Origin of the sequence: Pedobacter miscanthi (genome assembly GCF_003315595.1) — a bacterium.
Classification (GTDB): Bacteria; Bacteroidota; Bacteroidia; order Sphingobacteriales; family Sphingobacteriaceae; genus Pedobacter; species Pedobacter miscanthi.
Map to the genome: position 1 here is coordinate 56,879 of NZ_QNQU01000016.1, position 57,671 is coordinate 114,549.

Genomic DNA, 57,671 nt, shown 5'->3' on the forward strand with positions numbered 1-57,671 from the left:
AAAACGGAGGCAAACTTTGCTTGTATACGGAATAAGTCCCTTTAAAACAAAAGCTTAGATTTTACTTCGAATTTCCGGGATATTGCTGATAAAGTTTGATCAGATGTGCCTTTTCGTTTGCATATTTTGCATCATCAATTAAGTTTACACGCTCTGCCGGATCCCACGATAAATTATAAAGTTCTGATACTTCCTGATTGTCTTTTTTGGTAATCCGCAGTTTCCAATCGCCATCTTTCACCCCTTCCAAAACATAGTTGTGATAATAAATGGGACGGTGTGTTTTGTTATATGTTTTGTTAGTGAGCAGACCTGAAATAGATTCGCCGTCGTATACTTTTTGCGGTAGTTTACTTTTGGTCCAATCGGCAAGTGTTGGAAAAACATCCAGATTTGAAATGGGTTTGGTTAACTGTGTATCATTAAGCGTATGACCTTTCCAGTATACAATAAATGGCACCCGGTGACCGCCTTCGTAAGAAATACCTTTTGAGCCTCTAAAAATCCCTGCCGAACCTACATGGTAAAATTTGGTAAAACCATCATCATACATCCGTTGTGGCGCATTAATCCATGGGCCATTATCGCTTGTGAAGATAAAAATGGTATTATCGGCTTGTCCGGAGGCAACAACCTGTTTCCAGATTTCGGCCAAACCTGCATCCATATCTTCGATCACATCTCCCAGTTCGCCGCCTGCCGAAGGTGTTCTTCTACTTTTTTGAGCAGCAAAAGCTACAGGCAAATGCGGCATATTCTGCGCCAGATAAAGGAAAAACGGTTTCTTAGCTGCAGCACTTTTTTTAATAAATTTAATCGATTCGCGGGTATAAGAACTGGTTAAAATGCTATCGTGGGGTTTATAAATCTCGGGTTTGGTATTCCTGAAAATCTTGATCGTGGTATCGGTTTTCACATAAGGTGCCCTGTAATCGTGACTATATAAAAGACCATAAAATTCATCAAAACCTTTTTTGTTCGGCAACGAAACGCCATAATCGCCCAAATGCCATTTACCAACCAGAGCGGTAGCATAACCTGATTGTTTAAGCATCTGCGCAATGGTAATTTCATCTTCCGGTATACCCCGTTTATCACCCGGACCAATTGGCGAAGGCAGATCCATCCTGCTGCAATACCTGCCGGTAAGTAACGACGCTCTGGATGGCGTACAGGTTGGCGAGGTGGTAACAAAGTTTGTAGCTTTTATGCCTTTTGCGGCCATTCCATCTAAAAAAGGGGTTTTAATCAGCGGACTTCCGTAACAGGAAATATCTGCATAACCCATATCATCGGCTAATACAATGATTACATTTGGCTTTTGTTGTGCCTTTAACTGGAGCGAAAAACAAACAAATAAAACCGGGACTAAAATTCGAAAATTCATGCCTGAAATTTAAGCATGATATTTTACAAAAAAAGGAAGTATCCAAGCTTTTACCAAAACAAATACTCAAGTTTAGATTGTTACCTTTGTATAAACATTAAAGATTTACATTTTGCAAGTTCACACCCTATTCGAAGGTACCTATTCTGTTGATGCAACAAAGAAATTTGTGCCTTTCGACCCTGCTATACATAGTTTTAAAGACCGTCCGGCTTCATTATTTATCAATGTTCAGCCTTTTTTGGTTGAACTGAAAAATGACCTTGTACTTTTTGATACGGGTTTAGGTTTTAGCGATGACCATGGCGAACTGATTTTACATAAAAACATCCGCAATGCAGGTTTCGACCCTACGGATGTAACCAAGGTTTTAATGTCGCACTTACATTACGACCACTCCGGCGGCATGATCCACAAACAGGAAAACGGCAAGGTGGATTTAAGCTTCCCGGATGCAGAATATGTAATTAACCGCGGCGAATGGGAAACGGCATTTAGCAGCACGTCATCATCCTACCACAGCGATATTTTCGATTTTGTGCAGCGCAATGCCCAACTGAAATTTGTTGAAGGCGACGGCGCACTTGACGAAACCATTGCTTACGAATTTACAGGCGCACATTGCCCTAACCACCAGGTTTTTCTATTAACCGAAGGCAAACAAAAGGTATTTTTTGGCGGTGATGTATTGCCCGAGCCGGAAGAACTGGTTAAAAACTTTATTGCTAAATATGATTTCGATGGCCGTAAAGCGATGGAATTGCGTAAAGCATTTGGTAAAAGAGCCGCCGAAGAAAACTGGGAATGTTTATTCTACCATGGAAAAAGCGCAGCAACAGGGTTTGTTGATGAAGTTGAAGGTGGGTTTAAAATAAGGTAAGCTTTTCCCAATTATTATCCCCTTTAAATTGTGGTGGTTGGCTGAAGCCGAACCACAATGAATTTAATTTACTCCACTATTATTCATTGTTGCCTGTTTCAACAGGCATAACACAAAAAAAGCCCCGACAAATGTCGAGGCTTTCCTTTTTCCGAGACTGGGAAATTATTTTTTAGCTACCAATTTAACAGCTAATTCGAAGTTATCATCAATTGCTTTGTCGCCAATGCTATCGAAGAATGATTTAGAACCGTATTTGATGTCATATTTAGTTCTGTCTACAACAATTTTACCTGCTAAAGCCGAAACAGTCCCATCAGCATTTACAGTTACAGTTGCAGGGAAGCTTAATGGTTTAGTGATACCTTTGATGGTTAAGTTACCTGATACGGTTACGTTAGCACCTGAACCAGCAACTTTAGTAATTACGAAAGTTGAAGTAGGGTATTTAGCTGTACCAAAGAAATCGTCTGCTTTTAAGTGACCTTCTAATTTTGCGCTGCCATCAGCATCTTTGATTGAAGCCATATCGATTACAAAGGTACCACCAGTTACACTTTTACCGTTAACGGCTAAGGTACCTGACTGTAAAGCTACAGTTCCGTTGTGAGAACCTGTTACTTTTTTACCGATCCATGTAATGGTCGATTTTGCTGCATCTACAGTATAAGTTACCGGTTTGGTTGGGTTTTTAAAAGCTGACAATGCTACTACTGCCACTAATAAAAAAATTGAGCTGATTTTTAATTTCATTTTCTGGTTTTTTAAAATTTTGATACAAATATAGATGAACTGCCGATCTCCTGCTGTTGACCTATGTTAAGTTTTTTCAAAAGTAATCGGATTTATTTAAAATCATTCTATTGACTGCAGAATTGTAACAAAGGTTTAATTTGTTTACTTTTTTGTGAGGATTTTTAGAAAGGTAGAAGGCGGAAGGTGGAAGGCTTTGGTGCGAATGCCTAAAAAGGCTAAACACGGAAGGTTGAAGGGTGGAAGGCTTACTTACGAATGCTTAGAGGTTGTTTGTTCGTAAACCTGACAGCAGCGAAAATCCTTTTTGTTTGCACCAACCCTAAATATACTGTCGTGCTGAGGTACGAAGCATCTGCAACCGATGAAACGGATGCTTCGTTCCTCAGCATTGACAGTGCCATAAAAAGATTGCAGCGAATGGCAGGGCTGCCGCCTCCGATAGAAAACTGACATTCATTTCCAAAAAAACAATCTGCAAGCCTTATGAAAATGAATCCATAAAACTTGCAGATGAATAGAATATGTTCGTGGCGATACGAACCTAGGCGTATGATTAAAAGTAACGGAAAGGAAAACCCATTATCCGTTTTACCTCTTCCCTTTTACATCCTTACGGTACGATCTCTTCCAAATAACTTTCAACCGGTGGACAAGCACAGATTAAAGATCTATCGCCATGGCTATCGTTAACACGACCAACTGAAGGCCAGAACTTACGCTCTAACACATAAGGAAGCGGGAAAGCAGCAGTTTGGCGGCTATATAAATGATCCCAATCGTTAGCAGTAATTACCGCAACGGTGTGAGGTGCATTTTTTAACGGGTTATCTGTTTTATCTAAAGTTCCGTTCTCTACCGAAGAAATTTCGTTCTTAATGGCGATTAATGCATCGCAGAAGCGGTCTAACTCATGTTTAGGTTCCGATTCTGTTGGCTCAACCATTAAAGTACCCGCAACCGGGAATGAAACGGTTGGTGCATGGAAACCATAATCCATTAAACGTTTTGCAATATCAGTAACTTCGATACCGAAAGCTTTGAATGAACGGCAATCTAAAATCATTTCGTGTGCGCAACGGCCCTGAGCACCTGAATAAAGTACAGGATAATGTTGCTCTAAACGCGCTTTCATATAGTTGGCGTTTAAAATTGCATATTTAGTGGCATTTGTTAAACCATCAGCACCCATCATTGCGATGTAACCATGAGAAATGATCAGAATCGAAGCTGATCCCCAAGGTGCAGAAGAAACCGCAGAAATAGATTTTCCTTTATCGATATCAACCACGGCATGACCAGGAAGATAAGGAACCAAATGTTTCGCTACACCGATTGGGCCCATACCCGGACCACCACCACCGTGAGGGATACAGAAAGTTTTGTGTAAGTTTAAGTGACAAACATCGGCACCAATATTGGCCGGACTTGTTAAACCAACCTGTGCATTCATGTTGGCACCATCCATATAAACCTGTCCACCGTTAGCGTGGATAATTTCGCAGATTTCGATAATGCTTTCTTCGAATACCCCGTGGGTTGATGGATAAGTTACCATCAAACACGAAAGGTTATCTTTGTGTAATTCTGCTTTGGCTTTTAAATCTTCAACATCGATATTTCCATTTTCCAAAGATTTAACCACTACAATTTTCATATCGGCCATTGCCGCAGAAGCAGGATTAGTTCCGTGCGCCGAAGCAGGAATCAAGGCTACGTTACGGTGGAAATCGCCCCTATCGTGGTGATAAGCACGGATTACCATTAAACCAGCATATTCGCCTTGAGCACCAGCGTTTGGCTGTAAGCTCATGGCTGCAAAACCGGTAATCTCGCTTAACCATTTATCCAGTTCGTTAAAAACAGAATAGTAACCCAATACCTGATCGGCAGGGGCAAACGGGTGGATACGACCGAAGTGAGACCAGGTAACCGGGATCATTTCTGCCGTAGCGTTTAATTTCATGGTACAGCTACCCAAAGCAATCATCGAGTGGCAAAGCGATAAATCTTTTGCTTCCAACGATTTAATATAACGCAACATTTCATGCTCCGAGTGGTGCGAATTAAAGATCGGGTGGGTTAAATATGCTGATGTACGTTGTAATTCTACAGGGATTACTGTTTCTACATTTTCTACCACTTCTACCTGATCGCCTGCAAAACCTTTTGCCCTTGCAAATATTTTAGCGATTAAGGTAATATCTTCGAAAGTGGTGGTTTCATCAACAGAAATGGTTACGGTGTTACCCACATAATTTAAGTTGATTTCGTTATCTAAACAGTAAGCGTGGATACCGCCTTTTAAATCGCCAAGATCGAAACGGATGGTATCGAAATAAGCAGAGTTTAACTGCTCGTAACCTAAGTTTTTTAAGGTTGAAGCCAAACTAACAGCCAAACCATGCGTACGTTCTGCAATGGCTTTTAATCCTTTCGGACCGTGGTAAGCGGCATAAAAACCAGCCATAATAGCCAACAATGCCTGTGCTGTACAAATGTTCGAAGTTGCTTTATCTCTACGGATGTGCTGCTCGCGTGTTTGCAAAGCCATACGTAAAGCGTAATCACCATGGCTATCGATAGTTACACCGATAATACGACCCGGGATGTTACGTTTATATTCTTCTTTGGTGGCAAAAAATGCTGCATGCGGACCACCAAAGCCCATCGGGATACCTAAACGCTGTGTAGTACCCACTACCACATCAGCACCCCACTCGCCCGGAGGCGTTAACAAGGTTAAGCTTAAAATATCGGCAACTACCGTTAATTTAATATTTAAGTTATGTAATGCAGATGCAAAAGCCGCATAATCGAAAACCTCACCATTACCGGCAGGATATTGAACAATAGCACCAAAGAAATCTTCGGTAGCAGTAAAATCTAAATGATTTCCGATAACCAGCTCAATACCATAAGGATTGGCACGTGTTTTTAAAATATCAATTGTTTGAGGGAAAAGCAATTCTGAAACGAAGAACTTTTTAGCGGCCTGGTTTTTACGCAAACTATATTGCATAAACATGGCCTCAGCCGCAGCGGTACCTTCATCCAGCAAAGAAGCGTTGGCAATTTCCATTCCGGTTAAATCGATAACCATGGTCTGGAAATTTAATAAAGCCTGTAAACGGCCTTGTGCAATTTCTGCCTGGTATGGCGTATATTGGGTGTACCATCCCGGATTTTCGAATACGTTACGTAAAATTACACCCGGCGTAATGGTATCATAATAACCCTGACCGATAAAGCTTTTGAAAACTTTATTCAACAATGAAGTTTGTTTTAAAGCACCAAGATATTCAGTTTCTGATTTCGCTGCAGGCAAATTTAAAGGCTGTTTTAACCTGATTGCCGTTGGAACAGTTTGTTCAATCAGCTCATCAATAGAATTTACGCCAACAGTTTGCAACATTTGGGCTGTATCAGCCTCATTTGGAGCAATATGACGATTTTGAAAATCTTCCTTGTAATGGATATTTAAGCTCATGCGGTATGAATAATAAATTTGCGTGCAAAGGTAGCAAAAATGACGGTGTATTTCACTATCAATCAGTGTAAAAAAGGTGTCTTATTTATGCTTAAAAGCGACAAACTTGGTAGTTTTTATGCGCAAAAAGATAGACAAACGTTTGTTCAATTTTGAACGGATAAGCGATTATTTGGAAAGCAGTGGCTGTGCTAAAATTTAAGTTTGTTCGGGGGGTACGTTTCAGTCTTTTTGAGGTTTTGATTATACAATTCCTAAAAAGCCGCTGTCATTTGAAGGCATACTTATTGCATAAAAATCAATATTACTAACAAAGAGGTAAAGTAAATAACTCCTAAAAGTTCCCGTCATTTCGAGCGGAGAGCAGCGAAGTCGAGAACCCGAAGGCTCTGCGAAGCAAAATTTATCTCGAGATAGATCTCTCCATTCCACTGCGTTTCAGTCGAGATGACGTCGCTTTTTAGTCTTTTTACTTTGGTCTTTCTGCTTTAGTCTCTCAACTTACCTCTGCACTTTCCAACCCTCATCCTTGCTCAACTTCAGTTTATAGGTTTTAGTGATGAAATTGCTGTTTTTGTTGGCCTCTTTATCAAAAGGTTCGAAATCGGTTGTATTCATTTTAAGCGATACCGTCACCTTTGCGGTACTGGAATTAACCTGTGCAAAATCGACCGGCTTTTCATCAGAGAGCACATACTCTACCACTTTTACCGTTGCCCTATCGCCATCCTGTTTTAATACTAAAGAGCTTGCTTTATCGGTTAGGGTAATCTGATATACAAAGCTGCTGTCTTTTGAAAGGAATTTCTTTTTGGCTTCTTTTAAGTTTAGCGTAACCAAACCTTTACTCGCTAAAGATTTATATTTCCCCAGCTCGAACATATCGTTTGTACTGTTAAATTTCATTTCGCCAAATTTAAACCTGGTAGTTTTATACTCAGGATTGGCTTTCAGGTAATCGGTAATTACTTCGGAGGCCTCATCCTGGTTGATGGTGGTTTTGGTTTTACAAGCAGCTAAACCAATAATAATGAAGGATAAAATATAAATGGTCAGTTTTTTCATGTGTAAATGTTTTATGCTTTTTAAAGATATTTAATTATTTTGTAAGTCGAAGGTCCGGAGTCCGAAAGTAGGAAGATTATTATTGTGAAAAATAACCTTGTATCTTCAACCTCCTTACCCTCTCCCTTTTTTCAAATATTTCAGGTTTGGCAAAACCATTGCCGATAATATCACTATAACCCCAACCCACCTTAAAAATGAAACCTGCTCCTGCAATACAAAACCAGCCATCATTACGGCTACCGGTAATTCTGCCGCGCTTAAAATGGAACTAATGGCCGTACCGATTCTCGGCACACCTTCAGCATAAAACAATGGCGGGATTACGGTACCGAAAACCGAAATAATCAGTCCCCATTTTAACAAACTTCCGCCCAAAGCACCATTAATTAAAAATGCTGGTGGAAAGATAATAAAGATCAGGATGCAGGCGCCAGTAATCATGAGTGCACTTTTCTTTAACGGAGCATATTCATTGCCGATCCGGCCGCTTAGCAACAAAAAGCCCGCATAACAAAGGGCTGCCAGTAAGCCGAAACCAATTCCTTTTAAATCCATGTTTCCGATGCTGGTTTCTACCATTCCGCTCGCTAAAACCGTACCGCCTAAAACCAGTAAAATTGCAGTCAATTGTAAGCCTGTAGGTTTCTTTTTAAAAAAAAGGTATTCCATTAAAATACTCATCCATATAAACTGCATCAATAAAATAATGGCAACCGAGTTGGGCACCAGCTTTACACATTGATAGTAAAAAATACTCACCAAGCCTGTACAGGTACCGGCAATTACCATTTTCCACCAGGGTGTTATGGCAGGCACAGCCTTAGCTTTATAACCGGCGGTTCTGCTTTGCAAGAAAAATAATATCCATAAAATTACTGCGCCGAAAAAAGCCTGTGCACCGGTAACATCACCCAAGGTATAACCTTCGTGATAAGCGAGTTTAACAAAAGTAGACAGGATACCAAAACTACAGGCACCAAAAAAAACAAGGAGAATTCCTTTTAACATTTATAACGTATCAAGTATGGAGAAGCAAGTACAACCAGCTCTCTAAGCCAGTTGTTGTAAATATTTTTGTATGGTAGTTTCCAAACCTAAGTAAAGTGCATCGCTAATTAAAGCATGACCGATAGAAACTTCCAGCAAACCAGGAATGCTCTGCGCAAAATAATGCAGGTTATGCAGATCCAGATCATGACCGGCATTAATACCCAAGCCCAAAGTGTTTGCATGATGGGTTGCTGCGATATAATTTACGATTGCTTTTTCGCGATCAGCATAGTAATTGTGCGCATAAGCCTCGGTGTATAACTCAATGCGATCAGTCCCTGTTTCTACAGCACCTTCTACCATTTCTACCACAGGATCAACAAAAATAGAAACACGGATGCCTTCCTTCTGAAAAACCGCAACCATTTCTTTCAGGTAATCTTTATGCTTAATGGTATCCCAACCGTGGTTAGAAGTAATCTGTCCTTCGGCATCAGGCACCAAAGTAACCTGGGCAGGTTTGTTGGCCAAAACCAGGTCAACAAATTTATCTTCTTTACAATTTCCTTCAATATTGAATTCAGTAGCGATAACAGCCTTTAAATCGTATACATCCTGATAACGGATATGGCGTTCGTCTGGTCGCGGATGTACTGTAATTCCCTGTGCGCCGAAACGTTCACAATCTAATGCAACCTTAACCAGATCAGGATTATTCCCCCCACGACTGTTGCGCAGCGTAGCAATTTTATTGATGTTAACCGATAACTTTGTCATGCAGCAAAGATAAGGCTTTGCCCCTGTTAATCTCAAAGCTTAAAAAAATTTGACTTTTTTTTGCTCATATTTGCTTCCTGTAAATGAACTTGAAAGAGACCACGCTATATAAAATTTTAATCGCCCTGGTTGCACTGGTTAGTGTACCGGCACTTTTTGGTGGCATAATGGAACCCGATTCGGCACTATATGCATCCATTGCCAAAAACATGGTGCTACGGAATGATTGGATCAACATTTATGTACGCGGTGCTGATTGGCTGGATAAACCACATTTAACCTTTTGGTTAGCTGCCGCATCCTTTAAAGTTTTTGGGATTAATGCTTTTGCCTATAAACTCCCATCTTTTCTGTTCGGATTATTGGGTGCAGGATATCTTTATAAACTTGCAAAAGATATTTACAGCGAAAAAACTGGGTTGATTAGCGCATTGATTTTTTTAAGCTCGCTACACATCCTTATTTCAACTTTTGATGTGCGCGCAGAGGTTTACATTACCACTTTTACCCTAGCGGCCATTTATCATTATTATAAAGCCCATCAGGGTGTTTTCTGGCATATTGTTGCGGGTTCGTTTTTTGCCGCCTGCGCCATTATGATTAAAGGCATATTTGTACTGATCCCCGTTTTCGGTGGATTCATTATTTACTGGCTGTTAACTAAACAGTTTAAGCAGTTATTAAAACCAAAATGGTGGATTGCCATTGCATTGATTTTCATTTTCATCATTCCAGAATTATATACCTTATACATTCAATTCGATTTACATCCCGAGAAAGTGATATTTGGAAAAACTGGTGTATCAGGCTTAAAATTTTTCTTTTGGGACAGTCAGTTTGGCCGCTTTTTTAACAACGGACCGATAAAAGGTAAAGGCGATATTTCTTTCTTTTTACATACCACGCTCTGGGCCTTTTTACCCTGGTCGATTTTGTTTTATACCGCAGTGGTTAATCTTTTCAAAAAGAAAAACAGAGTGGGTTTACCTGCGGAAAGTATCATGATCTGGACGAGTGCTGCGATTACCTTCCTTTTATTTTCGCTTTCGAAATTCCAGCTTCCACACTACATTTTGATCATTCTGCCACAGTTAGCCATTATTACGGCATTATATATCCAGAAACTGGAAGGAAGAAGCTTAAAAGTATTTTGGTATGTACAAACAGTAATTGCAATAATTCTATTTATAGCAATCATTATCATTGGTATTTATTCTGCTTTTGGAGGAATTTTCTTTATGCCTGCTCTTATGCTTACGGTGATAGCATCTGGGCTTTTCAAAAAAATAAACAGGGAAAATCTTTTGATCCGGAATATTATCTGCTCAGTTACTGTTATGTTATTTCTTTCATTGCTTTTTTATCCCTCGGTGCTTAAATATGAATCGGGTATGGAAGCAGGAAAATGGTTAAAAGAAAATCATCCTGATGCAAGGGCTTCGGTTTTGATGTATCCGGATGCCTACTCATTTGACTTTTATGCCAACGGCGAACCGAAATACTTTTGGAGTTACGAAGACCTGGATAAATCGAAAAATGAAAAAGACCTGATTATTTATACTCCCGCATCCGAACTCGAAAGGTTAAAAACCGATTACCATGCCGAAGTGTTAAAATCATTTGAATATTACCATATCACCAAACTAACCGGTAAATTTATTAATGCCAAAACACGCCCTCAAGTTTTAGAGCAGTTTTATTTGGTTAAAATACATTAGCATGGATTTATTCTTCCGCATCTTAAAATTTGGATTAACGGGTTTTCTTGGAATGGCGATTGATTTTGGAGCAACCTGGCTTTTTAAGGAGAAGATCAAAATCAATAAATATATTGCCAATGCCATCGGCTTTACCCTGGCGGTAACCAATAATTACCTCATTAACCGGGTTTGGACATTCGAAAGCACCAATACCCATTGGGCAACTGAATTCGGTAAATTTTTGGTGGTGAGTTTAATTGGCCTTGGGTTAAACACCTTTATCATTTATCTTTTCCACCAACGGAAAAACGGAACAAACTTTTATGTGGCCAAGTTTTTCGCCATTGTAATTGTTTTTGTGTGGAATTTTTTAGCCAATATGTTGTTCACATTTAGGTAGCTATTGCAAAATCGTCATCTCGACTGAAGTGCAGCGGAATGGAGAGATCTACCTCGATAGCTATCGGGGCCGCTCGAAATGGCGAAAGAGGCGATGATTTAGTTATACGATTGGCATAGCCCTATAAACCAATGCCCACTGAGCTAATGAACCTTATTAAGAAACGTTTTTCCCGACAAAGTAGATTACAACAAGCCATATTAATCCTTTTATCAGGAAGAATAAGAAGCCTATGAGGCCAACCCGCTTAAACCATAATTTTACCTTTTCTTTATTCATTGGGGATGTTTTGTAAAGATAAATGATTTGAATTAAATTAGAAAGATTTTAAATAAGGAAATATGAAGTTATCCAGGTCTTTACTCCTCACTGTATTTTTGTTATGTTTTCTAACGAATTTATCTTTTGCACAAAGTTTTGATGATATCAAAAAATACAAAGTGAATTATGCGCTGGCAAGGATTAGTAGTAAAACGCCAGTTAAGAATATTAGTCTCGACCCTAACAATATTGAAGGAATAGATGCATTTTTAGCGATCAGAAGTTTTACCTCCAATGATCAGAAATATATTCTCTTGGTTAATCCAAACAGTTTGGATACCAAAATAGATTTTGCCAATAAGTATGCTTTAAGCAGTTTACAATATTCGAATGTGCTGGCCATTTTTAAAAACACGGCATACATCAAATCGATCGAAGCCGCAGCGGCTAAGGATCTCCAGTTACAGAATGCAGGCATCGATCATGCCATTCCGAATGAAAAAGGCATCACGCTAACCATCGATCTTTGTCCATCGCATAAAGCTTTAGACCGGATTATTTTCGAATCTGTTTTTGATGAATTTAAAAAGATAGAACAACCGGCTCCTTTAGCAGTTTCAGTTTCGGGCAAATGGATATTGAAACATCAGGACGACCTTAACTGGCTGAAAAGTTTGGTAGAGAAAAAAGAACTCAACATTACCTGGGTAAACCATACCTACAATCACGAAGTGAATAAGCTACCCCTGGCCGAAAACTTTTTACTTGCGCCCGGTACCAATTTAGATGTAGAAGTGTTGGAGAATGAAAAACTGATGCTAAAAAATGGGTTAACACCTTCGGTATTTTTCCGTTTCCCGGGATTGGTATCGGATAAAACAATAGTAGAAAAGATTGAAGCTTATGGGCTAATCCCAGTTGGAAGCGATGCCTGGTTAGCCAAAGGACAGCAGCCAAACGCAGGTAGTATTGTACTGATCCACGGTAATGGAAACGAAGAAATTGGTGTGAAAGATTTTATACAGTTATTAAGAACGAAACAAGCTGATGTAAAGAATAAACAGTGGCTGCTTTTTGATTTGAGACAGGGTTTGGAAAAGGAATTTGAGTAATTACATTTTTAACCGCAAAGGACGCAGAAGGAAGATACGGAGCAAACAGAGAGGAAAGAAGACAAGAGGCAAAATGACCGCGAAGGCACGAAGACACAAAGATTTTCTTCCTAGTGTCTTTGTGCCTTAGTGGTTAATATATTACTACTTCTTAATCGGCAATAACTTTATTTCTTTTGCTTTAAAGCGGTTGTTTACAATTTCGCCGGTAACTTCGGCTTTGCTTACGGCATTGCAAAAGCCATGTTCGCCATGTGCATCACCAAAATCATCAATGCCTTTACCATCTACAAAATAAGTTTTGCCATCTATTTTAACTGCTAATTCGCAATCTTTACCTTTCATTTTAAACTGGCATTCGCCACAGGCAATATCTACCACCTGTTTGGTAATTACTTTTGCTGCTGCAGCTTTTTGAGGTGTGGTTTGGGCATTTACAGAAACTGAAAACAGACCTAGTAATACCGCAAATATTAACTTTTTCATCGTTTGTGTTTTTTCAAATATAACGAAACCTTACAGGTTTTAAAAACGGTGGGTTTCGCGTTAGGGATTGTAAGGGTTCAGTGCCCGATTCTTCATCGGCACCGAAGCGCAGCGCAGCCCTGAAAAGCCCGACCCTTTCCCGATTATTCATCGGGATTGGGGAACGCCCACATCAATATAATTAACTCTAAACAGATCCTGAAATAAATTCAGGATGACGTTATGTATTAAAAAACCTCACAGATTTTAAAAAACAATTAAAAACACCCCGTCCTGCGGACACCCCTCTGGGAGAGGGGAAATAAAAAAAGGGACATGCAAATCTGCACATCCCTTTTATATTTTGGGTTTTCAGTTAACTGCTAACTAAAAACTGCAAACTGAATTAGTACCTGTAAGTATCTGCTTTAAACGGACCTTCTACCGGTACGCCGATATAATCAGCCTGGTGCTGATCTAAAACATCTAACTCTACACCTATTTTTTCTAAGTGTAAACGTGCTACTTTTTCATCTAAATGCTTAGGTAAAGTATAAACTTTGTTTTCGTAAGCAGCAGTGTTAGTCCAAAGTTCTAACTGAGCCAAAGTTTGGTTGGTAAACGAGTTACTCATTACAAAACTTGGGTGACCGGTTGCACAGCCTAAGTTAACCAAACGACCTTCGGCTAAGATAATTACATCTTTACCATCAATGGTATATTTATCAACCTGAGGTTTAATTTCTACTTTAGTATCGCCATAAGCACCGTTTAACCATGCCATATCGATTTCGTTATCGAAGTGACCAATGTTACAAACAATCGCTTTATCTTTTAATGCCCTGAAGTGTTGCTCACGAACGATATCACAGTTACCTGTAGTGGTTACCACGATATCTGCTTCTTTAATTGCCGTATCTAAACGTTTAACTTCGTAACCTTCCATTGCAGCCTGTAAAGCACAGATCGGATCAATTTCAGTTACGATAACACGTACGCCTTGTGAGCTTAACGATTCTGCAGAACCTTTACCCACATCGCCATAACCGCAAACAACAGCCACTTTACCAGCCATCATTACATCGGTAGCACGACGGATTGCATCAACCAACGACTCACGACATCCGTATTTGTTATCGAATTTAGATTTGGTAACCGAATCGTTTACGTTAATTGCGGGTAAGTGCAAGGTTCCGTTTTTCATTCTTTCATACAAACGGTGAACACCGGTTGTAGTTTCTTCTGATAAACCTTTAATGGCTGCAATTAGCTCAGGATATTTATCAAAAACCATATTGGTTAAATCACCACCATCATCCAAAATCATGTTTAATGGTTGTTGCTCCGGACCGAAGTGTAAAGTTTGCTCAATACACCAGTCAAATTCTTCTTCGTTTAAACCTTTCCAGGCATAAACCTGAATACCCGCAGCAGCAATTGCAGCAGCAGCATGATCTTGTGTAGAGAAAATATTGCAAGATGACCAGGTAACTTCAGCACCAAGGGCCACCAATGTTTCGATTAAAACAGCCGTTTGGATGGTCATGTGCAGACAGCCTGCAATACGCGCACCTTTTAACGGTTGTGTTGGACCGAATTCTTTACGTAAACTCATTAAACCTGGCATCTCTGCTTCGGCTAATTCGATTTCTTTACGGCCCCATTCTGCCAGTGAAATGTCCTTAACTTTGTAAGGAATGTAAGTTGTCTCTACTGATGACATAATTATTTGTTTTTAAATGTGATGCAAAGTTACCACATCCCTTTGTCAAAGCCAAATAATTAAAAGAGCAAGCTGGTTTGAGGATTGTAAAATCTATTTGTTATTTTAGTAAGTGTCTTATTTATACCAGCAATAATTTTAAATGAATGTTGTAAATAAAATCCCAAATATCATTGGAGTAATTTTTGCCGTTTGGTTTTTGCTAACCTCATGGATCTGGACATACTGGGGAGCGTTATATATCTCCTATCCTGTTGGATTATTAAGCTTATTGATTCTTTTATTCTCTTCAAACCAATATGCCAAACAAACAATCAAAATTATTCTGATTGCCGGTTTTATCGTATCAGCCACAGCATTAATATTGGTTAGATAAAATTTATTTGAAAAGCAAAACCAGCATTTCTTAGGTTAGGTTCCGCCCTGCCATCCACTTTATCCCGATGAAAAAATCGGGATGCCCGTTTCTGTCAGGTTTAAATTATCCAGGCTTGTGCTATCATCCCAAAGAAGTCAAGTTTTACATGGCACGGTGCATATTAAAAACTTGACTTCTTTCAAAATCTTAAAATAAAACTTTGATATCCAGCTTATTATTTCTTAAATTGTTATAACCAAATTAACAATTATGAAAAGCGTAAAACATTTATTAGATACCAAACAAGCCATCATCATTTCGGTACCGGAAAATATTTCTGTTTTAGATGCCTTAAAGGTAATGACAGAAAAAAATATCAGCGCGGTATTGGTGATGGAAAATGAAAAGCTTCAGGGAATTTTTACGGAGCGCGATTATGCCCGGAAAATCATCCTTCAGGGGAAATCATCAAAAGATACCCTTATCAAAGAAGCCATGACAGCCAACCCCATTACCGTCAAGTTTAGCGACAGTATCGATCATTGTATGGAGCTGATGACTGATAAACACATCCGCCATTTACCAATTGTAGAAAGCGGTGAAGTAAAAGGGATGGTATCCATCGGGGATGTGGTTAAATTTATTATAGCTGATCAAAAACAGACCATTTCGCAATTGGAAAGTTATATTAGCGGGTAGTAATGGTATTGAATATAGTGGTTGATGAGTCACCAACCAATAGATAGTGCTTAAGCTTTTACCGCTACCTTTTCTTCAGTTTTACCAGCTTGGTGCATTTCGAGCTTTCCGTTGTACTGTGCACCCATTTCAATTTCAATTGCTTCTGTTTTAATGTCGCCGTTAACCTTGCCTGTCTTTTTTATTTCGAGGTTCTGGGCTTTCACATTCCCGTTAACCGTACCATAAATAATGGCAGAATCGGTTTGGATGTCGCCTTTAATCATCCCTTTTTCACCTAAAACAATGCCGCCCTCCACATTTACATTGCCAATTACCGTTCCATCTATCCTGATTACGGCTTTCCCTTTTAGCTCTCCGGTAATCGTAAAACCAAGGCCAATTAGGGTAGAAATTTCCTGTTGATTTAAATCTTTAATCTGGTTGTTTTTTTTGAACATGTTTTACAAGGTTAAAAAGGATCTTGGATTTACAACTTTGCCGTTTTGGTGTACTTCGTAATGCAAATGAGGCCCTGTAGAGCGTCCGGTTGAACCTACCTTACCAATATTATTGCCGGCAACAACGTTTTCACCTTCCTTAACCAAAATTTTGGAAAGGTGCCCATAATAGGTTTCAAAACCGTTGCCATGTTTAATTACAATACAATTGCCATAACCGCCACGTTTACCGGCAAAAATTACTTTTCCGTTTGCTGTGCTTTTAACCAGGTCGCCGTAACTGGCCCGGATATCTAATCCTTTATGTGTTTCTACATTTTCGCCTGTAAAGGGATTTTCGCGGTGACCGTAACCCGATGTAATGGTACCCAAATGCGGATATCCCATTGGTGTATAGGCCACATTGTAGGTAATTTTACTGAGGTAATTATCATAAAATTCGCTGATTTCCTCGCTCGATAAAACCTCGTCGCTTTCTTCTCCTCCTTCGTTACCCGTAAAAATCGGCTTCAAACCACGCGCTTTCAGGTATTTATTAATCGTCAGTAATTTTTTATCTATAGATTGGTAGTGTTTCTTCAGAGATGATGTGTCTATAACCGATAATTTGTCTTTACTCTTTAGCAGGGCCACTTCCAGCTTATTATTTACCAATTCGATATTGGCGTTGCTTCTGATCAGGTAAAATATACTCGCAACAAGTATTAAAAACAGGCTAAAAAGGCCAAAAATATATTTTTTCCAATGTATTACGTAAGCAGTAGGGACTTGTATGGGCTTACTCGAATTTTGGTTTTTATTTACAAAAATGACGGTTGTTTTGTTCCGTTTTCTGTTCATTTTTAAGCTGATTTTTTGTTTGGTAAGAAAACAAATATATGATTTACAACCACATGCGCCAAAACAAAGTGTAAATTTAACACTCTTAGGAATAAAAGATTAAGACGCCATAACATTGAATTAACATGTTGTTTAAATACCAACTAAAGCTTTTAATCAACTATATTAGTGATAAAATCATTAAATGAAAGCTCTTGTTTATCCGGCGTTAGCGATTATCATAAATTTTATCCTGTTTCAAAGCTTTCCGATGGCGGGTGGCGGGGCTAGTATAGGTGCCTTATTAACAATTCCTCTTATTGCAATCATTTCATTGGTGTGTTCGCTGATTCATTACGTATTGGAGCGAAAAAGGATAAAAACCAAATATTTTCAGTTATTTGCCATCATTGCAACTGTTTTAGTGAGTTACTTTTTATTTATTACTGATGAAGACAACACTCCTATTGATATTATTGGCCGGATGTTTAAAACAGCAAGAAATTATGATAAAATAATGCCTGTTGATTTTTATTTAAAAGATGTTTCGGCTAACCATGAAAAAATAATTGCTGCAAAGAAAAAATTCATGAATCAATTGCCAGATACTGCTTATGTAATTAATGTTTACAGGAGTATTGATTTTAAAACTGCAGAAAGTTTAGGCATTTATTATAAAAACGGGAAACCAAAAGCTGTAAATGAGAATGTTAAAATCAGGCAAATAAACAGAACGGCAATTATGCTAACAAGGATTGCAGGAAAGGATAGTTTAAGTTTTGTTCTATCGCCATTGGCAATAAAATTAGGCGAAAGCAGAATAAGCGGCTTCCCTGAAGAAAACCCAAAGGGTAAACCCGAAAATGATTTAAGGCTTGCAGGCATTACACCAATTAATAAAGCCATAACCTTGGATAATGAGTTTTTTGCCTACAAAGTGTTTTACTGGTTGCTTTAGCAGTTACTTACTACTATTCAGAGTAAATTAGCGTCATCTTGACCGAAACGCAGTGGAGAGATCTATCTCGAGACAGATTTCTTCACTCCGGCCGAAATGACGACTCAAATGAATAACGCATGAATCTAATCAGTGTAATCTGCAAATCTGTGTAATCAACCGCGAAGCGAAAAGGAGAAATCAATCCCGAAGAGAATCAACCCGTAGGTTACTTCCACCGCCACTCCCCTGCAATCGTCAACGGTTCTTTTAAGTTCTGCGATTCTAAGAAAGTCCTTAACTCTTCCTCTCCCTGTACGCCTACCGGGATTTTTGGCGTATTGGCGAGGGCATAAGTTAACATGGCACTGTAACGTACCGTATTTTTTAGTTGCTGCTCATCAACCAGTTTAAAACTATCGCCATCCGAATGGTAAAATGGTCCGGAGTTATTGGGTAATTTACCGCCAAAGCCGCCACCGGTAGGAATCCCCTCTAACATAAACGGTTGATGATCGCTATGCAAACCTGCACCTGCATTAAACAGGTTTTTAAAACCGGTATCTATTTTAACGATATCCGCTCCCCAGGCAGTAAAAAGCTCTTTCATTTCACTTCTTGAGGTAGAAAAACCTTTTGGATCGTTTGTCATATCGTAATTCAGCATAAACTTTACCTGGTTGAGGTTTTCATCTTTTTTAGCCTGATCGATATAAGCTTTTGATCCCAACAAACCCTGCTCCTCGCCCATAAACAATACAAATTCTACCGTTCGTTTGGTTTTTAAATTCAGCTTTTTGAAAGTACGGGCCATATCCATAATTGCGAAAGAACCAATTCCATTATCGATAGCACCCGTTGCCAAATCCCAGCTATCTAAATGTCCGCCGACCACAATTTTATCCTTCGGCAATTCAGTTCCCTTAAAAGTTGCTACTACATTGCGGGCTTTAATCAATCCAGAGAAATTAGTCATAGCGATATGTGCTGTTTGTGCCTGCAATTTAATTTTCTCTTTTAGTGCCATCCCATCTTCCAAACCAATACAAACTGCCGGGATCGGGATTAACTTGCCCGTTACCGAAGCGGTTCCGGTTAAAAGCACACCATCCTTTACCGTATTGATAATGATTACGCCAGTGGCACCATATTTTGTTGCTATTGCAGTTTTCTCCGAACGGTGCAATGATTTCGTTCCTGCCGGCGAACCTGGTAATACACCCAGATAAATCAAAGCAATTTTCCCTTTAAATTGTGCCGGATTGGCTTGATAATCTGCTTCCAGTCCGTTACCAGCATCAACAATTTCACCTGTAATGTTTGCATTTACCGGCGAATGGGCCAGCGTAACGGCTTTCATTTTCGTCAGGTTATTTTTATCAGCACCAATTTCAACACTAATGGTTTTCCGGGCCCAGCTTTCTACCTCAAAAGGCTGAAATTTAACGTCGCAACCGTAAGATTTTAATAAATCAAATGCATATTGCTCGGCTTTCGCGCCGTTTGCCGAACCTGTTAAACGGTGACCAATGGTTTCGGTTTCGTATTTAAGGGTTTGGTAAGCTTTTGAGTTTTGCTGTACATCGGTATTGATTTTTGCAAAAACATCGCCAAATTTATCCTGGGCATTGGCAAACAATGCCGTACAGAGCAGTGCGGTAGAGAAAAGGTATTTCATTAGGTTTAGTTTATCTGCTGAAAGTACAAATTTTCGGTAGATAATGGTAGCTGTAACGTATATTTTGCTTTACCTCCAACTCGTCATTTCGAGCGGAGTGCAATGCAGTCGAGAAATCTAGCTCGAGATAGATCTCTCTATTTCGCTACGCTTCAGTCGAGAGGACGTATTTTTTTGAATTGGAATAATTTACTTTTTAACATGTGCCTTTTTCTTTGGAAAAACCAAAGAAGCCACAATACTGATCACCAAAATGCTCAGAATCACAATCAGTGAATGTTCGGTGGTGAAACCCCACTTTTCAAGATAGGTATGCGCCAACATTTTCACTCCGATAAAGGCCAGTAAAAATGCTAATCCAGTTTTTAAATAATGAAATTTGTGGATAATATTTACCAGTAAAAAGAACATGGAACGTAAACCCATGATGGCAAAAATATTGGAGAAAAATACAATGTAAGGATCTTTGGTCACCGCAAAAATAGCCGGGATAGAATCGACTGCGAATAACAGATCGGTAAATTCTACAATCAACAGCACCAAAAACAAGGGTGTTACCATCCTTTTATGGTCTATTTTTACGAAAAAGTTTTTACCCTCATACTTTGGGTGAATGGAAAATATTTTGGAAGCCCATTTTACCACAGGGTGGTTTTTGGGGTCAATTTTATCATCTTCTTCTTTACTGAAGAACATTTTTATACCTGTAAACACTAAAAAAGCGCCGAAAATGTAAAGTATCCAGGTAAATTTGGTAATCAAAGCCGCGCCTACAAAAATGAAGATGAAACGCATGATAATGGCGCCCAGTATCCCCCAAAACAATACACGATGGTAATATTTTTCTTCAACCGCAAAAGCAGAGAAAATAAGCACAATTACAAAAATATTATCTACTGAAAGTGCATATTCAATTACGTAGCCGGTTAAAAACTCCAATCCGAGGTTTTGCTTATAAACCGCCAAACTTCCTTCAAAATCACCCGGAATGAGCTTAATATGGTGCTGGTGTTTGGTTACAATTTCCTGCAGATGGGCAAAATCCCTGATTCCATGCAGCTGATGCCCCTCTGTTAACAAGATAAAATAAAAACCGATGGCCAGCGCCACCATAATCAAACTCATTATTCCAGCTTGTTTTAAGCTCACAATATGCTCTTTCCTGCTAAAAAGACCTAAATCCAAAGCAAGGATTAATGCAATAAAAAGCAAAAAACCTAAGCTAAAAAGTAATTCGTTACCCATTATTTTTTACGTTCAGTGGTATACAGTACAAGCTGCTCTAAACCCGTTCGGGCTTCGCCTGCCTCAAAGCTGTGCAAAATGTCAAATGCTTCATTCTGGTAATCTAACATCTTCTGATTCGCATAATAAACACCTTCGTGGGCATTTACAAAATCAATAATCTGCTGAATTTTAACCGGATCGTCCTGATGGTTTTTCACCAGGTTAATCATTTTTTTGCGTTCCGTTTTTTCGGCCCTGTTCAAAGCATATATTAAAGGTAGCGTTACTTTCTTTTCTTTAATATCAATCCCAACGGGTTTACCAACATCATCTGTTCCAAAATCGAAGGTATCATCCTTAATCTGAAAGGCAATTCCAACTTTTTCGCCAAACAGGCGCATTTTTTCTATCGTTGCATCATCAGCACCTGCCGAGGCAGCACCCGCAGCACAGCACGAAGCAATTAATGAGGCAGTTTTCTGGCGGATCACATCGAAATATAAATCCTCCGAAATATCCATCCTCCGCACCTTTTCTACCTGTAACAACTCCCCCTCACTCATCTGTTTCACTGCCTCCGATACAATCTGTAACAAACGGTGCTCATTATTGTTTACCGAAAGCAACAATCCTTTGGCCAGCAAGTAATCGCCAACCAGAACCGCAATTTTATTTTTCCATAAAGCATTAATAGAGAAAAAGCCACGGCGCTCGTAGGCATTATCCACCACATCATCGTGTACCAAAGTTGCGGTATGTAAAAGTTCTACCAAAGCAGCCCCGCGATGGGTTGATTCGGTAATTCCGCCGCACAGTTTAGCCGCAAAAAATACGAACATCGGCCGCATTTGTTTGCCTTTTTGCTTTACAATATAATGGGTAATCCTATCTAGCAACGGTGCGTCGCTATGCATCGATTCCTTAAAGGTTTTTTCAAACGCTTTAATATCAGCAGCTATAGGTGTTTTTATCTGTTCGATTCCCGGCATTAAGTCGAAAAATTTTGATTGCAAACTTAAGCTAATTTCCCATAAAAAGGTAATCCGCCATCTTATTATTAAGGATTTGGAAAGCCAGGGGGCAGTAATTCATAACATCTTTCGTCCTGCTATTGCCCATAGTCCTCGCCCTCATGCTTCGGGCTGTGGGCTATTTGGCGCTATCAGGTTTAATCTGAGCGGTAAGTGCAGTTAACGCCCCTCAAAATGACAATTAATTCATCGAAAAAATTAGCTTTATTTAATTTCAAATTTTACATTTAAACCAATATTTACCGGGCATGAAAAAACGTTACAAAGTAATTATTGGTCTTTCGGCATTCATTGTTGCAGCTTATTTATTGGGGCCAAAACCCAAAAAACCGGTGTTTAATGAGGAACTCACAAAAGTCCCCGATCTGGAAGACCTTGATCATTATGTGGCCAGTATAGAATCTATGCACAAAATAAAGCCCGGCAATGAGGCCGAAATTGTGTGGGCCGACAGCATCCATCAGCAAACAGAATACGCCATTGTTTATTTACATGGTTTTTCGGCATCAAAAACAGAAGGTAACCCGGTACATATCAATTTAGCTAAAGCGCTACATGCCAATTTATACCTCGCGCGTTTAGCCGATCACGGGATAGATACCCTGGCACCCATGCAATATTTCACGGCCGACCGCCTTTGGGAAACCAGCAAACAGGCCTATGCCATTGGTAAAAAACTGGGCAAAAAAGTAATTTTAGTGGGTACTTCTACCGGTGGAACAGTGGCTTTAAAATTAGCGGCAACCTATCCAGAAATTAATAGTTTGATTTTAATGTCGCCAAATGTGGCTATAAATGATAAAAATGCCTGGCTTTTAAATAACCCATGGGGTTTACAGATTGCCCGCAGGGTAGTAGGCGGCGACGAACGCAAAGTAGACGACCGTACCGACGAATACAAAAAATACTGGTACACCAATTACCGGCTCGAATCGTTGGTTGAGTTGGAAGAATTTATCGAAAGCAGTATGCTCAAACCCACTTTTCAAAAAGTTAAGCAACCTGTGCTACTCCTCTATTATTATAAAAATGAACTGGAACAGGATCCGGTTGTTAAGGTAGATGCCATGCTGAAAATGTATGATGAACTGGGTACACCGGCTAGCTTAAAACAAAAAATAGCCATCCCAAATGCAGGTAACCACGTAATGGGATCATATATTACTTCTAAAGATTTACCGGGTGTAGAAAAGGCGATTGAGAGTTTTGTAGGAAGTATGTTGAAGGTTCCGGTTCAATAAAAGCGTCATCTCGACCGGAGCATAGCGAAGTGGAGAGATCTATCTAGACAGATTTCTCGACTACGTTGCACTACGCTCGAAATGACGACAATCAGTATATTTTTACTAAAAATTAATCTAAACCCCGCTCCATGAAAAACAAACCAATATTACAGGAAGTTTTATGGCTCTTAGGCTGTATGTCATTTACAATACTTACCGGTTTTGCTTTATTTGGAAAAACCATCTTTAGCGAATCAATTGATCTAAATCTACATGATACTTATTTTGTTATTGCAAATCAGCACTTTTTAATCTGGTTTTTTATTGTTTTTTCTTTTATACTCTATTTTATTAAAGAAAACAGGCATTCGTTCCATCGGAAATTGCCATTTGCTATCTTTTTAACTTTAGGATTAGGCTTAAGTTCAGTAATTATTAAGGTAAGTCCTTTTTTTTTTTTTTACCTGTGATGAGCAAAAATGAATGGAAAGTTTATCCTCCGTTATCCGTTCAGAATATACCTACGGATATTCTGCCAAAGGATACATCGCTTACTATTTTCTTAACGCCCATCAATTTTCTCATCTTATTTCAGATTATAGTTATCGCGTTAATGTTATTTGCGGCCTATAAATTTGGAAAACGCAAAGTTTTACAATAGAAATTTCAATTAAAACGATCATTCTCGGTCAGATAGGTATTGGGGCCACTACCATTAACAGACTTAATAAAAGGCTCGTCATTGCGAGGAGGAACGACGAAGCAATCTTACAACGATCGCTATAACCCATAGCTTTAAGATTGCTTCGCCGGCTGAAAAAGCCTTCTCGCAATGACGAATATGGCGGAATATCATTCCGAAATATTTCTTTTGTCATTAAATTGAGTTTTATTCAATAAATTATTCCTCGAAATGATGGAAACCCAGACTTACGAGGTTCCTCCCCCGCACTGCCCTTCTGAAACCTCGTAAGACACCTAACTCAAAATATTCTTCACGATGGTTTCGGCGTGTACCCTCGAGTTTTCGATAAAAAGTTTGTGTGTATCTAAACCACCGCAAACCACTCCGGCTAGGTACAAACCTTTTACGTTGGTTTCCATAGTTTCTTCGTTATAAACCGGGCATAACGTTTCGGGTAAGTCGATACCAAATTTTCTTAACATCGAAAAATCCGGCTGATAACCCGTCATGGCGATCACAAAATCATTTGGAATGGTTTTTATCCCTTCCGGGGTTTTAATATCCACTTCACCTTCTCTTATTTCAACAAGTTCCGAATTGAAAAGGGCAGTAACTTCGCCTTCTTTAATCCTGTTCTGTATATCGGGACGAACCCAGTATTTAACATGCGGACCAAGTTCGCCACTCCTCACCACCATGGTTACATTTGCCCCTTTGCGGTAAGTTTCTAATGCGGCATCAACACCCGAATTATTGGCGCCAACCACCACTACATTCTGGAAAGCATATAAATGTGGATCTTTATAATAGTGTGTTACTTTTGGTAAATCTTCTCCCGGAACATTCATTAGCAAAGGCACATCATAAAAACCTGTGGCCACAATCACATTACCGGCCGTATAATTGGTTTTAGAAGTATTAATTTCAAAAACACCCTCATCATTCTTAACCACCTGTTGCACCCGTTCGAAAAGCTTGATATTTAAATCAAATTTTTCGGCCACACGGCGATAATATTCTACGGCTTCGTTACGGTTGGGTTTGGGGCTGATGGTTACAAAAGGCACTCCCCCAATTTCCAACTTTTGCGAAGTAGAAAAGAAAGTCATAAATACCGGGTAGTTGAACAAACTATTTACTAATGCACCTTTTTCTATAATCACATAGCTAAGGTTTGCCTTTTGAGCTTCAATTGCACAGGCCATCCCTATGGGGCCGGCACCTATAATTAATACGTCGAAGTGATTTTGATTTTCAGACATCTAGATGTTTTAAAAGATGATCGTCATCTCGATCGGATCAGAGAGACCTGTCTCGATAGATTTCTCGACTACGTTGCACTTCGCTCGAAAGGACGATCCCTTGTAATTATTAAACTTTCATTGCTTTACTTGGGCAGGCGAAATCGGTTCTTTTTAAACCGGTATTTTTTATTGCACCATAACCACCGGCCACATCAATTACATTTTCTACTCCACGCGATTTTAAAATAGAGGCTGCAATCATCGATCGGTAACCACCGGCACAATGAATATAATAGGTAGATTTTGGGTTGATTTCACCAGTCCACTCATTAATAAAATCCAATGGGCGACTAAGGGTAAATTCAAGGTGTTCTGATTCGTATTCACCTGGTTTACGCACATCTAATGCAGTTATGTCTTCATTTGATGCAGCCTGTTCAAAAGCTTCTGCAGAAATAGACTCGATGGTATCGATTTCTTTTCCCGTTGCTGTCCAGTTTTCGAAACCACCCTCCAGGTAACCAATGGTACTATCATAACCCACACGGGTTAAACGGGTAATGGTTTCTTCTTCTTTCCCCTGGTCAGTAATCAATAAAATCGGCTGTTGCAGATCGGTAATCAAAGCTCCAACCCATGGTGCAAACTGTCCGTTTAAACCAATATTGATCGAATTTGGGATAAAACCTTTTGCAAAAACCTGCGGATCGCGGGTATCAAGCATAATGGCGCCGGTTTGGTTCGCCAGATCTTCAAACTGTTGTGGCGTTAAGGCATTTAAACCTTTCTCGTAAACTTCATCAATGCTTTCTACCCCACCTTTATTAATGGCAGCATTTTTTGCAAAATATTGTGGCGGAGGCAAAATACCATCTGTTACTTCGGCAATAAACTGTTCTTTTGTTTCGGCCTTTAAAGCATAATTTACCTGTTTCTGGTGTCCAAGTGTATCAAAAGTTTCTTTACTCATGCTTTTACCACAGGCCGAACCCGCACCATGCGCAGGATAAACAATTACATCATCAGCCAAAGGCTTTATCTTTTCATTTAACGAATCGTAAAGCATTCCGGCTAAATCATCCATGGTTAAATGGCCTTTTTGTGCTAAATCTGGTCGGCCTACATCACCGATAAATAAAGTATCGCCACTAAAAATGCAATGGTCTTTCCCATTTTCATCGGTTAACAGATAAGTTGTCGACTCTAAAGTATGGCCTGGTGTATGTAGTGCAGTTATGGTGAGCTTGCCGATTTTAAACTGCTCGCCATCTTTGGCGATATGCGATTTAAATTCAGTTTTGGCGGTTGGTCCATATATAATTTCCGCTCCAGATTTTTCTGCCAGATCAACATGGCCCGAAACAAAATCGGCATGAAAATGCGTTTCGAAAATATATTTAATGGTGGCGCCGGCTTTTTCAGCTTTTTTTAAGTAAGTAGCAACTTCTCTTAAAGGATCAATAATTGCAGCTTCGCCATCACTTTCGATGTAATAAGCGGCTTCTGCCAGGCAACCTGTATATATTTGTTCTATTTTCATGTTTAATAAGTATCAAGTATGGAGAAATGAGTATCAAGACACAACCTTATGCCTTAAACCTTTCGCCTTACCCTTCTATAGCAAAAATAGGGCTAAATAGTTATAACCGAAATGATGTTAGTCATAATTGCAGAAGTTTTACTTAATATCTCGTGATTAGACCTCGCAGGTTTGGCAAACCTGCGAGGTCTGGGGGAAACTTAAAAACAAAATGCGCAAACTGTCAACCGCCAACTGATTCGGGCGTTCCCCTAAAGGGTCGGGCTTTTCAGGGCTGCGCTTCGCTCCGGTACCGATGAAGGATCGGCACTAAACCCTTACAATCCCTAACGCAAAACCCACCGTATAAAAAAAACCTCGCAGGTTTTAAAAACCTGCGAGGTTTGCTACACTAATCCTTCGTCAATTCGCCTCTCAGTGGCTCTTCCATCAGTTTACGGCTTTCCTCAATTGATAAGCCCAGTCCCATTACGAACATCAGTTTGGTTACGGTAGCTTCGAAAGTTAAATCATAACCGCTTAAAACGCCCATTTTTAACAGCTCCCTACTGGTTTCGTAACGGCCCAATTGTACAGAACCTTTTTTACACTGAGAAATATCGATAATGATTTTTCCGTTTAAAATGGCCTGGCGCAAACTATCTATAAACCATTCGGCAGTACTGGTATTGCCTGAGCCAAAGGTTTCTAAAATAATGGCATCAACTTTCGAATCAGTAATGGCCTGAACGGCCTGTGGTGTAATACCCGGATATAATTTTAACACACCGATGTTCGAATTAAAATTGGTATGTAATTTCAATTTGCCGCCGGTTGCTTTTAAGATATAATTTCGGTGGAATTGCAAGTGAACTCCGGCTTCGGCAAGTACGGGGTAATTTGGTGAGCGGAAAGCCTCAAACTTTTCGCTATTGTATTTAATAGATCGGTTTCCCCTGAATAATTGTGCATCAAAATAAATGGAAACCTCAGGAAATAATGCTTTGCCATCTTCTTTGGTGGCGGCAATTTCTAATGCGGTAATTAAATTTTCTTTTGCATCTGTCCTGATTTCGCCAATAGGCAGTTGCGATCCGGTTAAAACAACCGGTTTATCGAGGTTTTCGAGCATAAAACTCAATGCCGAAGCGGTAAAGGCCATGGTATCCGATCCGTGAAGGATCACAAATCCATCGTATTGGTCATATTTATGGTAAACCAATTCGGCCAGTGTTTTCCATATTTCAGGATCCATATTGGATGAATCCAGCACCGGATTAAAAGAATGTACATCTAACTGATAATCTAAACGGCCCAGTTCGGGTACGTTTTCTTTGATCTGCTCGAAATCAAACGGAACCAACATTCCGTTTGTAGGGTCGTTAACCATACCGATGGTACCACCGGTATAGATAATAAGTATTTTGGTCATTTGGTTTAGTGAAGGTTGCTCACCACAAAGAAACTAAAAATTTAGAAATGATCGGGAATGATTTTCAAAATAGCAATAAAAAAGCTAAAAAACGTTAATATTTTACCAAAATAATAAAATTATAGGCTATATTTTGAAATAATAGAAATCAACAATATCATTATCCTGCATTAGAAATACCTCAGCAGATTTCTCCATTACGCTACGCTCCAGTCGAAATGACGACAGACCTAAACCCGATTAAGGATTCAATCCTAAACTCCAAAAATCTTTTTCGAATTTTCAGTGGTTACATTTGCAATTTCTTCAACAGAAACACCATAAATATCGGCCAGCTTCTGGGCGATGTAAACTAGGTAACTGCTCTCGTTCGGCTTGCCACGGAATGGAACAGGTGCTAAATAAGGCGAATCGGTTTCTAAAACCAGGTTATTTAAAGGAATATCTGCCAATACCAGGTCCAAACCTGCTTTTTTATAGGTTACCACCCCGCCAATGCCCAAATAAAAATTTAGATCAATAGCCTGTTTGGCCTGAGCCAGGTTACCAGTAAAGCAATGGAATATACCACGTAGTTTTTCGTCGCGTTCACTTTCCAATACTTCAAAAACTTCATCAAAAGCCTCTCTACAGTGAATTACAATCGGCAAGCCCAAATCTTTTGCCCAGGTAATCTGTTGATGAAAGGCATCCTGCTGAATGGCCAATGTAGTTTTATCCCAATACAGATCAATCCCGATTTCGCCAATGGCATAAATTTTCCGTCCGGCAATACTTTTGTAGATCTCGTCTAGCAGCGTCAGATAATCTTCTTTTACGTCGCAGGGATGCAAACCGGCCATTGCAAAACAGTTTTGAGGATATTTCGCCACCAGGTCATCAATCATCACAATTGATTTTACATCAACATTGGGCAAAAACAAACGGTTCACGTCACTTTCAAAACAGCGCTCCATTAACTGCGCCTGTTTTTCGGCATCCTGCTCGTAATATAAATGGGTATGGGTATCGGTGAAAATCATTTTTTATGGAAAATGTAAAATGGATAATGGATTAGACAATTAAACCTCCGACTTCGGTCTTTCGGACCTCCGACTTCAAACTACTTTTTCTTTTTAGCTGTGCTTTTCTTAGGCGTTTTAACTTCTGACTCCAGACTTCTGACCTCGGACTTTCCGTTCTGAGGACTCCACTCCATTTCCTTTTTCAAAAATTTTCCGGTTAAACTGATCGGGTTCTGGATCAAACCTTCAGGTGTGCCTTCGAACAAAATCCTTCCGCCGCCTGCGCCACCTTCTTCACCTAAATCGATTACCCAATCGGCAACTTTAACTACGTCTAAATTATGTTCGATCACCAAAATGGTATTTCCTTTATCAACCAGTTCCTGCAATACGCCCAAAAGCACATTAATATCTTCAAAATGAAGTCCGGTTGTAGGCTCATCCAAAATATAAAAGGTTTTCCCGGTATCTTTTTTCGAAAGTTCGGTTGCCAGTTTTACACGCTGCGCCTCCCCTCCTGATAAAGTAACCGACGATTGGCCCAAAGTGATATAACCCAAACCAACATCTTTTAAGGTTTTGATTTTTCTATAAATGATCGGAATATTCTCGAAGAAAGTACAGGCATCTTCAATACTCATATCCAACACATCACTGATGGATTTTCCACGGAAACGAACTTCCAAAGTCTCTCTGTTATATCTTCTTCCGCCACATTCTTCGCAAGGTACCTGTACATCGGGCAAAAAGTTCATTTCGATTACCTTTAAACCTGCACCCTGACAGGTTTCGCAACGGCCACCTTTTACATTGAAAGAGAAACGGCCGGGTTTGTAACCACGGATTTTCGCTTCGGGCAACTGAACAAACAAATTCCTGATATCAGAGAAAACCCCGGTATAGGTAGAAGGATTAGAACGCGGAGTTCTACCAATCGGCGCCTGATCAATTTCGATTACTTTATCAATTTCTTTTAAACCATTGATTTTTTCGTAAGGCAAAGGTGTTTTTTTAGCCCTGAAGAAATGGTGATTTAAAATCGGGTATAAAGTTTCGGTAATCAAACTCGACTTACCACTACCCGAAACACCGGTTACCGCAATAAATTTACCTAAAGGAAAATCAACCGAAACCTCTTTTAAATTATGTCCGGTTGCTTTAATAAGCGATAGTTTATGTCCATTGCCTTTCCTGCGGACTTTTGGCGTTTCGATCTGTTTTTTACCATTTAGATAATCTGCGGTTAGCGTATTCGATTTCAGAATCTGTGCAGCAGTTCCTTCGGCTACAACCGTACCACCATGGATACCGGCACCCGGCCCCACATCAATTACCCAATCGGCCTCCAAAATCATATCCTTATCATGTTCTACCACCAAAACGGTATTTCCAAGATCGCGGAGATTTTTAAGCGCATTGATCAAACGTTCGTTATCACGCTGGTGCAAACCGATACTCGGTTCATCGAGGATGTACATTACATTCATCAACTGCGAACCAATCTGTGTGGCCAAACGGATACGCTGTGCCTCGCCACCTGAAAGTGTGCGGGCAGTTCTATCCAAAGTTAAATAAGTTAAACCCACATCGGTTAAGAAGCCGATCCTCGCTTTAATCTCTTTTAAAATCTCTTTGGCAATAATATTCTGACGATCAGACAAACGTTCATCAACTTTTTCGAACCACTGATGAAGGTTATTGATATCCATTGATGAAAGTTCGAAGATGTTTTTGCCATCCACTTTAAAATGCAAACTTTCTTTTTTCAAACGGGCACCATGACACTCCGGACAGGTTTTCAGTTTCCTGAATTCGTCCATATCATCAGATGCGGATTCGCTTCTTTTCTCGTTCTGCTCTTCGAGCATTTTAATAATACCATCGAAAGTGATATTATAATTCTGAACGTTCCATTTATTGTATTCTACTTCAACCTTGATCAGGTCGGGCGAACCGTTTAAGATAATGTTGATTACCTCGTCGCTTAATTTCTCTATCGGGGTAGAAAGTGAGAAGCTGTATTTTTTAGCCAGCGCTTTTAACACTTGGAACATCCAGATATCGCGGTATTCGCCCAAAGGTGCCAAACCACCATTTAAGATACTCAATTTGGGGTTCGGAATCACCGATTCTTTATCCACCACGAAAATATAGCCCAAACCATCGCAACGCTCGCAGGCACCATAAGGCGAGTTGAACGAAAAGCTGTTGGGTTGTGGTTCATCATAAGAAATACCCGTAGTTGGGCACATCAAAAACTTACTAAAGTGGGCTACGTTATTATCCTTATCGCTGATTTTGATTACGCCTTTACCCATTTTCATCGCGGTTTGTAACGAATCGAGCAGGCGTTTTTTATCTTTTACATCAATGATCAGGCGATCGATTACCACTTCAATATCGTGAATTTTATAACGATCCACCTGCATTTTAGCGGTGATATCCTTAATCTCGCCGTCTACACGCACTTTTACATAACCCTGTTTGCGGATTTGCTCAAAAAGTTCGCGGTAGTGCCCTTTTCTACCTTTAACCACCGGTGCGAGGATATTTACGGCAACTCCATCAAATTTATTAAAGATATTCTGCAGAATCTGATCTTCACTCATGCGTTCCATTTTTTCGCCGGTATTGTACGAATAGGCATCGGCCACACGGGCGTAGAGCAAACGCATAAAATCGTAAATTTCGGTAATGGTACCCACGGTTGAGCGCGGATTTTTACTGGTGGTTTTCTGCTCAATGGCAATAACCGGACTTAATCCTGAAACTTTATCTACATCCGGGCGCTCCATCCCCCCCATAAACTGGCGGCTGTATGCGCTAAATGTTTCCATATAACGGCGCTGACCTTCGGCATAAATGGTATCAAAAGCCAATGATGATTTACCGCTACCACTTAAACCCGTGATTACCACAAGTTCGTTGCGCGGAAAACTAACATCTATATTCTTTAAATTATGTACCCTCGCACCATATACTTCTACATCTTTTTGCTCGCCGAGGTCGATAGATTTATTGCTCATATTTTATTTAAAGTTGGGGCAAAAACTGAGTCTCAAAAAAGACTGAATTTCAATCCGCAAAAATGCTAAAAATTTTATCAAAATGAAAGTCTAATGCAATCTGTATTAAGGATTAAATGTCATAATATCCACAATCATTTACACAAAAATTTCACGTTATAAACAACACGCTTAATACAGCAAGTGTTTTTATGTCCGTTCGATTAATAGAGATAAATATTTAATTATTGAGCAGCTAATATATTATGGATTTGTTTAGCTAATCGCATCGTAATAAAAACCACGATTATGCTCAATATATTAAAATCTAAACTATTCATATCTACATTGTTTTTATGTGCAATTGCAGGCATTTATTATTGTTATGCCCATGTTTCAGATCAAGATAGATATGAAATTATGAATGAAATTGACAGGGACAACAATTTGGGCTGGGATAAAATCTGCTCCACTTACCAAAGATTTGAGACATTTGAAAACGACCTAGGCACATTTTCACTTATAGATCGAGTTTCGGTATATTTTCAAAAAACGATTCCCTATAGGGATACAATTAAGCCGAACAAAATCAAATATTATTCGAGAAGAACAAAATCGTTCCAATACGCCGAAATCATCAAAAACTGCGATCAGGAACATCTTATAATTTATAAGATATCTTACCCCATCATTTCAGCAGACCATAAAACGGTTATGATTACCATTACACAAGATTGTAATTGTTTGTTGGGTGGCCAGGGCGGAACCTACATTTTTAAAAAAATAAACAAGAGGTGGAAATTAACCGGTTCCAATAACAGCTGGATAAGCTGACCATACCTATTACCTAGATTCGATATTTTTTTGAAAAAGTGAATTTTGATTAAAAAATCTCAGTAATAAATAAAAGCCGATAATAAAGCAATGGTTTTGTATTTTTAGGGAAAATAACGATCGCTAATCAAATGATAAACAAACTCAAAACAATGGGAAGGTTAAATATTACCATCCTTTTAATTGCAATGACTTTATTTTGCTTTGCAATATCGATAACCAGGTATCTAATTACAGGCACAAAAGTATTCCTGTTTCTGAACTGGAATTTATTTTTGGCGCTTATCCCCTGGACGATCAGCTCTTTGATGTTAATTTATAATCTAAATAAAAAACCGCCTCTGGTTTTATTGATTATATCGTGGGTGCTGTTTTTCCCGAACTCACCATATATCCTTACCGACCTGTTCCACCTGCGCCTGCATGGATCGGCACCGGTGTGGTTTGATCTGGTTTTGATCTTATCATTCGCCTGGACAGGATTGGTATACGGTTTAACCAGCCTGATGGATATCGAAAAAATGCTGTCAAACTATTTAAGTCAAAAATGGGTTAATACGGTTATTGTTTCATTCCTGTTCTTGGCCGGCTTTGGCATTTACCTCGGCCGCTACCTGAGATGGAACAGCTGGGACATTATCAAAAACCCACTCGGATTGGCTGTCGATATTATAGATCGGTTCATCAACCCCTTTAGCCATCCCCGCACCTGGGGAATGACTTTGCTGATGGGCATATTACTGAACATGATTTATTTTTCGATAAAATTTATAAAAGTCAAACCGGAATTGAAGGGCATCTAATCAAAAACTGCTATTAATCTATTTTTCTAACGCTCTCAATCTCACAAAATGGCATTGATACATTTTATCTTTGAATTATTTAAAATCTTAATACAAAGCGCAATTTATTCTTCAATAATCTTTTTCGGTATAAACAGCCTTGTAAAACCAAAACCGGGCAGCTTTTTGTATTTTTTCAGGAATAAAAAAATGTTAACATGGGTATCAAGCTGGGGAATTATCTCTTTCGGATTATTTTTCTTCATGTTTTCCTACTATGGAGATCACGGACTGGGAGATAGCGCCAGAATTCCGATAGGCCATCATAGAGAAATCAGTCAAACTGATATCATGTCACATATCGAACCAAAGAATAAAGGCGTCATATATATAAATGAATTTAGCATCACTGATGACTATGTTTACGGTACATTAGAAAAATATAATTTAGACTTAAATCAAAATTATTTTGTTTACGACCTGAAATTAAATACTGTTCAGCTTTTCGATCAGGCAATACCATTCAACTACTTCTTAACTTCAAAAAATGTCAGTCAGGAATCTGCATATCAAACTTTTAATTACCACTACAATCAATACTGGAACGGATGGAGGTTTTGGTTGTTACCATAAGCATATTTAAAAGATCTCTCCGTTTCGCTGCGCTTAAGTCGAAATGACGCCGCTACTATGAACGCCACGTTAACCCAATGAACCTGTGAACGATTGAACCAATGACTAATGAACAAATGACCAATTAACGATTGAACTAACCTACCACTCTATCGTCGTCCCATTCTCTGTAGGGTGTCCCGTACAAACCAGCACCCTTCCTCTTTCCAGTTCATCGTCGGTAAGCACTTCGTTGTAATCCATCCTAACCGCACCTTTAGTGCAATTGGCCACACAGGTACTGCATACGCCACCACGGCAGCTGTAAGGTAGTTTGATTTTATTTTCGAGCGCAACGTCTAAAATTCTTTTTGGCCAGGGCACATCCAGATGATATGTTTCACCACTAAAATTCAACACAACAGAATAGGTATTTTTATCAACTATTTTTTCAGTACTATCATCTTCATCAAGCTCATCTTCGGGCAGCACGAAAGTTTCTCTTTTAATCTGTTTAATATCGAAACCCATGCCTAATAAAGTAATCCGGCAGAGATCCATGTAAATTACTGGCCCGCAACTGTAAAACAGCGCATTATCCCTGTTGAAATGTAAATGTTCTTTAATCAGTTTTTCGATATAAAATTTATTTAGCCTGGCTGTCATCAGGTTTTTGCTGTTGCTGAAAACCCAAACAATTTTTAACCTATCGGGATATTTTTCCTGCCACTCATTCAATTCATCATAAAACAGTGTTTCTTCCTTTGATCGGTTGCTGTACACCAGGGTGATTAACGATTTTTTCTCGCGTACCAGTGCTGTTTTCATAATCGAGAACAAAGGTGTAATACCCACCCCGGCGGCAAAAAGAAAAAGATCGCGTTCTAAATTTTCTTCCGGAATATAACTGAATAATCCCTGCGGTTCCTGTGCAAACAGAATATCGTTTACAACAGTTTTATGATGTAAAAATCTCGAAATTTCACCATTCTCCACACGTTTTACCGTAATGGCCAAAGGCTCGTCTACATCAGGCGAACTGTTAAACGAATAAGATCTTCGGATTTCCTTGTGCGTTCCCTGAAAAACCAGCGATAGAAACTGCCCCGCCTGATATTCTGGATATTGATGATCAACCTCCTCAAACTGAAAAGTAATATTATCGCCCGGTTGATTGATTATTTTATTGATGCGCAGCTTGAACATATTGCAAAGAAAGGGTTTTGAGCGTAAAGCGAAAAGCGTTTGGCGTAAATTTAAAGATCATTTGTTGGTTAATCGGTTAACTGTTTAAATTGGTTAAAAGATCAGTATTTCTAGTTCAGTAATTCGCTATCCATACGCGATCATCATCCTGAACTTGTTTCAGTATCTATCCAGTAAGCGTTTTTCCCTATATTGAGATATCGACTTCCCATCGCTAAGGATCCTGAAATAAATTCAGGATGACGTAACGGAAGAAGCTTTTCCGTGTCAATCCGTGCATCCGTGGCTAAAAAGTTCATTAGTTCACTGGCCATTCGTTCATTGGTTAGCATGATGCAGAAATTTACACATTGTAAACTGAAAATTGCCAACTGAAAACTAATGACTGGTTAGCATAATGCCTATCTGAGTAATCTCCTAATCTGTGAAATCACTTTTCCAAAAAAAAGCGTCCCGATTGAAACCGGGACGCCTTACCAAATGCTTGTCTTTATCTTATTAATTATATTATCCGCCGTTATAGGCCAATAATACCCTCGGTTTTTTGTAACCGTAACGTTTCGGATGTTCCATAATCTGTTTCATCGAAATTACCTTATAAACATAGCCACCAGTTTCGCGGTTCAGCTTCATTTTGTAGTAATTATCCTGATTCTGATTATTGATCTGCTTGCGCAGGCGTCCGTCGCCAACATTGTAAGCCGCAGCTACCAATGTCCAGCTTTCTAAACCTTTATACATGTCTTTAATGTATTTGCAGGCTGCAATAGTTGATTTGCGCAGGTTATAGCGCTCATCAACATCTCCATTTACTCTTAAACCATAGGTACGTGCAGTACCCGGCATAAACTGCCAGATTCCGGCTGCACCTTTTGGCGAAGTTCCTTCAGTCATTCCAGATTCGACCAGGGCCAAATACTTGAAATCGTTCGGGATACCATAAGCGGCAAGGATTGGTTCGATAATCGGGAACCATTTTGCTGCTTTTTGGTGCAAAAGATTGGTTTGTGTGTTCTTGTAACTGTGTGCGGCAAGAATTTTTTTCATTTTTCTTTCCACCCTTTTGTCGCCCAAAGGCAGGGTTTCGTCCGCGAAATTTAACTGGGCCATCAGAGTTAGAGGTTTCACAACGTCTTCAACTTCTATGCTATCAGTTTTTGTTATTGTAGAGCTTAATTTTTCTTCCTTAAAAAGACTTTTTTTTGTTAAGGGCATTTGGTAAGTGAACACTTTTGCCAAGATAAATAGTGTTGCCACTACTGAAAATGGTACGATGTGTTTCTTTAACATTCTCCTCCTTTTTTTGGTGAAACTTATATAAAAACGTCGGCAAAGCTAAAAAATAATAAGCACACTATCAAATAGTTACGAAAATAAGCACAAAAAACGACCTTTAAAGTGCTTTAAACGTGGATTTTAAATTTTGATTTTCACCCAAATTTCCATATATTAGAGGCTATTTTTTTATCTAATTTTTCGGCTCTTAAAATTGTTATGTTCAGCATTTTTTCATAAATTTGCAGCCCGCATTTTTAATGCGTTAAAAGCGTATCATGATAAATAAAAACAACAGGAACAGTCGGGATGACAAGTCCAAACCAGGCAGTCGGAGAACAGAAGGCAGAAGTAGTTCGGCCGGGTCTGACAGAAAAAGATCAGACGACAAAGACAGCAAATTCAAAAAATCATCCGATTCAAAAGAAGGCTTCAGACCCAGAAGCGCAGACGGTAAAGATTTCAAATCAAAATCTTTCGGAGACAAAAAAGATTTCAAACCAAGATCAGGTGGACGTGATTTCAAATCAAAAGATTCGGAACCACAAAGTTTCAAATTCGGCGATCGTGAGTTTAAATCAAAAGATGCAGCATCCGAAGACCGCGGTTTTAAACCAAGAGAAAGCAAATCGAGGGATTACAAACCAAGAACCGGCGATCGCGACTTCAAACCGAGAGAAGGCGGATCAAGAGATTACAAACCAAGAACAGGAGACAGGGATTTTAAACCAAGAGAAGGTGGTGCAAGAGATTATAAGCCAAGAACAGGAGAACGCGATTTCAAATCTAAGGATGGAGATTCGAGAGATTTTAAACCGAGAACTGGCGGTTACAAAGATTTTAAATCAAAAGGAAAATCAGACTTCAAGCCAAGTGCCGGAAGTTCAAGAGATGTAAAACCCAGAGAGCCAAAAGAAGGCGACACGCGTCCGTTCAGAAAACGCGAGGAAGCACAGCCAAGGGATACAGAATTTAACCGCCCGGAGCGCACTGTAATTACCCAGGGCCGTAAAACAAATGAAGATAAAGGCTTAATCCGCCTGAACAGATATATTTCAAATGCAGGTATCTGCTCTCGCCGTAAGGCCGATGAACTGATTATTGCCGGCATTATTACCGTAAATGGCGAAGCCGTTACCGAACTGGGACATAAAGTAGACCCAGCTAAAGATCTGGTACGTTACAATGGCGAATTATTAAAACGTGAGAAAAAAGTTTACGTTTTATTAAACAAACCAAAAGATTATATCACCACAACTGATGATCCGCAGGAACGTCGTACCGTAATGCAACTGGTTGATAAAGCCAGTCGCGAACGTATTTATCCGGTTGGCCGTTTAGATCGAAATACCACAGGCTTGTTGCTAATGACAAATGATGGCGATTTAGCTGATAAATTATCGCACCCTAAAAACGGTATCACTAAAATCTACAATGTTGAGTTAAACAAAGCTTTATCACAGGGCGATTTAAATAAAATTGCTTTTGGTTTAGAACTTGAAGATGGTTTGATTAAACCTGATAACATTTCTTATGTTGCCGGTGGAACCAAAAAAGAAATCGGTATTCAGATCCACAGCGGAAAAAACAGGATTGTTCGCCGTATTTTTGAACATTTAGGTTACAGTGTAGAAAAATTAGACCGTGTGGTTTATGGCAATTTAACCAAGAAAGATTTACCTCGTGGTAGATGGCGCTATCTTGAAGAACATGAATTAATCCAGATTAAACACCTGATTAAATAATATACGAGGCAGCCGATTGGCTGCCTTTTTTGTTTTTAAATTATCGTCCTCGTTTGTAACGAGGATGCGGGAGAAAGACGATTGTATCGTCAGATTACCAACCTTTCTTAAAAAAAATCTCCGTGTTAATCTGCGTCTCTGTGGCAAATTTACCCTCATCTATCGTCCTCATTTATAACGAGGATGCAGGAGAAAGACGATTGTATCGTCAGATCGCGAATCCTTCTTGCATAAAACCTCCGCGTTAATCTGCGCCTCTGTGGCAAATTTTCCCTCATCTATCGTCCTCGTTTGTAACGAGGATACAGGAGAAAGACGATTGTATCGTTAGATTACCAACCTTTCTTAAAGAAAACCTCCGCGTTAATCTGCGCCTCTGTGGCAAATTTACCCTCACCTCATCTATCGTCCTCGTTTGTAACGAGGATGCAGGAGAAAGACGATTGTATCGTCAGATTACCAACCTTTCTTAAAAAAACCTCCGTGTTAATCTGCGCTTCTGTGGCAAAACTATTCCTACTACGAACTTGCATCGAGATTGCAGAACAAGGAAAATTGTATGGTTAGGATTAAAAAATTCTTCAAAGCGTTCAGAATGACAATATTCCTTTTAAATTAAATTTTCGCCATATTTGTTAAAATCAACATCAGCCTTTTATGAAAAAAATCAGTTCACTGTTCGTGCTAACCATACTATCGACTTTAACATTTGCGCAAAAAAACAACTACAACCTCATTATTGGCACTTACACTGCACCCGGAAAAAGTGAAGGGATTTACACCTATGATTTTAACACTTCAACAGCGGTCACTTCATTAAAAAGTACTGCTAAAAATACGGCAAACCCGAGTTATGTAGCCATTTCTCCTGATCAGAAATTTATTTATGCGGTTAATGAAACCGGAGCAACAAGTACCGTCAGCGCATTTAAATATGATGCCTTAACCGGTAATTTAATTTTTCTGAACAAGGTTGATAGTCATGGCGCCGATCCCTGCTATATTACAGCCGATGCCAAAAATGTGATTGTAGCCAATTATAGCGGAGGCAGTTTGGCCGTTTTCGAACGCAAAGCTGATGGCACTTTAACCGAAGCCAACCAGGTAATCAAACATACCGGAAAAAGCATCGACCCTAAAGGCAGACAGGAAAGTGCACACGTACACATGACCGTATTTACACCTGACCATAAATATTTAATTGTTAACGATCTGGGTGAAGATCAAACTTATATTTACAACTATAATCCTACCGGAAAAGAAAAAACATTAACAGTTAAATCGGTACTTAAAACCAATGCAGGTACTGGTCCGAGGCACATTACTTTTAGTCCGAATGGTAAATTTGCCTATTTAGCGCATGAATTTAATGGTAGCATTACCGTTTTTGCCTACGCTAACGGCAGCTTAACCAAAATTCAGGAGATTGGCACAGCGACAAAAGATTTTACCGGAAAAATTGACGGGGCCGACATCCATGTTTCGGCTGACGGAAAGTTTTTGTACGAAACCAACCGTGGTGATGCAAACAGCATTTCTGCTTTTTCAGTTCTGCCTACCGGAAAATTGAAATTTATTGAAACGGTAAGTACTTTAGGCAAAGGACCAAGAAACTTCGCCATTGATCCTACTGGCAAGTTTTTATTGATCGGACATCAATACAGTAATAATGTGGTTATTTTTAACCGTAATAAAACGACAGGTAAATTAACCGACAGCGGCAAAAGGATCGAGGTTGGTGCCCCGGTTTGTTTAGTTTTTAATTAAAAAGCCATGGAAAACTTCGATTGGACAAAATTTACAATCAGGATTGCTGTTAAAGCAAAACTTGAAGATATTTATAATGCCTGGACACAGGCCGCCGAGATTGAAAAATGGTTTTTAAGTGATGCTTCTTTTACTGATGAGAATGATGTTTTGCTGAGCAAATCGCAAAATGCACTTAAAGGCGACCGCTATAAATGGATCTGGTATCTTTATGATGACATCGAGCACGGAACCATAGCCGAAGCGAACGGTAAAGATGAGTTCCAGTTCACTTTTGCAGGCGATTGTTTGGTTCACATTAAACTCCGAGAAGAATTTGAATACGTTGTTGTAGAACTTACCCAAAAAAATATCCCTGAAGACGATAATTCAAAGCGAAATATCCGATTGGGCTGTCACAACGGCTGGAGTTTCTACCTGATCAACTTAAAGTCTGTTTACGAAGGTGGTTTAGATTTAAGAAACAAGGATAACCGATTTAAACCAATGCTGAATAATTAGGAATGGACTTTGCAGTTAAAAAGCAGGAAATCGGCCAACTTGGTTTTTCGATTATTGATAATATATTTTCTGGTTCTGAAATTGAAACTATTTCTGCTTTAATCAAACAGGCAGATGCAACAAAGGATACATTTAGAAAATCGGATGATCTTTTTGCTATCCGACAGTTTTTAAAGGAAATTCCAGAGACTATCAGCATTATTTTTAACAGCAATTTAAAAAACGTCATCAAGCAGCTTTTTGGTGAAGATTACTTTCTTGTTAAATCCATCTATTTCGATAAGCCCGAAACTTCAAACTGGTTCGTTTCCTATCATCAGGATTTAACGATTTCGGTTGATCGTAAAATCGAAATACCTGGATTCGGCCCTTACACTAATAAACACAATCAATTTGCTGTTCAACCGCCACTCAACATCCTCGAAAGCAATTTTACGATCCGCATCCATCTTGATGACACCAATGAAGAAAACGGAGCATTAAAAGTAATCCCAATTCGCACAGCAAAGGCATCTATCGACCAGAAAATATAAACCGGAAAGTTGAAAAAGAAGTAAGCTGCAATGTAAGTAAAGGCGGCATCATGATTATGAAACCCTTGTTACTACACAGTTCTGGCCGGACCACCAATCATCAAAAAAGAAGGGTAATCCATTTAGAATTCAGTAATCAGGTGCTACCGGAAGAACTGCATTGGTCGGAGTACCTTGATTTACAAGTCGTCATCTCGACCGTAACGCAGTGAAGCGGAGAGATCTATCCCGAGACAGATTTCTCGACTGCGTTGCTCTCCGCTCGAAATGACGATATTTTTTGAGGGCGTACGCATTAACTTCTCTGTCGTTTATATTGATTTCATGCAATAAATTCAAACTCGAAGTAACGGTAAAAAGAGAACTCTTCGATTTACCAAATTATCCCTACCTTTAAAAAGAAAATGAATTGTAAATCAACATACTCCGCACAAAAACATACAAAATGGACAGTATTCTTTGTCATGTTTTTGAGTTTGTTTACCTTTTCGAATAATGTTTCAAATTCAATCATTTTTCAACCTAACCCCGGTTTTCAAGCAGAATGGGTTTATCAAAAACGCAATAATTTCACTGCACAAGCTGTATTCCAGAAAACGGCAAAAAGAAATGCGGCGCGCTTAAAAGAATTCTTCATACGTGTTTTAGCTTTCAATAAATTCCTATTAGTCAAGTTAACGCAACTTGCAGAAGCATCTTTATCTATACCAGCCGCACTTAGCTCTTTTGTTCTGGAAGGAGTACCAAATTACCCTTCAGAAACAGTTCCGGCAAGTTAATTGGGATTTTAATCCAAACTATCAGGCTATTCAATTATTTGTTTACGGGGCTCTTGGTCATCCGACCAGGAAATCACCATTTATACAAAATGCAGTATTGTAAGAAAGCCATAAGGCTAATGGGATTGGTATTACTGATCTTTTTAGCCTCCATTGGGTTAAGCGGAGGTGTTCCAATTCCTCCCTCAAACCGAAAAGAAAACCATATCGAAATAAAAACAGAGTTAAAAGAGACAGAAGAAACTGAAAAATTAACTTTATTAGATATCAGGGAATAAAAAAAGGTCCCGATGAAAATCGGGACCTTTTTAAATATGTTTAATGACTATTTTAAGCAGGTTCTGCTACCCTTGCTACATTACGGTAAGGGAATTCGTTAAAAATATGACGGCGGGCGAAACGGCCCGGAGAATCGGCATTTACCAGTTTGATGTAAATTGCCCTAGGCACATCAAAATACTCGTAAGCACTTCCGTCAAAAAACTGAATATTTAAAACAGATTGTTTGTATTCGAAATCCTGGATATTTGACAAAGTTGTGGTTTGCGTATAGGTTTCTATATTCTGTTCGCGTGTTTCGGGCGCAATACTTACCAAAAAATGGTAAGCTTCGATAATTTCTTTACTTCTTGCTTCTGCATCCAGTCTCTCTTCTTCCTGCTGAAATTTATCAGGATGGCAATCTTTCATCAGCGTACGGTACACCGATTTAAGCTCTTTTAACTCAGCATTTTTATCTACGTTCAAAAGCTTTCTGTAATCAACTATTTTCTTCATTGGGCTAACCTCTTTTTTAATTTTGGTGAAACGATTCAGCAATTTTCATCTGCAAAATCATTTCAAGCCGCAAAGATACGATTTATAATCATTTGATTTTGAGAAAGTTTTGTTTTGTTGAATATTAACAATTACCTAACCTAATGGTAAAACTAGGCACAAAAAAAGTTTTGCAATATTTACATCGCAAAACTTAATATAAAACCAATGCTTAGTGATTAATACTTAGCCTGTAAAGAGTTTTCGATTACCTCTTTATAATAATTGATGTATCCGGGAAGGATCTTTTTCAAATCAAAATCCTGCGCCCTGGTAAAGGCATTTTCTTTAAAACGGTTCAGGGTTTCATCATCTTTTAAAATTTCAATTGCGTGGGCGGCCATTGCTTCAACATCACCAACATTGCTCATGTAACCGCAAAATCCATCTACATTCAGCTCGGGTAAACCGCCGGCATTGGTTGTAATTACCGGTACTTTGCAGGCCATGGCTTCCAGGGCGGCCAAACCGAAACTTTCAGATTCAGAAGGCATCAGGAAAAGGTCTGAAACGGATAAAATCTCTTCCACGGCATCCTGTTTACCTAAAAACCTTACATTTTCGCAAATATTAAGCGAGCGGCAAAGCTGCTCATTATAAACACGTTCAGGTCCATCGCCAACCATTAATAATTTAGATGGGATTACCGCCTGTACCTTTTCGAAGATCCTGATCACATCTTCTGTACGTTTTACTTTCCTGAAATTACTGGTATGGATTAAAATCCTTTCGTTATTTGGGGCAATTGCTTTTTTGAAGTGATCTTTTGCCTGTAAACTAAAACGGCTAAAATCTATAAAATTAGGAATTACCTTAATTTCCTTTGTAATCTCGAAATGACGGTAGGTATCTTCCTTTAAATCTTCCGAAACGGTAGTTACGCCATCGCTTTGGTTGATCGAAAAAGTTACCACCGGTTTATAGGTCGGATCTTTACCTACCAGAGTAATATCGGTGCCATGTAGGGTGGTTACCACCGGGATATGGATGCCATAACTAGACAAAATCTGTTTTGCCATAAAGGCTGCAGAAGCATGCGGGATGGCATAGTGAACGTGCAATACATCCAATTGCTCAAAACGCACCACATCTACCAGTTTGCTGGCTAATGCCGATTCGTAAGGTGCATAATCAAAAAGCGGATAATTCCTCACCGAAACCTCGTGATAAAAAAGGTTTTCAGAAAAGAAATCGAGCCTTGCAGGCTGGCTGTAAGTGATAAAGTGAACCTGGTGACCTTCGCTGGCAAGCGCTTTACCGAGTTCTGTTGCAACTACTCCACTACCGCCAAAAGTGGGGTAGCAAACAATTCCTATCTTCATTATAAACGTATTGTTGTTACCGCAAATGTACCCGATTTTAATCTATAATGCATGTCGGCCTATTGCAATAATAAAGACTAGGTATTAAGTAGAGATTTTATCAGTAAGATGTATTACTATTTGAGGTTTCTCATTTCTTCTTTGATCACCAAAAAAAGCTCGTTTGGTCTTTGTGTACCGATAAAGTACTCTAAACCATCACGGTCAGTTAAAACCACCGCATCTTTACCTGATGAATAAAAACGGATAGTGCCTTTGGTGTGCAGGTTATAAACCGGGTTATTGAAAAAATAACGGCTATAGGTCGCTTTACGCACATCAACAATACTGTTTAAGTCTATTTTAACACGTTTGGTTGTCCAGAGTCCATCCAAAATCATGCTGCCGTTATCCACAACTATTTTATACTGGATCAAAAAAAGCAGCAACATCGAAACACCAATAATGCCGAAACCCACTACAAGGAACAGATCCTGGGTATTATCCCGGTCGCGTTCGTATACGTATGCCGCAAAACAGAATGCAGCCATAATCAGCCGGATGAAAATGCGGACATAATCGCGGCCGATGTACTGTTTTTCGATATAGGCGTATCTGCTTTCCACTTATTTAATTTTGAGTTCGAATATAGCAACTTTTTTGGTTGCAGTTGTTAATTTATATCGGTTATCCTGCCGCATCCCCACAATCCAGATAATTTCGCCATTTCCGTTCACCAGAATCGGCGTGGTACCTTTTAAATGCAGGGGAACTTTTTCGTCAATAAAATAATCACTTACCTTCTTCAGGCTCCGCATGCCCAGCGGGGTAAATTTATCGCCATTTTGCCAGTTTCTCAATGCCAGTGGAAAAATCAATTTATCGGCATTTACAAAAGCTTTACGCGCATTAATTTCAAACTTTATTTCTTCTGTAAATTGTAAAGATATTTCATTCCCGGCAAAAACAACGCTTTTGCTTGTTGGGTGGATAAACTGGTTTGCAGTAACCATCTTATTTTTCTCAATGATTACCAGATCATTCCTATTGATAATGGCCTGATGCGTAGCACTAAAAAAATGTGTTCCGCTAAGGGCTTTTAAGCTATCCAGAATTTCATGCACCACATTTTCGCCAAAGCCATAAGGTTTCAGCAATTCGTAAAGTAATAGTTTCTGCGGGTTTAATTTCTCAATTTCTACCAGCGAAATATAAATCGCATCGGCCTTTTTATTTATAATTTTGGCCTCCAGTTTCTCCACCTGCACATTTAAAAAAGTCTCAAGTTCGGCAAAACGGGCAATATTCTCGGCAAAGGTTTTTTCTAAATTCGTATTGATTTCCTGCAGATGCGGTACTACCTGCAACCTGATTTTATTTCGGGTATAATTTGTACTGGCATTCGAACTGTCTTCCACAAAATCAATATTATTTGCCGCTACAGTTTCTTCAATCTGCTGCCTGGTTAAAAACAGCAATGGTCTGATCAGTCGGTCTCGTTTGGGCAAAATACCATGCAGGCCACTTATCCCTGTGCCACGCGTAAGGTTAATCAAAACCGTTTCTACTGCATCGTTCTGGTGTTGTGCTAAAGCAATATAATCATACTCTTCCTTAAGCCGTATTTCTTCAAACCAGTTATAACGGAGGTCGCGGGCAGCCATCTGGGTAGAAATTTTATGCTCAGCTGCATATTTTTTTGTATCAAAATGCGTTACATAAAAAGGTAACCCTAAATTTTTGGCCAGCAGTGCAACAAAATTTTCATCACGTTGTGCCTCACCGGCCCTTAAATTAAAGTTACAATGTGCAACGCCAACATCAACGCCTACTGCTTTAAACAAATGCAACATTAATACCGAATCTTTGCCGCCGCTTACGGCCAAAAGAATCCTGTTACCCCGAACAAACAACTGTTGTTGTTCAATAAAATCCTGAAATTGCCGTAGGGGTAACATCCACCAAAAATATTTAATTTTAACTGGTATTCCGAACGTTCGGAACAAAAAACTAACTTTGTAGTGTGCAAAAACTATTTGTCTTTTTATTTCTCTTAATCAGCCCCGTATTTTTATTCGGCCAGCAACCCGCTTCGAAGATTAAAGTTGTATCATATGATCACATTTTAATACGGACAAATGAGAATGTCAGTTTTCTTCGGAACCCAGTTTTTCAACAGGATAATGCTACTTTAACTTGCGATAGCGCTGTATTTTACAGTAAGAGGAACTATTTCGAGGCTTTTAAAAATGTGCACATCAATCAACTCACCACTGATATATATTCCGATCAATTGGAGTATGACGGGAACAAAAAACAGGCGCATTTAACCGGAAATGTAAGAATGGTTGACCCAACATCGGTTTTAACCACAAATATTCTCGATTATAACACATTAAGCAAAATTGGCACCTACACCAGTGGTGGCAAAATTGTGAATAAGGATGTAACCCTTACGAGTAAAAATGGCTATTATTTTAGCAATTCAAACGATGCCTATTTTAGATACGATGTAGTGGTAGTTACGCCGCAATCGGTTATCAAATCGGATACGATGAGTTATAATACGCAAAGTAAGTGGACCTATTTTTATGGCCCAACCAATATTAAGGGGAAAGATGACAACCTGTACACCGAAAATGGTCAGTACAATACATTAACAGAAGATGCTTTTTTTGGGAAGAAAAACCTTTATACACAGGGTACACGTTCATTAAAAGGAGATAGTTTGTATTATTACGGTAAACAGGGGATTGGTAAAGCGGTTAAGAACATTGTTTTCTCTGATACGAAAGATAAAATGAAAATGTTTGGCGATTTAGGTTACTATTATAAACTCGATCAGCGAACATTGGTAACCAGAAATGCTTACTTGGGCATTGGCACCGAAGATTCGGTTATGGTGAAAAACAAAAAAAGACCCGATAGTTTATGGATGGGGGCAGATACGCTGGAAACACAGATGGTACTGCAAAAAACCTTAAAACTGATTCCTAAAATTTCGATTAAAGCCGATAACCAGGTTGGGGAAGATGACGAAGACGGCGGAAAGAAAGAAAAATCGGAGCCAAAAGAGAAACCGGAAATTCAGACCCCGCAAAAAGACGACAGGAGCAAACGCAATGCCGCCAGGAACAATAAAAAGAAAAAGGGTAATGGCGATGCTGAAACGGAAGACGCGCTAAACCTGAAGGACAAAAGCATTGATAGTTTAAAAACAAAAATAGACTCGCTTGGCAAAGGAATACCTAAAATGGGTGTGGATAGTTTGCAAAAAGGCAATATTTTAAAGAGCAAGGCCGATTCTATTATTAAAACGCTGCCCAAGCTCAAAACAGATAGCCTGCAGAAAAAGATAATCGATAAGGCGGGTCCTGCAATTAAAGACCTTTCGAAAGCAAAAGTGGATAGCCTGCAGAAAAAATTAGTAAAAACAGGTGCTAAGGATAGTTTAACAAAAGCTTTAGGGAAGTTAAACCTTGGAAGACCAAACGATACAGCTAAATTTAATCCTGCTGATACCGTTCAGGCACGCATTGTTAAGGCTTACCATGGTGTTAAGATCTTTAAAACAAATATCCAGGCCAAAACTGATAGTCTTTTTTACACCAGTGCCGATTCTACCCTGCGCTGCTATAGCAACCCGATTATATGGTCGGAAGGTTCGCAACAGGTTGGCGATACCATTTATGTGCAGTTTAAGAACAAAAAACTCAACAATTTACAGTCCATCAGAAATGCTTTTCTGGTAAATACCCCAACCGATTCGCTCAGGTTTAACCAGATAAAAGGCCGGTTAATGACAGGTTTCTTTTCTAACGGAAAAATGAAGACCCTATATGTTGACGGCAATGCAGAAAGTATTTATTACACGCAAGATGATAGCACAAAGGTTTATAAGGAAATGAACCAAACGTTAAGCAGCCGGATAAAATTCATTTTTAAGGACAAAGAAAATGCAATTGATAACATTGTCTATATCAAGGGCATAGAGGGGGCTTTAAATCCGGAAAACGAAATCGCAAAAGACCATGCTTTAAAGGGCTTTTCGTGGAAACCCAGCGAGCGGCCAAAATCGAAGAAAGATGCGGTTGGCTCGGCAGGCAAACCTAAGCCCAAAATAAAGGCAAAAACTGTTGCAGGCAAAACATTAGCGGGAGCGAAAACCACTGTCCCAGCAGCTAAGTCAATATCAGGTGTTCCTGCCACCAAGCCCAAAATTACGCTCCGTAATGATAGCTTGAAGCTGGATAAAAAACTGCCTCAAAATAAACCGGCAGATACGGCTAACTTCGGTATTAAACCCATTCTGCCAAAAAAAGATACCACTCAGGTAAAAAAAGATACTACCCAGGTAAAAAAGCTGGCTGGTAAAATGTAGTTTGTTAATCAATAAATTAATGGTTAAATTTATTTCATGGATTTACAATCAGAAAAATTAAGTGTACTCCAACAGATTATCAATTCGGATGATGAAAGTTTAATCAGGGATATCAAATCATTGATTACAGCCAGAGATTTTGATTGGTTTGATGGATTAAGCGGCAGTCAGCAGAATGATGTACTCGAAGGAATCAATCAACTCGACAAAGGTGAAAGTTTTAGCCACGAGGAAGCAAAAAGAAGATTTAGCCTATAATGGAAATTATATGGTCTAAAAAAGCAGGTGAAACTTTCCAGAAAAACATTGATTATCTAAAAGAAAACTGGACAGAAGTAGAAGTAAAAAAATTTATCAACAGGGTATTTGCCTACCTTGAAACGCTATCCAAAGAACCATTCATTTCCAGAAAAACGTATAAAACGAAAAATACCCATATTGGTTTTATCATTCCACACATCTCTGTTGTGTACCGGATTAAACCAAAAAAAGAGACTTTAGAAATCGTAACTTTTATAGACAACAGGCAAGTAGTAAAAAGAAAAAAAGATTTCTGTAGCCGTTACCCCTTCAAAAACTCAATCATTTTCTTCAATGCAATTGCCCTATGACTGATTTTATTCTTCTCAGCCATATCCATTTCGGCAAAAGTGATATCATAACCGTCGGGCTGAAATATTGGATCATAGCCAAAACCTTTCGAACCCGATAAGTCTTCCCTGATTGTACCTGCTATCACACCTTCAAAAATATGGTTCTGCCCATCCTGCATTAAAGAAATAACGGTTTTAAACCTGGCATTCCTGTTACTATTTTCTTCCAGTTTTTTTAAAACGAGCTGGATATTTTCATTACTGTCACGGCTTCCTGAGTATCTTGCAGAATAAACTCCAGGTTCATTATTTAAAGCCTCCACTTCCAAACCGCTATCGTCGGCAAAACAATCTAAATTGAAATGCTCTACCACATAACCGCTTTTCAAACTTGCGTTTCCTTCAAAAGTATCGGCCGTTTCAGGAATATCTACAAAACAACCAATATCCTCTAAATTCAACACTTCATATTTACCTTCTAACGCGGCACGTATTTCTTCTGCTTTATGTTGGTTATTGGTAGCGAAAACAAGTTTTTTCATGATGTTTGTTGGAATGTTATAAAGTTGGAAGGTTGTAAAATTGTAATGTTTTAGCGCAAAAATTAAATGCTATATCTCTGTACTTGATACTCAATATTTGATTCTAGATACTTGATTCTAGATACTAAATACTTGATACTATAAACTCGATACTAAACACTTGATACTCCAATACTAAGCCACTATTTAATTTTCTGCAGATGTCCCCAAAGCATTTTCTTCGCTGTGATGTCACTATCGAGATGATGAAGGTTTGGCGCAAAGATGATTTTAGTGCTTTCGTGCATGATAATTTCGTTCTGCCAGGTGAGGTTCAGTTTCAGCTCAGCAATTTCCACCCCAAAAGACAACATGATAACAGGTTTGAAAAATCGGTGCAACGCTATATAATCTGTTCCTTTGTAATTTGCATAATTTAATAGGGCGAAATCGGGTGTACCGAGATCAACAGCCTTAACAATTTTTCGCAGCAGTTCCCTACCCTGTTCGGTACTTACATCATGCTGCTGATCGTTCACTAAAATCAATACCGATTTTTTATTACCGCCCAAAAATTTAAACGTTTTTTCAGGCATTGCTTCCTCTACAATACGCGGAATTTCAGGTGCTTGAGGATAAACTTTTGGTATTTGTGTAGATTTAATTTCAGGAATCTGGATGTTTTCTGTATTTAAAACCGTTTCCTTTTCTACTGCAACAGCAACATTTTCAGCAACAAAAACCGGCTCTGGGTTACGCAAAGGCTGAATTTCGACACTATCATCCTTTACAACAAAAACTTCATCGGTAAAAAATAAACGTAAAGCATTCGCATTGTTGGTAACCTGGTTTTCCATTCGTATTTTTGCTGGATAATAATTTCTGTTAAAATTAGTTAAATATCTTATAATAGCGCCGCTAATTGTTACTTTTATCCCTTAAAATTTATAGAGTGCTCTGTGTGAGGAAGGCTTATTGCTTATTTGTTTTCAGCTTTATGTACGGCATTTCATTTGCACAGAATGTTGCTGTGGTTAATGGTAAATCAATAAGTGCCAGGGAGTTTATGTGGGCTTACAAAAAAAGCCACAATGGAAACATTAGCGTTGCTTACGATACCCTGCAAACCTATTTAAACCTCTACATAAATTTTAAACTTAAAGTTTTGGATGCCCGCGACATGGGGCTTGATAAAAGTGCCAGTTATCAGGAAGAAATCAGAACTTACGAGGATGCGTTAACTACGCATAAAAAAGTTGGGGTGAGCAATAAAGACCGTGATTTTTTATTAAACGAATACCGCGAAGGTGTTTTAATGTTCAACGTTTCAGAACAAAAAATCTGGAACAAGGCACAGGAAGATGATCAGGCGATAAATGATTTTTATACCAAAAATCAAAAAAACTATAATAAACCTTTAAACGAAGTGAGAGGTGAGGTAATTGCCGATTATCAACAAAGTTTAGAAGAAAAATGGCTAAAAAGCCTTAAACAGAAATATCAGGTAAGGATTAACGAAAATGAGCTTAAAAAACTCGCCAAGTTATAAACAAACTGATAGAGTTGACCATAAATATTAAATTTGCAAAATATAACAAATAGAATGAAGAAAGTTTTTTTAGTAGCAACCGCTTTAATTTGCCTGTTTTTAAACAGTTATGCGCAAAAGCATACTGTAGATAAAGTTGCTGCTGTTGTAGGAAATAATATTATCCTGCTATCAGATTTGAACCAACAATACACACAATATCTTTATCAGGGAAATACACCCAATGATGAGATTAAATGTAAAATTTTGCAACAAACCCTAACCCAGAAACTGCTTAAACAACAGGCCGAAATTGATTCGGTAATGGTAGAGGATGGTGCGGTTGACGATGAGGTAAATAAACGCATGCGTTACAGTATGCAGCGTGCCGGTGGTCAGGAGCGTTTAGAGCAATTTTTGAACAAATCGGTTCTTCAGTATAAAGATGAAATCAGGCCATCGGTAAAAGATGAACTGATTGCACAAAAGATGCAGCAAAAAATCACCGAAAACATCAATGTTACCCCAATGGAAGTTGAAAAATACTTCAAATCATTAGGCGATAGCATCCCTGAATTTAATACTGAAGTTGAAGTTGGTGAAGTAATTTTAAACCCACAGTTAACCCGGGCAGAGAAACAAAAATTCCGCGATAAAATCGAAGCATTACGTTTAAGGGTTAAAGCGGGCGAAGATATGGGCGTTTTGGCTAAAACCTACTCAGAAGATCCGGGTTCGGCAGCTGATGGTGGTGATTATGGTTTTATCGACAGAAATACCATGGTAAAAGAATTTACCGCATGGGCATTTAAATTAAAAGCAGGAGAAATTTCGCCGGTTTTTGAAACGGATTATGGTTTCCACTTTTTACAGGTATTAGAGCGCCGTGGCGAGCAGGTACACGTAAGGCACATTTTAATTATGCCTAAAACCACACCTGAAAGTTTAACACGTTTAAAACTTCATGCCGATAGTATTTATAATAACATTATCGGTAAAAAAATAAGCTTTGCCGCTGCTGCAAACTTATATTCTGATAATAAAGAAACCAAATATAATGGTGGTATGATGCTTAATGCCGAAAATGTTCAGGCAAGAAGTACTTTCATCCCGGTTGATAAACTGGATCCATCGGTATTTTTGGTAATCGATAGCATGAAAATCGGTGGTGTTTCCAAACCTGATTTATTTACTGCTGCTGATGGAAAACAAGGTTACCGCATTTTATATTTAAAATCGAAAATCCCTCCGCACAAGGCAAATATGAAACAGGATTTCCCAAAAATCAGGGATGCTGCACAAAGTGATAAAATTAATCGTACTTTAAGCGAATGGTTTCAAAAACGTCGCGAAAGCACTTACATTAAAATCGACGACGAATTTAATACCTGTGATGAATTAAAAATCTGGACAAAAACCACAGCCGCAAAATAACACCAATGCAGTATAAGAACGAAGTAGAAGCTGTTGATGCACTTCACCAATCTTTCAACAACATTAAAGCCGAAATAAGTAAGGTAGTAGTTGGACAGGATGACATCATAAAATCTGTTTTAATCGCCATTTTCAGCAACGGACACTGTTTGCTGGTTGGCGTACCCGGATTAGCTAAAACTTTACTTGTACAAACTGTGGCATCTGTTTTAGACCTCGATTTTAACAGGATCCAGTTTACACCCGATTTAATGCCAAGCGACATTATCGGTGCAGAAATTTTAGGAGAGGACAGGCACTTTAAATTTATAAAAGGGCCTGTTTTTTCTAATATTATCCTTGCCGACGAAATTAACCGTACCCCTCCAAAAACCCAGGCTGCATTATTGGAAGCCATGCAGGAGAAATCGGTAACCGCAGCCGGACAAACGCATGCACTGCCAAAACCATTTTTTGTTCTGGCCACACAAAACCCGATTGAGCAAGAAGGAACTTATCCCCTACCCGAAGCCCAGTTAGACCGTTTCATGTTCAATATCCAGTTAAACTATCCTGCTTTTGCAGATGAATTGAACATCGTAAAAAACACCACCAGTAATAAAACGATTCAACTGCAGAAAATTATCCATGCAGATGATATCCAGTATTTCCAGAAACTGATCCGCGATATTCCTGTTACCGATAATGTTTTGGAATATGCCGTTAAACTGGCCGCCAAAACCCGTCCGAATACCGAATTTGCTACCGATGCGGTAAACAAATACATCAGCTGGGGCGCTGGTCCACGTGCTTCACAATTTCTGGTATTGGGCGCAAAATGCCATGCAGCGGTAACCGGAAAATACTCGCCGGATATTGAAGATGTAAAAGCAGTTGCCGAGCCTATTTTACGCCACCGTATTGTACGCAACTACCGCGCCGAAGCCGAAGGTTTATCAATCGAAAAAATCATTAAAGATTTATTGTAGTTGTTAGCCGGGATTATAAACCCATCATTAACAGCCCTTAATCTAAAACCGTTATCTCGATCCGATAGTTATCGGAGGAAATACAGCTGAACAGAGCTCCTTCGACTTCGCTACCATTTGTAGTTTCTAACCAAAAACCGTCATCTCGACTGAAACGCAGTGGAATGCCTGCCCGTACAGGCGGGGAGAGATCTATCTCGAGGTTAGATTTAGCTTCGCTAAGCACTCCGTGGTTCTCGACTTCGCTGTGCTCCGCTCGAAATGACGATAAATCCAGACCAGCGATTGGTTACCTTTTTACATTTCCTGCATTAAGAATAAAAGAGGTAAATGGAAATCGTAAATCCCATCCTTGCGTTTATATGGCGAAGGATAATTTCAATACTATTCTTAGTCTTTTATATCGTTGGCTGGATATATACTTTCATATTTTTCCATACACTGCCGGTAAGTACAAAACTAAGATGCGGCATGCCCGATTTAGGTATGATTGTAGGCATTCTATCTCTCACTTTTATCTACTTTGTCACTTTCCTGATCATTACCCTGGTAAGTAAAGGTCGGTCGAAAAAAGAATTCATGGTTATTTCAGCTATTATTCCTTTACCGATTTATATAGGGGTAATTGATATGGTGACCTAAATCCCGACTAATAAACAAACGTCATCTCCGTATCGGAGAGATCTATCTCGAGGTTAGATTTAGCTTCGCTGAGCACTCCGTGGTTCTCGACTTCGCTGTGCTCCGCTCGAAATGACGTTAACTTTTAGGAGTTATTTACGTTAACGTATCTGTCAATAATAATGATTTTTATATAGAAATTATTCCGCTAGTCGGGATTTGTAATCCCGTCTTACGAACTAAGGATTTGAAATCCTTTTATGCATCGGTTGGGATTACAAAATCCCAACCAAAAAACAAACTCATCATAAAACATTATATTTGAGTTAACGATGGAAGACGACAACCTTACCGGTGCCATTGCAGCACTGCTAGATGAATATAAAAAAGCAGTTGATGAACTGATTGCGGTAATTGAACCAATCAGCCAGCAACAACTGCTTCGCACCATCGAGCCAAAGAGCGCAAATACAGATTGTATTTCTATCCAAACCATTTTAACGCATGTAACCGCTTCGATGTTCAGTTATGCAGTTTATATCGAAAATTCTATCGGCATAGAAAGCGTTCGGCCTGAAAGATTACAATTTGACCAGGTAACACCGTACATTTCCAGGTTAAAGGAAGCTTTTATATACAATGAAGATCTTTTCATTAAAAACCCTCACATTACAATGGAAGAGTTTGATCAATCTAAAAAGATCAATACAAAGTGGGGACAACAATACGATGTAGAACAGATACTCGAACATGCCATTGTTCATATTTTAAGGCACCGGCGACAAATTAAAAATGCTTTAACTAACAGGAAAAACTGATCTACTTAAAAAAATTATTTGCAATTCACTGAAAATAAATATCTTTGCATCAAATTTACAGAAATGCTACGTCAGCTACATATCCAAAAATCGCACTTTAGCCCGTCTTGTGGCATAAAGGGTTTGGGTATTGATTTAAATTTCCTTCCCAACCCTTAGTGTTTTTTGCCATCAAAGCATAAAATCCAAATTTAAAAATCAATTTACATTACCCGTTTGCTAAGCTATTACCGCTTATCAAAATTTAATATATTCCGTTATGGACATTTATACTACTGTAGAGGAAAAATACCTACAGGCCATTGAAGAATTGCATTGGGGCGAATTACCTAAAGCGCTTCAGTATTTTAATGAGCTTATTAACTTCGATCCTGATTATGCCAGAGGTTATTTTCAGTTGGGAGATATTTATCACGAACGTTTTAAAGACTATAAAACTGCTGGTTATTATTACAAACGTTGCACCGAACTTGATGCAGATTTTCCAGATGTATACGAACCTTATTTAAAGCTGGTAATTACCCTTAAAATGCATAATCTGGTTAAACAAATCGCCAATAAAGCTTTAAATGTTGCAGGTGTTTGCGAAGCCCATATTTACGAAAGCTTAGGGTTACATGCAGAGCAGCAACAGAATTTTGCAGAAGCAGCGAACTATTTTAAAAAAGCAGAACTGTTTAATGCCATCCAGGATGAACATAGTACATTGCTCGAACATCAGAACCGGATTAAAAGCAAAATGAACAGCACTAAAAAAATGGTTTACGATTTGCAGGGATAAAGGGCTTGGCCTTTTATCCTTAAGCTTTTACATTCAAATCGGCATTTTATCTTTTTATTTTAATTTTGTTATTATCTTTACCACACAATTACAAAGCATAAATTTTAAAATCAAAAATATTCGATATGTCAGCTCACGATTCACATGCGCCTGTTCAACAAACTAAAGGCATTTGGGCATTACCATTAACGGCCTGGATTATTGTTTTAATCCTGCTTGTGGCTTTCACAAGACCAATTTTCCCAGGTCATGAAAAAGCTGCTTCTCACGGAGAAACAGAAGGTCACCAAACAGAGGCTACTGAATCGCACCACTAGGCATTAGTAAAGTCATAAAAAAAGCGCTGAATATCAGCGCTTTTTTTGTTTTATGTTTTATTGGTTGGTGTCACACCAACCAACCAGGTCACTCATTTATTTCGGTCAGTGAGACACCTACTGATAGGTTATTTCTCTAACTGGCCCATAATATTAGGATAATCGGTAAGTACACCATCTACACCTAAATCCTTAAAATATTTAAGTTCCTTAACCGTATTTACCGTCCAGGGGATAATTTTAATTCCCATTTCGTGACAACGGTCAACCAGACCTTTACCCACCAATATCGAATAAGGGCTGTAAATGGTTGGTTTAAAACCTAATTTTTCGATATAACTTTCAAAAGGTTCTTTCTCATCAATCAATAATGAAGTTTGAATTTTAGGGTATTTCTCGTGCAGGTATTGCAGTGTACGCATATCAAACGACTCGATAATTACCCTTTTGCTTAATTTCTTGGCATTAATGATTTCCATAATCAGGTCTACAAATTCTGCAGGCTCGGGGTGGAATTCGTTATCACCATTTTTGATTGTTTTTGTTTCGATGCTGTACACCGGTTTAGCCAGTTTGTGTTCCTTAACATAGGCTTCAACTGCATCAATCGTTTCGGTAAGCAATGGCTTATAAGCTTTAAACTTCATCTGTCCGGGGAAACGGTTATGCACTTTACTGCCCACATCAAACTTTTTAACCTCCTCGTAATCCATTTTATAGATATTGAAATTCTTTTGGTCTTTTAGCGTAATGGGCTTTCCGTTGGGCTGTAACGATATTTCATTGTTAAAATAAGGTTCCTGCGAAAGCACCACCTGTTTATCTTTAGAGATCACCGCATCCATTTCGATCGTGGTAACACCTAAATCAAGGGCTTTCAACATTCCTTCGATGGTATTTTCGGGCATAATACCACGTGCACCGGCTTTTCCCTGAATATCGAATTTCTTTTTCTGGGCCGAAACATTAAAAAAGAATAAAGCGAGCGTAACAAGTAGAAGTAATTTTTTATGCATGAGTTTAAATGTAAAATAGGCTGTTTTATTTGTCAGTATCTTTTTTTGAAGCGCAAAAATTGTGCTGTTTTTAATTTTTGGTCCCGCTTTCCGCTATATCTTTCCGCTGCCCTACAAGGATGCCGCTTCTATCGGGGCTAAATCCAACGGTATTGCAGGTAAATGCAGGCTAAAGGCATAAAAAAAGGGCCTCTTTTTATCGATAGCCCTCTTTAATTCACATTGTTATTTTATC

The 57,671-nt window shown here is 38.9% G+C and carries 54 protein-coding genes (1 of these 54 cut by a window edge); 25 read left to right on the forward strand and 29 right to left on the reverse strand.

Annotation, left to right across the window (positions count from 1 at the left end; all coding sequences use genetic code 11):
- Positions 1-61 precede the first annotated feature (61 nt).
- Entirely contained in the window at positions 62-1,387 is a 1,326-nt protein-coding gene (locus DRW42_RS18195) for a sulfatase-like hydrolase/transferase (protein WP_113950253.1), read from the reverse strand.
- Positions 1,388-1,499: 112 nt separating this feature from the next.
- On the opposite strand from DRW42_RS18195, the gene DRW42_RS18200 reads away from it, so the two are divergent.
- Positions 1,500-2,267: an MBL fold metallo-hydrolase gene (locus tag DRW42_RS18200; protein ID WP_208643588.1), complete on the forward strand. Its 768-nt coding sequence runs from the start codon at positions 1,500-1,502 to the stop codon at positions 2,265-2,267.
- Positions 2,268-2,432: 165 nt separating this feature from the next.
- On the opposite strand, the gene DRW42_RS18205 is transcribed toward DRW42_RS18200, so the two are convergent.
- The 5 genes from DRW42_RS18205 to DRW42_RS18225 form a co-directional block, all read right to left on the reverse strand.
- Entirely contained in the window at positions 2,433-3,020 is a 588-nt protein-coding gene (locus tag DRW42_RS18205) for a YceI family protein (RefSeq protein WP_113950255.1), read from the reverse strand.
- 613 nt (positions 3,021-3,633) lie between these two features.
- Complete coding sequence (gene gcvP, locus DRW42_RS18210; protein WP_113950256.1) at positions 3,634-6,510, reverse strand: aminomethyl-transferring glycine dehydrogenase; 2,877 nt, start codon at positions 6,508-6,510, stop codon at positions 3,634-3,636.
- A gap of 501 nt (positions 6,511-7,011) precedes the next feature.
- Positions 7,012-7,575: a hypothetical protein gene (locus tag DRW42_RS18215; RefSeq protein WP_113950257.1), complete on the reverse strand. Its 564-nt coding sequence runs from the start codon at positions 7,573-7,575 to the stop codon at positions 7,012-7,014.
- A 114-nt stretch (positions 7,576-7,689) separates the two neighbouring features.
- A complete protein-coding gene (locus tag DRW42_RS18220; protein ID WP_113950258.1) occupies positions 7,690-8,586 on the reverse strand; it encodes an EamA family transporter in 897 nt (298 codons plus the stop codon).
- A 42-nt stretch (positions 8,587-8,628) separates the two neighbouring features.
- Entirely contained in the window at positions 8,629-9,345 is a 717-nt protein-coding gene (locus tag DRW42_RS18225; protein ID WP_113950259.1) for a pyridoxine 5'-phosphate synthase, read from the reverse strand.
- 83 nt (positions 9,346-9,428) lie between these two features.
- On the opposite strand from DRW42_RS18225, the gene DRW42_RS18230 reads away from it, so the two are divergent.
- The 3 genes from DRW42_RS18230 to DRW42_RS18240 all read left to right on the forward strand — a co-directional run bounded on the left by DRW42_RS18230 (position 9,429) and on the right by DRW42_RS18240 (position 12,818).
- Complete coding sequence (locus DRW42_RS18230; protein WP_113950260.1) at positions 9,429-11,063, forward strand: ArnT family glycosyltransferase; 1,635 nt, start codon at positions 9,429-9,431, stop codon at positions 11,061-11,063.
- A gap of 1 nt (position 11,064) precedes the next feature.
- Positions 11,065-11,445, forward strand: coding sequence for a GtrA family protein (locus DRW42_RS18235; protein WP_113950261.1), 381 nt, complete (start codon positions 11,065-11,067; stop codon positions 11,443-11,445).
- 341 nt (positions 11,446-11,786) lie between these two features.
- Positions 11,787-12,818 carry a polysaccharide deacetylase family protein gene (locus tag DRW42_RS18240; RefSeq protein ID WP_113950262.1) on the forward strand — a complete coding sequence of 344 codons (1,032 nt, stop codon included), beginning with the start codon at positions 11,787-11,789 and terminating at the stop codon, positions 12,816-12,818.
- A 144-nt stretch (positions 12,819-12,962) separates the two neighbouring features.
- On the opposite strand, the gene DRW42_RS18245 is transcribed toward DRW42_RS18240, so the two are convergent.
- Positions 12,963-13,304 (reverse strand): DUF6370 family protein, encoded by a 342-nt coding sequence (locus DRW42_RS18245; RefSeq protein ID WP_113950263.1) that lies wholly within the window; start codon positions 13,302-13,304, stop codon positions 12,963-12,965.
- Positions 13,305-13,689: 385 nt separating this feature from the next.
- The gene (gene ahcY / locus DRW42_RS18250) at positions 13,690-15,006 is read right to left on the reverse strand and encodes an adenosylhomocysteinase (RefSeq protein WP_113950264.1); all 1,317 of its coding nucleotides are present in this window, start codon (positions 15,004-15,006) and stop codon (positions 13,690-13,692) included.
- A gap of 142 nt (positions 15,007-15,148) precedes the next feature.
- Here ahcY and DRW42_RS18255 point away from each other — a divergent pair, with 142 nt between their 5' ends.
- The gene (locus tag DRW42_RS18255) at positions 15,149-15,382 is read left to right on the forward strand and encodes a hypothetical protein (protein WP_113950265.1); all 234 of its coding nucleotides are present in this window, start codon (positions 15,149-15,151) and stop codon (positions 15,380-15,382) included.
- A 252-nt stretch (positions 15,383-15,634) separates the two neighbouring features.
- Entirely contained in the window at positions 15,635-16,063 is a 429-nt protein-coding gene (locus tag DRW42_RS18260) for a CBS domain-containing protein (RefSeq protein WP_113950266.1), read from the forward strand.
- 50 nt (positions 16,064-16,113) lie between these two features.
- Here the strand turns inward: DRW42_RS18260 and DRW42_RS18265 are convergent, their stop codons facing one another.
- Positions 16,114-16,503: a bactofilin family protein gene (locus DRW42_RS18265; RefSeq protein WP_113950267.1), complete on the reverse strand. Its 390-nt coding sequence runs from the start codon at positions 16,501-16,503 to the stop codon at positions 16,114-16,116.
- A gap of 3 nt (positions 16,504-16,506) precedes the next feature.
- Positions 16,507-17,343, reverse strand: coding sequence for a M23 family metallopeptidase (locus DRW42_RS18270; protein WP_113950268.1), 837 nt, complete (start codon positions 17,341-17,343; stop codon positions 16,507-16,509).
- A 184-nt stretch (positions 17,344-17,527) separates the two neighbouring features.
- On the opposite strand from DRW42_RS18270, the gene DRW42_RS18275 reads away from it, so the two are divergent.
- Positions 17,528-18,280, forward strand: a complete 753-nt coding sequence (locus DRW42_RS18275) for a hypothetical protein (RefSeq protein WP_113950269.1) — start codon at positions 17,528-17,530, stop codon at positions 18,278-18,280.
- Positions 18,281-18,488: 208 nt separating this feature from the next.
- Here the strand turns inward: DRW42_RS18275 and DRW42_RS18280 are convergent, their stop codons facing one another.
- The 3 genes from DRW42_RS18280 to DRW42_RS18290 all read right to left on the reverse strand — a co-directional run bounded on the left by DRW42_RS18280 (position 18,489) and on the right by DRW42_RS18290 (position 22,153).
- Positions 18,489-19,937: a M20/M25/M40 family metallo-hydrolase gene (locus DRW42_RS18280; RefSeq protein ID WP_113950270.1), complete on the reverse strand. Its 1,449-nt coding sequence runs from the start codon at positions 19,935-19,937 to the stop codon at positions 18,489-18,491.
- Positions 19,938-20,126: 189 nt separating this feature from the next.
- Entirely contained in the window at positions 20,127-21,182 is a 1,056-nt protein-coding gene (locus DRW42_RS18285; RefSeq protein WP_113950271.1) for a TerC family protein, read from the reverse strand.
- On the reverse strand, positions 21,182-22,153 hold the full coding sequence (locus DRW42_RS18290; protein ID WP_113950272.1) for a polyprenyl synthetase family protein: 972 nt from the start codon (positions 22,151-22,153) through the stop codon (positions 21,182-21,184). The genes DRW42_RS18285 and DRW42_RS18290 overlap by 1 nt, the downstream gene beginning before the upstream one ends.
- 290 nt (positions 22,154-22,443) lie before the next feature.
- On the opposite strand from DRW42_RS18290, the gene DRW42_RS18295 reads away from it, so the two are divergent.
- Positions 22,444-23,436, forward strand: coding sequence for an alpha/beta hydrolase (locus DRW42_RS18295; RefSeq protein WP_113950273.1), 993 nt, complete (start codon positions 22,444-22,446; stop codon positions 23,434-23,436).
- Between the two features lie 960 nt (positions 23,437-24,396).
- On the opposite strand, the gene DRW42_RS18310 is transcribed toward DRW42_RS18295, so the two are convergent.
- The 5 genes from DRW42_RS18310 to uvrA form a co-directional block, all read right to left on the reverse strand.
- Complete coding sequence (locus tag DRW42_RS18310) at positions 24,397-25,365, reverse strand: YpdA family putative bacillithiol disulfide reductase (RefSeq protein WP_113950276.1); 969 nt, start codon at positions 25,363-25,365, stop codon at positions 24,397-24,399.
- A 109-nt stretch (positions 25,366-25,474) separates the two neighbouring features.
- On the reverse strand, positions 25,475-26,887 hold the full coding sequence (locus DRW42_RS18315) for an MBL fold metallo-hydrolase (protein ID WP_113950277.1): 1,413 nt from the start codon (positions 26,885-26,887) through the stop codon (positions 25,475-25,477).
- Between the two features lie 391 nt (positions 26,888-27,278).
- A complete protein-coding gene (locus tag DRW42_RS18320) occupies positions 27,279-28,298 on the reverse strand; it encodes an asparaginase (RefSeq protein ID WP_113950278.1) in 1,020 nt (339 codons plus the stop codon).
- Between the two features lie 254 nt (positions 28,299-28,552).
- On the reverse strand, positions 28,553-29,320 hold the full coding sequence (locus DRW42_RS18325; protein ID WP_113950279.1) for a TatD family hydrolase: 768 nt from the start codon (positions 29,318-29,320) through the stop codon (positions 28,553-28,555).
- A gap of 80 nt (positions 29,321-29,400) precedes the next feature.
- Positions 29,401-32,328, reverse strand: coding sequence for an excinuclease ABC subunit UvrA (uvrA, locus tag DRW42_RS18330; protein WP_113950280.1), 2,928 nt, complete (start codon positions 32,326-32,328; stop codon positions 29,401-29,403).
- A gap of 944 nt (positions 32,329-33,272) precedes the next feature.
- Between uvrA and DRW42_RS18340 the strand changes: the two genes are divergently transcribed.
- Positions 33,273-33,944, forward strand: a complete 672-nt coding sequence (locus DRW42_RS18340; protein ID WP_113950282.1) for a DUF1361 domain-containing protein — start codon at positions 33,273-33,275, stop codon at positions 33,942-33,944.
- Between the two features lie 48 nt (positions 33,945-33,992).
- Positions 33,993-34,556 carry a hypothetical protein gene (locus tag DRW42_RS18345; protein ID WP_113950283.1) on the forward strand — a complete coding sequence of 188 codons (564 nt, stop codon included), beginning with the start codon at positions 33,993-33,995 and terminating at the stop codon, positions 34,554-34,556.
- A 141-nt stretch (positions 34,557-34,697) separates the two neighbouring features.
- Here DRW42_RS18345 and DRW42_RS18350 read toward each other — a convergent pair whose 3' ends face one another.
- From DRW42_RS18350 to DRW42_RS18360, 3 genes are all read right to left on the reverse strand, one after another.
- A complete protein-coding gene (locus DRW42_RS18350) occupies positions 34,698-35,741 on the reverse strand; it encodes a ferredoxin--NADP reductase (RefSeq protein ID WP_113950284.1) in 1,044 nt (347 codons plus the stop codon).
- 143 nt (positions 35,742-35,884) lie between these two features.
- A complete protein-coding gene (locus DRW42_RS28835; protein WP_158544366.1) occupies positions 35,885-36,055 on the reverse strand; it encodes a hypothetical protein in 171 nt (56 codons plus the stop codon).
- A 193-nt stretch (positions 36,056-36,248) separates the two neighbouring features.
- Positions 36,249-37,031, reverse strand: coding sequence for a lytic transglycosylase domain-containing protein (locus tag DRW42_RS18360; protein WP_113950286.1), 783 nt, complete (start codon positions 37,029-37,031; stop codon positions 36,249-36,251).
- 263 nt (positions 37,032-37,294) lie between these two features.
- Here DRW42_RS18360 and DRW42_RS18365 point away from each other — a divergent pair, with 263 nt between their 5' ends.
- From DRW42_RS18365 to DRW42_RS28595, 6 genes are all read left to right on the forward strand, one after another.
- Positions 37,295-38,761, forward strand: coding sequence for a pseudouridine synthase (locus DRW42_RS18365; RefSeq protein ID WP_113950287.1), 1,467 nt, complete (start codon positions 37,295-37,297; stop codon positions 38,759-38,761).
- Between the two features lie 657 nt (positions 38,762-39,418).
- On the forward strand, positions 39,419-40,528 hold the full coding sequence (locus DRW42_RS18370; RefSeq protein WP_113950288.1) for a lactonase family protein: 1,110 nt from the start codon (positions 39,419-39,421) through the stop codon (positions 40,526-40,528).
- A 6-nt stretch (positions 40,529-40,534) separates the two neighbouring features.
- A complete protein-coding gene (locus DRW42_RS18375; RefSeq protein ID WP_113950289.1) occupies positions 40,535-41,029 on the forward strand; it encodes an SRPBCC family protein in 495 nt (164 codons plus the stop codon).
- Positions 41,030-41,031: 2 nt separating this feature from the next.
- Positions 41,032-41,562, forward strand: coding sequence for a phytanoyl-CoA dioxygenase family protein (locus tag DRW42_RS18380; protein ID WP_244215313.1), 531 nt, complete (start codon positions 41,032-41,034; stop codon positions 41,560-41,562).
- A 404-nt stretch (positions 41,563-41,966) separates the two neighbouring features.
- Complete coding sequence (locus tag DRW42_RS18385; RefSeq protein ID WP_147243774.1) at positions 41,967-42,341, forward strand: hypothetical protein; 375 nt, start codon at positions 41,967-41,969, stop codon at positions 42,339-42,341.
- An 89-nt stretch (positions 42,342-42,430) separates the two neighbouring features.
- A complete protein-coding gene (locus DRW42_RS28595; protein WP_147243775.1) occupies positions 42,431-42,619 on the forward strand; it encodes a hypothetical protein in 189 nt (62 codons plus the stop codon).
- A 52-nt stretch (positions 42,620-42,671) separates the two neighbouring features.
- Here DRW42_RS28595 and DRW42_RS18390 read toward each other — a convergent pair whose 3' ends face one another.
- The 4 genes from DRW42_RS18390 to tilS form a co-directional block, all read right to left on the reverse strand.
- Positions 42,672-43,118, reverse strand: coding sequence for a KTSC domain-containing protein (locus tag DRW42_RS18390; protein WP_113950344.1), 447 nt, complete (start codon positions 43,116-43,118; stop codon positions 42,672-42,674).
- A 218-nt stretch (positions 43,119-43,336) separates the two neighbouring features.
- Entirely contained in the window at positions 43,337-44,479 is a 1,143-nt protein-coding gene (gene bshA / locus DRW42_RS18395) for an N-acetyl-alpha-D-glucosaminyl L-malate synthase BshA (RefSeq protein WP_113950291.1), read from the reverse strand.
- 116 nt (positions 44,480-44,595) lie between these two features.
- A complete protein-coding gene (locus tag DRW42_RS18400; protein WP_113950292.1) occupies positions 44,596-45,084 on the reverse strand; it encodes a hypothetical protein in 489 nt (162 codons plus the stop codon).
- A complete protein-coding gene (gene tilS, locus DRW42_RS18405; protein WP_113950293.1) occupies positions 45,085-46,416 on the reverse strand; it encodes a tRNA lysidine(34) synthetase TilS in 1,332 nt (443 codons plus the stop codon).
- A gap of 65 nt (positions 46,417-46,481) precedes the next feature.
- On the opposite strand from tilS, the gene DRW42_RS18410 reads away from it, so the two are divergent.
- The 3 genes from DRW42_RS18410 to DRW42_RS18420 are packed head-to-tail and all read left to right on the forward strand — an operon-like array spanning position 46,482 to position 49,450.
- Positions 46,482-48,839 (forward strand): OstA-like protein, encoded by a 2,358-nt coding sequence (locus DRW42_RS18410; RefSeq protein ID WP_113950294.1) that lies wholly within the window; start codon positions 46,482-46,484, stop codon positions 48,837-48,839.
- Positions 48,840-48,875: 36 nt separating this feature from the next.
- Complete coding sequence (locus DRW42_RS18415; RefSeq protein ID WP_113950295.1) at positions 48,876-49,097, forward strand: hypothetical protein; 222 nt, start codon at positions 48,876-48,878, stop codon at positions 49,095-49,097.
- On the forward strand, positions 49,097-49,450 hold the full coding sequence (locus DRW42_RS18420; RefSeq protein ID WP_113950296.1) for a type II toxin-antitoxin system RelE/ParE family toxin: 354 nt from the start codon (positions 49,097-49,099) through the stop codon (positions 49,448-49,450). The genes DRW42_RS18415 and DRW42_RS18420 overlap by 1 nt, the downstream gene beginning before the upstream one ends.
- On the opposite strand, the gene DRW42_RS18425 is transcribed toward DRW42_RS18420, so the two are convergent.
- Both DRW42_RS18425 and DRW42_RS18430 read right to left on the reverse strand, forming a co-directional pair.
- The gene (locus tag DRW42_RS18425) at positions 49,402-49,974 is read right to left on the reverse strand and encodes a non-canonical purine NTP diphosphatase (protein WP_113950297.1); all 573 of its coding nucleotides are present in this window, start codon (positions 49,972-49,974) and stop codon (positions 49,402-49,404) included. The genes DRW42_RS18420 and DRW42_RS18425 overlap by 49 nt on opposite strands.
- Before the next feature lie 182 nt (positions 49,975-50,156).
- The gene (locus DRW42_RS18430) at positions 50,157-50,810 is read right to left on the reverse strand and encodes a hypothetical protein (protein ID WP_113950298.1); all 654 of its coding nucleotides are present in this window, start codon (positions 50,808-50,810) and stop codon (positions 50,157-50,159) included.
- 140 nt (positions 50,811-50,950) lie between these two features.
- Between DRW42_RS18430 and DRW42_RS18435 the strand changes: the two genes are divergently transcribed.
- The 6 genes from DRW42_RS18435 to DRW42_RS18465 all read left to right on the forward strand — a co-directional run bounded on the left by DRW42_RS18435 (position 50,951) and on the right by DRW42_RS18465 (position 56,420).
- A complete protein-coding gene (locus tag DRW42_RS18435; RefSeq protein WP_244215314.1) occupies positions 50,951-51,502 on the forward strand; it encodes a hypothetical protein in 552 nt (183 codons plus the stop codon).
- Positions 51,503-51,556: 54 nt separating this feature from the next.
- Entirely contained in the window at positions 51,557-52,915 is a 1,359-nt protein-coding gene (locus DRW42_RS18440) for a peptidylprolyl isomerase (protein ID WP_113950300.1), read from the forward strand.
- 5 nt (positions 52,916-52,920) lie between these two features.
- Positions 52,921-53,883 (forward strand): AAA family ATPase, encoded by a 963-nt coding sequence (locus tag DRW42_RS18445; protein WP_113950301.1) that lies wholly within the window; start codon positions 52,921-52,923, stop codon positions 53,881-53,883.
- A gap of 953 nt (positions 53,884-54,836) precedes the next feature.
- The gene (locus tag DRW42_RS29010) at positions 54,837-55,322 is read left to right on the forward strand and encodes a DinB family protein (RefSeq protein ID WP_167437813.1); all 486 of its coding nucleotides are present in this window, start codon (positions 54,837-54,839) and stop codon (positions 55,320-55,322) included.
- Positions 55,323-55,581: 259 nt separating this feature from the next.
- Positions 55,582-56,103 (forward strand): tetratricopeptide repeat protein, encoded by a 522-nt coding sequence (locus DRW42_RS18460; protein ID WP_113950303.1) that lies wholly within the window; start codon positions 55,582-55,584, stop codon positions 56,101-56,103.
- Between the two features lie 125 nt (positions 56,104-56,228).
- Complete coding sequence (locus tag DRW42_RS18465) at positions 56,229-56,420, forward strand: hypothetical protein (protein ID WP_113950304.1); 192 nt, start codon at positions 56,229-56,231, stop codon at positions 56,418-56,420.
- Positions 56,421-56,548: 128 nt separating this feature from the next.
- Here DRW42_RS18465 and DRW42_RS18470 read toward each other — a convergent pair whose 3' ends face one another.
- Both DRW42_RS18470 and DRW42_RS18475 read right to left on the reverse strand, forming a co-directional pair.
- Positions 56,549-57,436: a glycerophosphodiester phosphodiesterase family protein gene (locus DRW42_RS18470; RefSeq protein ID WP_113950305.1), complete on the reverse strand. Its 888-nt coding sequence runs from the start codon at positions 57,434-57,436 to the stop codon at positions 56,549-56,551.
- Between the two features lie 230 nt (positions 57,437-57,666).
- A protein-coding gene (locus DRW42_RS18475) for a nuclear transport factor 2 family protein (RefSeq protein WP_113950306.1) crosses the window boundary here: on the reverse strand, positions 57,667-57,671 show its end. 853 nt of this gene lie beyond the right edge of the window; the window shows 5 of its 858 coding nt (coding positions 854-858); its start codon lies off the right edge, out of view; its stop codon occupies positions 57,667-57,669.

Coding starts and splice junctions, on each gene's coding strand:
- DRW42_RS18390 (WP_113950344.1), bottom strand. CDS start 43,118: ATGAAGAAAATAGTTGATTACAGAAAGCTTTTGAACGTAGATAAAAAT.
- DRW42_RS18380 (WP_244215313.1), top strand. CDS start 41,032: ATGGACTTTGCAGTTAAAAAGCAGGAAATCGGCCAACTTGGTTTTTCG.
- DRW42_RS18375 (WP_113950289.1), top strand. CDS start 40,535: ATGGAAAACTTCGATTGGACAAAATTTACAATCAGGATTGCTGTTAAA.
- DRW42_RS18245 (WP_113950263.1), bottom strand. CDS start 13,304: ATGAAAAAGTTAATATTTGCGGTATTACTAGGTCTGTTTTCAGTTTCT.
- DRW42_RS18345 (WP_113950283.1), top strand. CDS start 33,993: ATGGCATTGATACATTTTATCTTTGAATTATTTAAAATCTTAATACAA.
- DRW42_RS18285 (WP_113950271.1), bottom strand. CDS start 21,182: ATGGGTAACGAATTACTTTTTAGCTTAGGTTTTTTGCTTTTTATTGCA.
- DRW42_RS18370 (WP_113950288.1), top strand. CDS start 39,419: ATGAAAAAAATCAGTTCACTGTTCGTGCTAACCATACTATCGACTTTA.
- DRW42_RS18255 (WP_113950265.1), top strand. CDS start 15,149: ATGAATGTTGTAAATAAAATCCCAAATATCATTGGAGTAATTTTTGCC.
- DRW42_RS18440 (WP_113950300.1), top strand. CDS start 51,557: ATGAAGAAAGTTTTTTTAGTAGCAACCGCTTTAATTTGCCTGTTTTTA.
- DRW42_RS18235 (WP_113950261.1), top strand. CDS start 11,065: ATGGATTTATTCTTCCGCATCTTAAAATTTGGATTAACGGGTTTTCTT.
- gcvP (WP_113950256.1), bottom strand. CDS start 6,510: ATGAGCTTAAATATCCATTACAAGGAAGATTTTCAAAATCGTCATATT.
- DRW42_RS18460 (WP_113950303.1), top strand. CDS start 55,582: ATGGACATTTATACTACTGTAGAGGAAAAATACCTACAGGCCATTGAA.
- DRW42_RS18315 (WP_113950277.1), bottom strand. CDS start 26,887: ATGAAAATAGAACAAATATATACAGGTTGCCTGGCAGAAGCCGCTTAT.
- tilS (WP_113950293.1), bottom strand. CDS start 46,416: ATGTTACCCCTACGGCAATTTCAGGATTTTATTGAACAACAACAGTTG.
- DRW42_RS18320 (WP_113950278.1), bottom strand. CDS start 28,298: ATGACCAAAATACTTATTATCTATACCGGTGGTACCATCGGTATGGTT.
- DRW42_RS18310 (WP_113950276.1), bottom strand. CDS start 25,365: ATGTCTGAAAATCAAAATCACTTCGACGTATTAATTATAGGTGCCGGC.
- DRW42_RS18420 (WP_113950296.1), top strand. CDS start 49,097: ATGGAAATTATATGGTCTAAAAAAGCAGGTGAAACTTTCCAGAAAAAC.
- DRW42_RS18265 (WP_113950267.1), bottom strand. CDS start 16,503: ATGTTCAAAAAAAACAACCAGATTAAAGATTTAAATCAACAGGAAATT.
- DRW42_RS18205 (WP_113950255.1), bottom strand. CDS start 3,020: ATGAAATTAAAAATCAGCTCAATTTTTTTATTAGTGGCAGTAGTAGCA.
- DRW42_RS18425 (WP_113950297.1), bottom strand. CDS start 49,974: ATGAAAAAACTTGTTTTCGCTACCAATAACCAACATAAAGCAGAAGAA.
- DRW42_RS18290 (WP_113950272.1), bottom strand. CDS start 22,153: ATGCCGGGAATCGAACAGATAAAAACACCTATAGCTGCTGATATTAAA.
- DRW42_RS18270 (WP_113950268.1), bottom strand. CDS start 17,343: ATGAACAGAAAACGGAACAAAACAACCGTCATTTTTGTAAATAAAAAC.
- ahcY (WP_113950264.1), bottom strand. CDS start 15,006: ATGTCATCAGTAGAGACAACTTACATTCCTTACAAAGTTAAGGACATT.
- DRW42_RS18295 (WP_113950273.1), top strand. CDS start 22,444: ATGAAAAAACGTTACAAAGTAATTATTGGTCTTTCGGCATTCATTGTT.
- DRW42_RS18240 (WP_113950262.1), top strand. CDS start 11,787: ATGAAGTTATCCAGGTCTTTACTCCTCACTGTATTTTTGTTATGTTTT.
- DRW42_RS18260 (WP_113950266.1), top strand. CDS start 15,635: ATGAAAAGCGTAAAACATTTATTAGATACCAAACAAGCCATCATCATT.
- DRW42_RS18215 (WP_113950257.1), bottom strand. CDS start 7,575: ATGAAAAAACTGACCATTTATATTTTATCCTTCATTATTATTGGTTTA.
- DRW42_RS18470 (WP_113950305.1), bottom strand. CDS start 57,436: ATGCATAAAAAATTACTTCTACTTGTTACGCTCGCTTTATTCTTTTTT.
- DRW42_RS18435 (WP_244215314.1), top strand. CDS start 50,951: ATGTACGGCATTTCATTTGCACAGAATGTTGCTGTGGTTAATGGTAAA.
- DRW42_RS18340 (WP_113950282.1), top strand. CDS start 33,273: ATGATAAACAAACTCAAAACAATGGGAAGGTTAAATATTACCATCCTT.
- DRW42_RS28595 (WP_147243775.1), top strand. CDS start 42,431: ATGCAGTATTGTAAGAAAGCCATAAGGCTAATGGGATTGGTATTACTG.
- DRW42_RS18220 (WP_113950258.1), bottom strand. CDS start 8,586: ATGTTAAAAGGAATTCTCCTTGTTTTTTTTGGTGCCTGTAGTTTTGGT.
- DRW42_RS18195 (WP_113950253.1), bottom strand. CDS start 1,387: ATGAATTTTCGAATTTTAGTCCCGGTTTTATTTGTTTGTTTTTCGCTC.
- bshA (WP_113950291.1), bottom strand. CDS start 44,479: ATGAAGATAGGAATTGTTTGCTACCCCACTTTTGGCGGTAGTGGAGTA.
- DRW42_RS18275 (WP_113950269.1), top strand. CDS start 17,528: ATGAAAGCTCTTGTTTATCCGGCGTTAGCGATTATCATAAATTTTATC.
- DRW42_RS28835 (WP_158544366.1), bottom strand. CDS start 36,055: ATGGCCAGTGAACTAATGAACTTTTTAGCCACGGATGCACGGATTGAC.
- uvrA (WP_113950280.1), bottom strand. CDS start 32,328: ATGAGCAATAAATCTATCGACCTCGGCGAGCAAAAAGATGTAGAAGTA.
- DRW42_RS18350 (WP_113950284.1), bottom strand. CDS start 35,741: ATGTTCAAGCTGCGCATCAATAAAATAATCAATCAACCGGGCGATAAT.
- DRW42_RS18360 (WP_113950286.1), bottom strand. CDS start 37,031: ATGTTAAAGAAACACATCGTACCATTTTCAGTAGTGGCAACACTATTT.
- DRW42_RS18415 (WP_113950295.1), top strand. CDS start 48,876: ATGGATTTACAATCAGAAAAATTAAGTGTACTCCAACAGATTATCAAT.
- DRW42_RS29010 (WP_167437813.1), top strand. CDS start 54,837: ATGGAAGACGACAACCTTACCGGTGCCATTGCAGCACTGCTAGATGAA.
- DRW42_RS18445 (WP_113950301.1), top strand. CDS start 52,921: ATGCAGTATAAGAACGAAGTAGAAGCTGTTGATGCACTTCACCAATCT.
- DRW42_RS18430 (WP_113950298.1), bottom strand. CDS start 50,810: ATGGAAAACCAGGTTACCAACAATGCGAATGCTTTACGTTTATTTTTT.
- DRW42_RS18385 (WP_147243774.1), top strand. CDS start 41,967: ATGAATTGTAAATCAACATACTCCGCACAAAAACATACAAAATGGACA.
- DRW42_RS18325 (WP_113950279.1), bottom strand. CDS start 29,320: ATGATTTTCACCGATACCCATACCCATTTATATTACGAGCAGGATGCC.
- DRW42_RS18465 (WP_113950304.1), top strand. CDS start 56,229: ATGTCAGCTCACGATTCACATGCGCCTGTTCAACAAACTAAAGGCATT.
- DRW42_RS18225 (WP_113950259.1), bottom strand. CDS start 9,345: ATGACAAAGTTATCGGTTAACATCAATAAAATTGCTACGCTGCGCAAC.
- DRW42_RS18280 (WP_113950270.1), bottom strand. CDS start 19,937: ATGAAATACCTTTTCTCTACCGCACTGCTCTGTACGGCATTGTTTGCC.
- DRW42_RS18230 (WP_113950260.1), top strand. CDS start 9,429: ATGAACTTGAAAGAGACCACGCTATATAAAATTTTAATCGCCCTGGTT.
- DRW42_RS18365 (WP_113950287.1), top strand. CDS start 37,295: ATGATAAATAAAAACAACAGGAACAGTCGGGATGACAAGTCCAAACCA.